The organism is Arthrobacter woluwensis (assembly GCF_900105345.1).
Taxonomy (GTDB): domain Bacteria; phylum Actinomycetota; class Actinomycetes; order Actinomycetales; family Micrococcaceae; genus Arthrobacter_E; species Arthrobacter_E woluwensis.
The window spans coordinates 115037-170704 of record NZ_FNSN01000003.1 but is presented as its reverse complement, the minus strand read 5'-3'; the positions used below and the strand labels follow the sequence as shown (position 1 = coordinate 170704).

Here is a 55668-nt window from a genome sequence, read left to right as displayed (position 1 = left end):
CCAGCTCGTCGCCGAGGGGGACGGCTGAGGTGAGATGCCTCAGGAAACATGGCAGGAGTTCGACCCGGCTCCACAGCTCATAGGCATCCTCTCGGGGGACATCCACGGTGATGTCCTGGTGGATCCGCGCCATGTCGGAACCTCTTTTCACTTCTTCAACGCATGAATTCGGTGCCCCGGGGGGGCGGGACCGGCGGCCCGCACACACCGTGAGGGTGCGCGCGGGCCGTCGGAGGGTGATCGCTTCAATCAGCCGTTGCCGCCATGGCTGTTCTCGCCTCCGCGACGTCCGGCTTCTGAGGGGTCGGCGCCGTTCTCGGCTCCGAACTGGCCGGAGCTGTTCTCGCCGCCCTTGCGGCCGGCCTCTGAGGGGTCGGCGCCGTTCTCCGCACCGAACTGGCCGGAACTCGACTCGCCTCCACGACGGGCCTGCTCCTCGGTGTCTTCACGGTTTCCGAACTGACCTGGGTTTTCGCGATCGGCCATGATGATCTCCTTTCGTGTGCTTCCAACCGGCCGCTGCTGCGACCTTGAAACCACTCAAACAGGTCTCACGGGAGCCGGTTAACCCCCTTTCTGCTCGGGGTTTTCGGTCCTACACTGTGGCGATCGTTCAGCCCCTGGAGAGGGGCGGGAGGGGGCTCCGAGGCGGGCGCCGTCGTGCCCGCGTCGGCTCATCGCTCCAGTTCATCGGGGTGGAACCAGTCCGACGCCAGCCCTGCCTCGGGGAAGGTGACGAACAGGGTGAATCCGCGGACGTCGAAGCGTTCGCGCATCACGGTTCCTCTGCGGTCCGTGTAGTCGGTCCCCTCGATGACGGTGGGGCGGGCGACTCGTACAAGGTCTCCGACAGTGATCCGGTGGGTCACAGGCGACATTCAGCGTTCTCCGGTCCTTGGCCTGGCGGCAGGCTCACACGGTGCGGAAACAGCATGCGCACGGCGGAATCCCGGTCGTCCCCGGCGTGGTTTCGGCGACATGGCGGACCAGCGAGGCCCGCCGCGTGAGGGCGGGGGAGCCGGACGTCGCCTCTCCGCCGCCCCGGGCCAGGTCCTCAAGGCGCCGGAGGAGTTTCGCGCGCGCTTCCTCATAGTCGCTTCCCTCGGCTTCGAGGAGCAGAGGCTTTCCGTTGTTCGGGTCCAGCACGTTCTGAAAGAGGAGCATATGAGGGAGGTGTCCTTGGTGGTGGGTGGGACAAGCGTGGCTGCACTTCCACCTAGGGGGGCATGCAGTGCAGCCACGCTTGCGGTGCGTGGCCTTCGAGGTGTCGGTGAAGGTCACGCGTGGTGGGCATCTCACTCCCCCATCGGGTGAGGTGCCCAGACTTCGGGCCGGGGGTGAACCGGCTAGCGGGCGGCTTCGACCTCGTTGCCGTAGGCGCCGCTCGGGGCGATCTTCCAGACGTCGTCCTGGAGCACGAGAGAGAGCTCGGCGGACAGGCCTTTCGAGGAGATCTGCGCGACGCCGGCACTGCCGTTGGCGACGAACGTCGAAGCGTCGATGCGGGCGTCGGCCGGCCAGGAGGTGTTCGCGGCGACCGCGGGGAGGGGGACCAGGTTGTCCGGCAGCGCGAGGACGGCGGCGAAGGCGGCGGCGTCGGTCTGGTTGACGCCTGCCACGATCTGATCTGCGCGGGCCTGGGTGAACGGGATGCTAGTCATGCTGTTTCCTTCGGTAGAAATCGTCCGGACGGAGGCCTGAAGGCTCAGGCCGGGAACCGGGGGAGATGACGAGGCGGGAGGCCTCAGACGGTGGCGACACCCGAGAAGTTCACGGTGCCGATGCCGAAGGCCACCCCACCGGTGGCCACACCGTTGAGGTTCCACGTCAGCGTGTAAGGGCACTGGAGGGTCAGGCCGAGGCCGTACTGGAGTGACAGGGTGACGTTCACCGACAGCGTCTTGGGAACGACTGGATAGGATCCGATGCCCACGACCGCTCCGCCGTTCGGGAGGGAGACGTTGGTGAAGACGAAGGCGCTCGGGAAGACGCCGACGGTGGACGTGTTGCCGGCTCCGACGCCCGCACCGACCCCGGAGTTGTAGGTCCGGCCGTCGGACATGGTCAGCGTGGCCTGCGTGACGACGAAGGTGAAGGCCGGCTGGAAGATGTTCTGCCAGGTGATCCCGCACTGGGTCGCGTCGAGGCCGAAAGCGCCTCCCAGGGCGATGGTGCCCTTGTTGCCGGCGACCAGTGCCTGCGAGGTCCAGGCGCCGGACGCCAGGCCGCCCACCAGGGGGATGCCGGCTTTGATGCAGGTGGGACAGGTCGGGGTCACGGAGGCGGCGGCCGCCGGAGCGGCGACGGCGGCGGCGATGACGGGCGTCGCCCACACGGCGGACCGTGCGACGGAGCGGCGGGTGACCTGGTGGGCTGAAGGCGGAGTGATGTCGGGCAAGGTTTTTCTCCCATGGAATGAAGTAGTTCGGAAGCTGAATCTCCGAGGCACTGTTTCGAGCCAACAATGCATCATGAATTGAGCGCTTTCAACCAAAAGAATGAAATCTGCGCCAAACAATCGACATAAACGTGCCAGACGACACTTTGCAGAAAAATGACGTGGCCGGTGGTATTCCTCAGGTTACTGTGAGGGGCATCCGGGCGTTCTCGCAGCCTTGACGCCCGGTCAATGTCCGAGGGCCGGAAACAAATTAATCACAGTTTTCCGCGTCACGAAACGCGCGGAAACACACTCACACTTGTGACCAACCGCCGGGGGAATTGCGCAATTCGACGCACTTCCTGCGCGAAATGAACCATCGTCCGCCTGTTGTGGGGATCCCGGCTGCTTTCGACCTCGCCGGGGACGTCCGCGCGGTGACCTGGGTGCCTGCGCCCGTGGAGCTCAGTCCGGGTGCGGCGGTGGCCACGAGGCTGTGCACGATTCGCAAGACGAAGGAGACCGATGAAGGCGACGCCGCCGATTCCACACCCTCACCGGGGTCCCGTTGAATGGAAGGTCATCGAGAATAAGCTGGTCGTCGAGGAGAGCGGGCTCGTCGAGGACATCACGTCCGGAGTAGGGACGCTCCTCAACGTCGAGAGCGCCGGGAAGTTCGGTGTGTCCTCCCAGTCGTCGCCGACCTTTTCGGCCCAGGGGATCAGTTTCTACACCGGCAACACCGGCGCTTCGGATGTGGTCATCGACGGAGGTGTTTACGATATCCATCACGATCCGGGAATAGGGTCGGTGAAACTCTCGATCGTCTCGGAAGGGACGATGAGTGTGCATTCCAGAAGAGGGGCCATGGCCCGGCAGGCCGGCCATGGATTCCTCCTCCGGCCCGGCGAGAACCGGACCGTTGAATTCTCCGACGGCGCACGTGTCCTCATCATTGAAACATCCAAAGAAATTCTCGAAGGATATAACAATGGGTCCTTCGGCGCGGACCCGCTGCAATTCGGTCCCGCCGGCACACTTTCCGAGTCGATTCTCGCCTTCGGCACCTCCGTCGCCCACCATCACCCCGCAGGTCCGCTCAACAATTACTTCATCGATCAATTCCTGCAGGAAATGGTCGCCAGCATCGTCCTGAGCGTGCGGGGTGTCAGTGAATCCGAGCGCCGCGGGCGCTCCGGTGCGTTCAGTCAGTCCCAGTATCTGATCAACGGGCGCTATATCGATCCCTCATTCTCGGTGACCGAACTCGCGTCACTTCTGAAGATGTCCGTCAGGAATCTCCAGGACATCTATGCGCAGCAGGGGAAGAATGTCAGCCAGGCCATCCGCGACCGCCGGCTTCAAGAGGCGAAGCGGTTGCTGAGCGATCCGATGTATGTGAATCTCACGGTGGAGGAGGTCGCCACCTATTCCGGATTCGATAACACGCAGCGCCTGCGCAGGGCTTTTGAGACGGCGGACCTCCCGAACCCCCGGGCTTTCCGCGCCCAGGCGATGAGAGCGGGCCGGGCGCCGGAATGATGCGAGAGGGCGACGGCGCGTCCCCGCCGTCAGGGCCGGCGGTCGGCAGCGGTCGCCCTCAGCAGCCGCTCGGCCCACTCGCGGCCTCCCTCGATCGCGGACTGCGGCGCTTCGATCGTGTAGTCGGCGTCGAGCATGCCGAGCGCCATCAGAGCCCAGTCCAGGGTCTTGGCGTGCACCGTCACGCGGCAGCGGGTCGCGGCGACCTCCTCCAGGGTGGACCATCGGCCGATCCTCTCGGTCACGTGCTGTGCCGGCGCCGAGACCAGGGCGACCACGTCCTGCGAACCCTGCGCCTTGTCGGCCCGGTCGCGGATGAACGCGACGGGGTTCTCCGCCGGCAGGGTCCGCGGGGCGAACCGGGCGCCGGTCGGGACCGGCCGGCTCATCCGGTCCAGGCGGAAGGAGCGCCATTCGCCGCGGTCCAGGTCGTAGCAGACCAGGTACCACCGCAGCCCGAGGCGGACCATGCGCAGGGGCTCGACGTGGCGCGTGCTCGCGCGCCCGTCGGCCGCGGTGTAGTCGAACCCGATCCGTTCCTGGTCCCGGCAGGCCTGTCCGATGATGATCAGGAGTTCCGGGTCGATCGCTTCCTCGACCGGTTCCCAGAAATGGCTTTCCGTGGCGGCTCCGATCGCCTCGACCCGCCTCCTGAGCCCCCGCGGCATCACTTGGACCAGCTTGGCCAGGGCCCGCACTGAGGCTTCGGCGACGCCGCTCACCGCCCCCTGGGCTGCAGACCGCAGGGCGATCGCGAGGGCGACGGCCTCCTCGTCGTCGAGCAGCAACGGCGGCATCGCCGCGCCGGACGCGAGCTGGTAGCCGCCGTCGACTCCGCGGGCGGCCTCCACGGGGTAGCCGAGATCCCGGAGGCGCTCGACGTCGCGCCGGAGCGTCCGCACGGACACCTCCAGCCGTCCGGCCAGCTCGGCCCCCGGCCAGTACCGTCTGGCCTGCAGCAGCGAGAGCAGCCGGAGCGTTCGTGAACTCGTGTTCGCCATGATCTCAGTCTCCCCCCGATTGAGGACGGAAAGTGACACCAATGGTGCGTAGCGTGGAAGACATCAAGACCGGAACGACCAAGGAGATGTCATGACTGCACGGATGATCAACGCTGTGGGCACGGGCGAGAAGGCCGATCTGCTGGGCGCCCTGGCCCAGGCCCACGAGTTCCTCAGCTACACCTGCCGCGGGGCGAGCGAAGAGGACGCCCGGAAGCGCACCACGGTCAGCGAGCTGACGCTCGGCGGCCTGATCAAGCACGTCACGTCGGTGGAGCGGCATTGGGTGGACTTCATCGTGAACGGCCCGGAGTCGGCGGCCGCGACGAGCAGTTTCTCGAACCTGACCGAGGAGGATTTCGCTCGTTATGCCGATGGATTCCGCCTGACCGAGGGAGAGACGCTGGCCGGCGCCCTGGAGGACTACCGGGCCGCTGCGGAGGAGACCGCTCGCGTGGTCGAGGGGCTGGAAGACCTCGGGGCGTCCTATGAGCTCCCCGAGACGCCGTGGAGCGAAGCCCGGACGTGGTCGGTGCGGCGCACGCTGATCCACATCATCGCCGAGACGACCCAGCACGCGGGGCATGCGGACATCATCCGGGAGGCCCTGGACGGTCAGAAGACCATGGGCTGATCTGCTCCGCCCGGGTGGGCGGACGGCGGTGCGGGCGGGGCGCTGGGACGGATGTTCCGGCTCCCCGCCCGTCGTCGTGAGGGCGCTCAGACCGGAGGGGGCTCGCGGACCCCTGGCGCACTGCGGCGATCCAGCCTGAAAACTCCCCTGGAAACACTCTTGACCAACGGCACGTGACATGTAACATTGTACAGATCCAGTGATGTGAATCACATGGCACTCACGTGGTCGGAGCTCCGGCCCTGGCAGGGAAGACAGGCATGGCGAAATCAACCCCCACCGAAGCGCACCGGGTGCCACGGCTCGGCATCCAGCTGGAGAACATCAGGAAGCACTACGGCGACCATGTGGTCCTGGACGATGTGTCTCTGGATGTGGAGCCCGGCACCGTCACGGCTTTGATCGGCCCCTCCGGCGCCGGCAAGAGCACCTTCCTCCGGTGCATCAACCTGCTGGAGCAGCCGGACGGCGGCACCATCCGGGTGGCCGGGCACACGATCGAACCCGGGAAGAACATCGCCCCCAAGGACCTGGCCCGCCTGCGCAGCGCCGTCGGCATGGTCTTCCAGTCCTTCAACCTCTTCCCGCACATGACGGCGCTGAAGAACATCAGCTTCCCGCAGCAGCGGGTGCTGGGCCGCGGCAAGGAGGAGGCCGACGAGCGGGCCATGCAGCTGCTCGAACGCGTGGGTCTCAAGGACAAGGCGAACCAGCACCCCGGGCGCTGTTCCGGCGGCCAGCAGCAGCGCATCGCCATCGCCCGGGCTCTCGCCCTGGATCCGTCGATCATGCTCTTCGACGAACCCACGTCCGCCCTGGACCCCGAGGTCGGCCTGGAAGTGCTGGCCGTCATGCGGGAGCTCGCGGCGGACGGCATGACCATGGTGGTGGTCACGCATGAGATGCAGTTCGCCCGCGACGTCTCCGACACCCTCGTGGTCATGGCGGACTGCAAGATCATCGAACAGGGCGATCCGCGCGCCATCATGAGTGACCCGCAGGAGGCGCGCACCCGCCGCTTCCTCCGCGCCGTCCTGGAGCGCTGACATGGAAGCGCTCACCGCCGTCGTCCAGGGCCTGCCCATGACGCTGTGGCTGACGCTCGCCGCGTTCGCCATCGGCATCGTCGGAGCGGTTCCGCTCTCCCTGGCCCTGACCTCGCCCGTGGCGCCGCTGCGCTGGGCCGCGCGCCTGCTCGTGGACCTGATCCGCGGCGTGCCGATCATCGTCTGGCTGTTCCTGCTGAAGTTCGGCATCCATCTGGGGACGTTCAAGTTCGACCCGGTCAACGCGGCGATCGTGGGCCTGGGCGTGGTGTCGATCGCCTATCTGGCCGAGATCTACCGCGGCGGCATCCAGGCCGTGCCGCGCGGCCAGCTGGAGGCGTCCAAGGCCCTGGGTCTCTCCGGCGCCACCACGTTCTTCGGCGTCGTGATTCCGCAGGCGTTCCGGATCGTCTCCCCGTCCATCGCCACGTATCTCGTGGGCCTGCTGAAGGACTCGTCCATCGCCTCCACCATCATCGTGGCGGAGATGGTGTTCCAGTCCCAGTCGTTCGCCCGTCAGCATCCCACGGTCGAGGGCATCCTCCCGTACGTGATCGTGGGCGTCATCTACATCGTCCTGAGCCTGCCGGTGGCCTTCCTGTCCCGCCGTCTCGACGCTCGCATGAGGAAGGCGATCTTCGTATGAACTGGCTTCAGCAATGGGCGGGCTACATGCCCCAGATGCTGTCCGGGCTCGGTGTGAGCCTCTTCATCGCCGGGGTGTCGATCGTCATCGGCTACCCGCTCGGCCTGCTCCTGAGCGTCATGGTGCAGCGCAAGAACCTGGTCATCCGGACCCTGGGCCTGGCGATCGTCGAGATCGGCCGTGGCGCCCCCGCCCTTGTGATCCTGTACCTGGTCTACTACGGCCTGCCGAAATTCGGCATCGCGTTCGAGAGCATCCAGGCCGCGTGCATCGCACTCGTGTGGAACGCCGCGGCGTACTCGAGCGAGATCATCCGGGCGGGCCTCCAGTCCGTGGCCCGTGGTCAGACCGAGGCGGCCCAGGTGCTGGGCCTGTCGTCCCGCGACACGTTCTTCCGCGTCATCATGCCGCAAGGCATGCGCTCGGCGATCCCGGGCCTGATGGGCGTGGCCATCCAGATGTTCCAGGGCACTTCGCTCGCCTACGCCATCGCGGTCCCGGAACTGATGAAGTCCGCCTACAACATCGGCAGCCAGGACTTCAACTACCTGCAGATCTTCACCCTGGCCGGCATCTGTTACGCCGCGATCTCCATGCCGGCCACGTGGATCACCGTCTACTTCGAAAAGCGCATGTCCCGCCATGCCTGACCCGGCCTCTGAAACCCCCACAACCCCCTTTGAGAGGAACCCCATGAAAATCCAGAAGCTCAAGCGCCCCGGTGCGCTGGCCGCCGTCGTCCTCCTCGCAGGGGTCGGCCTGACGGCCTGCGGAAGCTCCGGTTCGACGACGGCGTCGGCCGACTGCACGCCGAAGCACCAGGGCGTCACCACCGTCGCTCCGGGCAAGCTGACCGTCGGCGTCATCGACATCCCGCCCTTCAGCAGCTACAACAGCGGCAAGCCGACCGGCATCGACATCTCGATCGTGGACAAGATCGCCAAGGACGAGTGCCTGACCCCGGTCTACCAGCAGGCGACCTACGCCGACGCCGTGCAGTCGATCTCCGGCGGCAGCATCGACCTGGCCGTCGGCACGATCGACGCGACCGAGAAGCGCCTCAAGGCCGTGGACTTCTCCGCCTCCACCTACCTGGACGGCATGGGCATCGCCACCAAGACCGGCGCCAAGACGGTGGCCGACCTGGAGAAGATGAACAAGGTCGGCACGATCGACGGTTACCTCTGGGTCGAGGACCTCAAGAAGATCCTGGGCGACAAGCTGGTCACCTACCCCTCCAGCGTGGAGCTGAAGGCGGACTTCGACGCCGGCCGTCTGGACGCGGACGTGGACGCCTACGGCGTGCAGGTGCTGCAGTTCAAGGACGCCAAGGGCGTGACGGTCTCCCTGGCCAACGACAAGCCGGACCCCCGCGTCGGCGCCATCACCCACTCGCCGGAAGCCGCTTTCCCGCTGACCAAGGGCAACACCAGCCTGAAGCAGGCGCTCAGTGACGGCATCGAGTCGCAGCGCAAGGACGGCACCATCACCAAGCTCCTGACGGGCGCGGGCCTCACCGAAGGCCTGGGCAAGGTGGCCGACCAGCAGTACGTGGTCCCAGCCAGCTGATTCACCCCTGATGCCGGGGCGAGAGCCCCGGCATCATCCTTCCCTATTGTGCAATGTCACATGGTAAATTGATCCTGTGAGGCGACTCACAGTGCGGCTGCCCCCGTGGCGCTGAGCCGCCTCCTTGAAAGGAACCGGAAATGACCGAAGTCCGTAAGCCGTGGCGTGGAGTCCACGTCGCCACCACCCTCCCGTTCAACGACGACCTGAGCGTGGACTACGACGCGTACGCCCAGAACATCGCGTTCCTCGCCGCCGGCGGCTGCGACGGCGTGGCCCCCAACGGGTCTCTGGGCGAGTACCAGACCCTCTCCGACGAGGAGCGGGCCCGCGTCATCACCACCGCCATCGAGGCCGCGCCCGAGGGCTTCACCGTGATGGCCGGCGTCGGGGCCTATGGAGGTCTGCAGTCCCTCCGCTGGGCCGAGCAGGCCGCCGAGGCCGGGGCGCAGTCCGTCCTGGCACTCCCGCCGAACACCTACCGTGCCAACGAGGACGAGGTGGTGGAGCACTACCGTCTGGTGGCCAAGGCCGGCCTTCCGATCGTGGCCTACAACAACCCGATCGACACCAAGGTGGACCTCACGCCGCGGCTGCTCGCCCGCCTCCACGGCGAGGGCCTGATCGTGGGCGTGAAGGAATTCAGCGGCGACGTCCGCCGTCCGTACGAGATCAAGGAACTCGCCCCGGAGCTGGACATCATCATGGGCGCGGACGACACCGTCCTGGAGCTCGGCCTCGCCGGCGCCGTGGGCTGGGTGTCCGGTTACCCGAACGCCATCCCGGAAATCTCCATGGAGCTCTACCGCCTGGCCATCTCGGACCAGGGCGACGACCTGGCCCGGGCACGCGACATCTACCGCGATCTGCACCCGCTCATGCGCTGGGACAGCAAGACCGAGTTCGTCCAGGCGATCAAGCTCTCCCAGGACATCGTGGGCCAGCGAGGCGGCGTGACCCGCCCGCCGCGCGGCCCGCTCTCCCCGGAAACGGTCGCCGCGATCACCCGCGACACCGAAGCCGTCCTCGCCAAGGGTTACAAATAACCTCAGGCGATCCGGTGCCACTCGCAGATCCGGTGAGTGGCACTGGGTGAGCGGTCTGGGTCCCCGGGGTTCCGGGTCTCCGACGTCGCTTAGACACGGGCGGAAGCGCTCCTTGCTCGCAGAGCGAGCTGCGGAGGGCATCCACCCGCGATGCGCGACTTTCCGGAGGCCCGGAACCCCGGGGACTGAAGCCACCGGAAACCAACCCACCAACCAAGGAGCAACGATGCGGACCAAGCGCGTCTTTCACGCCGTCGACTCACACACCGAGGGCATGCCCACCCGGGTGATCACGGGCGGCGTCGGGACCATCCCGGGTGCCACGATGGCGGAGAAGCGCCTCTGGTTCATGGAGAACAGTGACTGGATCCGCACGCTCCTCATGTACGAACCCCGGGGTCATGCCTCGATGAGCGGCGCGATCCTGCAGCCGTCCACCCGTCCCGACGCGGACTTCGGCGTCCTCTACATCGAGGTGTCAGGGCTGCTGCCCATGTGCGGACACGGGACGATTGGCGTCGCGACCGTGCTCGTGGAGACGGGCATGGTGGAGGTGGTCGAGCCGGTGACCACGGTGCGGTTGGACACTCCGGCCGGACTGGTCATCGCGGAGGTGGCCGTGAAGGACGGCCACGCCGAGTCGGTGACGCTCCGCAATGTGCCGTCCTTCGTGGACCGGCTCGACGCCACGGTCGACGTCCCGGGCTACGGCGCCGTTCCGTACGACCTGGCGTTCGGCGGGAACTTCTACGCCGTCGTGAAGCTGGAGGACCTCGGGCTGCCGTTCGAACGGGAGCGCAAGGACGATCTGCTGAAGGCGGGCCTCGCGATCATGGACGCCATCAACGCCACGGACGAGCCGGTGCACCCGGAACGTCCGGACATCCGCGCCTGCCACCACGTGTACCTTCAGGCCCCCGGATCCACCGCGGAGCACTCCCGGCACGCCATGGCCATCCACCCGGGCTGGTTCGACCGCTCGCCCTGCGGCACCGGAACCAGCGCCCGGATGGCGCAGCTGCATGCCCGCGGTGAACTCGCTCTGAACACGGACTTCGTCAACGAGTCCTTCATCGGCTCCCAGTTCATCGGGCGCCTCGTGGCCGAGACCGAGGTGGCCGGTCGCCCGGCCGTGGTCCCCACCGTGACGGGCCGCGCCTGGATCACGGGGACCGCGCAGTACTTCCTCGACCCGAGCGATCCGTTCCAGGAGGGGTTCCTCCTATGAGCCTGCCGTACTTCGACGCCGCACAGGTCCGCGCCCGCGCCCCCTGGCGTGCCGCCGTGGACGCCCTGGCCGCGGCGCTCCGCGACGACGTGGACCCCGAGCAGGACGGACCCCGGGTCTTCAGCCCGGCCCCGGGCGGCGAGTTCCTCCTGATGCCGGCCTCCGGCGCCCGCTACAGCGGCGTGAAGGCCCTGACCGTGGCCCCCGGGAACCCCGCTCGAGGTCTCGAGAAGATCCAGGGGGTGTACGTCCTCTACAGCTCGGACACGCTGGCCCCGGTGGCGCTCCTGGACGGCACCGAGCTGACGGCCATCCGCACCCCGGCGGTCACCCTGTTGGCGGTCACGCGGATCCTCGCGGCCACGCCGGGCGGCGCCCCGGAGGCCCCGCGGGTCCTGGTGTTCGGAGCGGGCGTCCAGGCGCTCAATCACCTCCGCGCCGCGCACGCGCTTCTGCCGGGGGCGCGGCTCGGCGTCGTCGGCCGCAGCGAGGACCGTGTCCGCGTGCTCGTGGAGACCCTTGCCGCCGAGGGCGTCGACGTCGCGGCCCGGTCCGCCGCGGACGTGGGCACGGCGGACGTGATCCTCTGCGCCACCACGTCCACGACGCCGCTCTTCGACGGCGCCGCCGTCGCGCCGGACGCCGTGGTGGCCGCCGTCGGGCAGCATGGCCTGGACGCCCGCGAGGTCGACGCCGCGCTGGTGCGCCGCAGTGACGTGGTGGTCGAGGGGCGCGCCTCGGCGCTGCGGGAAGCCGGCGATCTGATCCCGGCGCGCAGCGCGGAGGAGTGGCAGCGGATCCGGCCGGCGAACCTGCGGGACCTGGTGGTCGACGGGATCGCACGGATCCCCGGAAAACCCTGTCTTTACGCGGGCGTGGGCATGGCCTGGGAGGACCTCGTCACCGCCGCGATGGTGTATGAAGGGGGAACCATCCCATGAGCACCCCAGGAGTGACAGCCGTGAACCCCGTGTCTGATCTTCCCCTCGCCCCGATCGCCCCCAAGCCGAACCTGCGGGAGAGCGTGACGGAGTCCCTGCGCGCGGCCATCATCGCCGGCAGCCTGGAGGAGGGCACCCTGTACTCCGCGCCCGCGCTGGGCGCCGTGTTCGGGGTGTCCGCCACCCCCGTCCGGGAGGCCATGATGGACCTCGCCCGCGAGGGCCTCGTGGAGACCGTGAAGAACAAGGGCTTCCGGGTCCTCGGGGTGAGCGAGGAGGAGCTGGACGAGATCACCGAGATCCGCCTCATGATCGAGGCGCCGACGGTCGGGAAGCTCCCCGGCCGGATCCCGGAGAGCGCGTTCCCCCGCCTGCGGACGCTGGCCGCCGCCATCGTCACCGCGGCCGAGGAGGGCGACCTGACGGCGTACCTCGTCAACGACCGCACCTTCCACAGCGAACTGCTCAGCTTCTACGGCAACAGCCAGCTGGAGGACCTCGCCACCCGGCTCCGCATGCGGACCCGCATGTACGGCCTGAGGACCCTCAGCGACAACCACCAGCTGTCCAGCTCCGCCAAGGAGCACGACGAACTCCTGGACCTCATCCAGGCGGGCGACGCGGCGGGGGCGGAAGCCCTCATGCGCCGCCACCTCGGGCACACCCGCGGCCTCTGGGCCACGGGACACCAGGAATCCGGCCAGCACGACACCAGCCGGCCACCGGCACCCTAACCCCAAGGAGTACCCATGAGCAGGGCCTGCGATGTCCTGGTGATCGGCGCGGGAGTGATCGGCGCCGCCACCGCCTACTTCGCGGCGAAGGCCGGACTGTCCGTGACGATCGTGGACCAGGGCCTTCCCGCCAGTGGGACGTCGTCGGCCTGCGAGGGGAACATCCTCGTCTCGGACAAGGAACTCGGCCCGGAACTCGAGCTGACCCGCTACTCGCTCTCCGTCTGGAAGGGCGAGCTCGCCGAACACCGTCACCTCTGGGAGTTCGAGGCGAAAGGCGGGATCATCGTCGCCTCGCGGCCCAGCAGTCTGGAGTCCCTGCACCGCGTGATGAGCGTGCAGCGCGGCTTCGGCGTCGCGGTCGAGGAACTGGACCCGGCCGCCCTGCGCCGCGCCGAACCGCACATCACCCCCGACGCGCTCGGCGGCGCGTACTACCCGGAGGATTCGCAGGTCCAGCCCATGCTGGTGGCCGCGCACCTCGTGCGGCTGGCCACCGAGGCGGGCGCCGTGTTCCACGCGGGCGCCACCGTGACCGGCATGATGCGCGACGGCGACCGCGTCACCGGAGTCCGGACCACGCGGGGCGACTTCGCCGCCGGGAACGTGGTCAACTGCACGGGGACCTGGGCCGGGGAGATCGGCGCGCTCGCGGGCGTGAACGTCCCCGTCATGCCGCGCCGCGGCTTCGTCATGGTCACCGAACCGCTCCCGCCCATGGTCCACCACAAGGTGTACGCGGCCGAGTACATCGACAACGTCGGCAGCTCCGACGCCGGCCTGCAGGCCTCCCCGGTGGTCGAGGGGACGCCCGGCGGCACCATCCTGATCGGCTCCACCCGTGAACGCGTCGGTTTCGACCGGACGGTCAGCACGGAGGCGCTGCGGCGGCTCGCGCAGAACGCCACGGGCCTCTTCCCGTTCCTCGCCGGCGTCCGGGCGATCCGGCACTATCACGGCTTCCGTCCCTACTGCCCGGACCACCTCCCCGTGATCGGGCATGACGACCGCGCCCCGGGACTCTGGCACGCCGCGGGCCACGAGGGTGCCGGGATCGGGCTCTCCGTCGGCACCGGCAAGCTCCTGTCGCAGGCCCTCAGCGGCCGCGCGCCCGACCTCGACCTCACCCCCTTCGCCCCGGCGCGATTCGGCGCCGTCGCCCCGACCCCGTTGGAGGCCACCCGATGAGCACTCTGGACGACGCCGTCCGCTTCACCTTCGACGGCCGGGACCTCACGGCCGCTCCCGGCCAGACCGTCGGCGCGGCCCTCGTCACGAACGGCGTGACCGCGTGGCGCGGGACCCGGAAGGAGGGCCGTCCGCGCGGCCTGTTCTGCGGGATCGGCGTCTGCTTCGACTGCCTCGTGACCGTGGACGGCGTGAGCAATCAGCGGGCGTGCCTCGTGGACCTGTGCGACGGCATGGAGGTGCGCGGGACCCTTGCGGATGAAGCCGGCGCCGACTCGGACAGCCCGGAGGAGGCCCGATGAGTGGGCTGCGAGTGGACGTCGCCGTCGTCGGCGCGGGCCCGGCCGGCCTGGCCGCCGCCGTCGCGGCAGCGGAGGCGGGCGCCGTGGTCGCCGTCGTCGACGCCGCGAACCAGCCGGGCGGGCAGTTCTGGCGCCACCGCCCCGAGGTGGGCGATGCCGATCCGGACGGGCACGGCCACCACGACTGGGACGTGTTCCTGGACCTGCGCCGCCGCTTCCGTGCGGGCATCGCGGCCGGACGCGTGCAGCACCTCCCCGGGCTGCAGGTCTGGATGGCGTCACGGGACGACGCCGGCGGCTTCACCCTCCGCACCACGCGCACCGTGGTGGGCGGCGAGGGCGCTGGACCCACCGTGCACGCCGCGCGCCTCGTGCTGTGCCCGGGCGGGTACGACCGGCAGCTTCCCGTGCCCGGCTGGGACCTCCCCGGCGTCATGGCGGCCGGCGGCATCCAGGCCTTCCTCAAGGCCAACGGCGCGCTGCCGGGCCGGCGGTTCGTGGTGGCGGGGACCGGACCATTCCTGCTGCCCGTGGCCGCGAACATCGCCGAGGCCGGGGGAGACGTGCTGGCGGTGCTGGAGTCCTCGTCGCTGTCGAACTGGCTCCCGCACTGGAAGGCCGCGGCCTCCGTCCCCGGCAAGGCGCTCGAAGGGGCTGAGTACGCGGGCGTCTTCGCCCGGCACCGCATCCCGTACAAGACCCGCAGCATCGTGACCGCGGTCGAAGGAGGGGCGCGGGTTCAGTCGGTGCGCTGGGCGAAGGCCGACGCCGAAGGGCGCGCGCTGCCCGGCACCGGCGGCGTCTTCGAGGACGTGGACGTGGTCGGTTTCGGCTGGGGCTTCACGCCGCAGATGGAACTGCCGCTCTCCCTGGGCGCCGGGACCCGTGTGGACGCCGACGGTTCCCTCGTGGCCGTGGTCGACGAGCGGCAGGAGTCCTCCGTGCCGGGCCTGTTCCTGGCGGGGGAGGTGACCGGCGTCGGCGGCGCCGTGCTCGCGGTGCTGGAAGGTCAGGCCGCGGGGACCGCGGCCGCCGACCCTGCCGCCGTCGTCCTGCCCGCGAAGGACGCTGCCCGCCGCGACCGGCACCGCCGCTTCGCCCAGGCCATGCACCAGGCGCATCCCGTGCCCGCGGCCTGGCAGGACTGGCTCACCCCGGAGACGCTGGTGTGCCGCTGCGAGGAGGTGCCGGTGTCCGCGGTCACCGAGGCCCGGGACGCTCTCGGCGCCGAGGACTCCCGCAGCCTGAAGTCCTTCGCCCGGGTGGGCATGGGCTGGTGCCAGGGGAGGGTGTGCGGCTTCGCGGCCTCCTGCCTCGGCGCCGGACCCGGCGAACCCGCCGGACAGGCGTCGCTCGCCTCGGCGGCGAAGCGGCCCCTCGCCGTGCCGGTCCCGATCTCCGAACTCGCCTCCCTCGACGTGCTCGACGACTGAGCCCCCGCCTTCCTCCGATTCCGAAAGGACTTTTCATGAGCGCTTCCCACGCCCCGATCACGACCACCGAAGCCACCAGCGAGACGGAGCTCGAGCGCCTGCTGGCCGGTGTTCACGCCGCGGCCGCACCGCTCGCCGCGCTCCGGCCCGCCGAGCGCGCAGTGCTGCTGGAGGCCGTCGCCGACGGGCTCGACGCCGCAGCCGGGGAGCTGATCCCTGTGGCCCAGGCCGAGACCCGTCTCGCCGAGGGCCGCCTGACCGGCGAGCTGAAGCGGACCACCTTCCAGCTGCGGCTCTTCGCTCAGGACCTGCGCGACGGCGGGTACCTGGACGCCCGGATCGACCATGCGGACCCGGAGTGGCCCATGGGCGCGCCCCGCCCCGATCTGCGCCGGGTCAAGCAGGCGCTGGGGCCGGTCCTGGTGTTCTCGGCCAGCAACTTCCCGTTCGCGTTCTCGGTGGCCGGTGGCGACACCGCCTCCGCGCTCGCGGCCGGCTGCCCGGTGCTGGTCAAGGCCCATTCCGGCCACCCGGAGCTGTCCCGCCTGACGGCCAACGTCGTGACCGCTTCACTGGCCTCCGCCGGGGCGCCGGAGGGGGCCTTCGGGCTGCTGTTCGGCACGCAGGCCGGGGCGACAGCCCTGAAGGACCCGCGGATCGCGGCGGGGGCTTTCACCGGTTCCATCCCCGGTGGCCGCGCGTTGTTCGACATCGCCTCCTCCCGGCCCACGCCCATCCCGTTCTACGGGGAACTCGGCAGCAACAACCCGGTGTTCGTCACGGAAGCCGCGGCCGCCGAACGGGCCGAAGTCATCGTCGAGGGCTTCATCGGATCGTTCACGATGGGCAGCGGCCAGTTCTGCACCAAGCCGGGGACGCTGTTCGTCCCGGCGGAGTCCACCCTCGTGAGCCGGCTCCGTGACGCCGTGCTGCCGGACGCGGCGCCGCTCCTCAACGACCGCATCCAGGCGGGCTACACGGAGGTGCTCCAAGACCTGGAGGGTCACCCGAAGCTGAGCGTCCTGGCGCAAGGGCCGGATCCCCTCTCCGATCCGCCGTCGCCCACGCTGCTGCTGACCACGGCGGAGGACATGCTGGCAGATCCGCACGCGCTGCAGGCGGAGTGTTTCGGGCCGACCGCCGTCGTCGTGACGTACACGGATGAAGCGCAGCTGGTGGCGCTCGCGGAGAGTTTCGAAGGGCAGCTGACTGCGACGATCCAGGGCACGGACACCTGCGAGGTGGCGGAGCTCGTGGAGGTGCTGGCCCGCAAGGCCGGCCGGGTGCTGTGGAACGGCTGGTCCACCGGGGTGTCCGTGACCTATGCGCAGCAGCACGGCGGCCCCTACCCGGCCACGACCGCCTCCGGGAGCACGTCCGTGGGAACTGCGGCGATCGAGCGTTTCCTGCGGCCCGTGGCCTACCAGGGCTTCCCGCAGCACCTCCTGCCGGAAGCCCTGCGGGACGAGAACCCGCTGGACGTGCCCCGGCTGATCGACGGTCGGCGGGCGCGGGGCTGAGCGTTCTGCCGCCGCTCCCGTCGGCCGGCACCCTCTCGGGGTGCCGGCCGACGACGTTTCGGGGGAGTGGGAGCCTGACGGCGGAGCGAGGGGTCCTGGGCGAGTACGGAGCGCGAGGCGCAGTAAACCACGGATGAACAGGGAAAACAGCCGAGTCGGCTCAAAATGTTGGACATTTGACGTAACGTGCCAAAGGGTCGGATGATGACACCGGACCAGGAATAATTTCGGGGCCAACCCCGGTAGATGAGGCCGTCTGGTCTGACGGGTATCCCGGTTCAGTGCGTATCGCTGGGCCGGGATACTTCCGGGGTTGAGGTGTGGAACTGGCCGTCCAACGAGGGCCTGAGTGGAGCCTGGTGGTTGCCCCGGTCTGGGATGGACAGGGCTCCAGTCTTGTCCTCGTTGTTCATCTGCACGTCACGACGAGGTGACCGAGCTTTCGCGAGCCAGAGGCACTGAGCGCCGGCGTTGACGACCTGTTGACGTACCTCATCACATCGATCAGGCCTGGCCTGATGGTCAAGAAAGCAGGGAAAGTGAAACTGAAGAAGGCAATGCTGGCTGTGGCCGCCGGTGCATGCGCGGTGACCGGCTCGCTGATGGTGGCCGCTCCCGCGGCCAACGCAACGAACTCGGTGACCTGTTCCGGTAAGGCGTACTACGAAATTTATGGGTACGACCAGCCGACAGATCTGTGCTTTGCAAACCAAGGTCAGATGGATACCTGGCAGGGACGCACATACTCCTTGTGGACCGGCAACAACTCGGGGCAGATCGCTTACTACAACATCTCTGACGGGAAGCAGTACTGGTCGAATGCGCGGCCTCACAATTTCCGCGGAGACTTCGACCCGCCCTACGTCAACACCTTGGCTGTAAAGCTCTGGCCGTAAGGGCCCCAGGGTGTTGGGCACCCACGGGTGCCCAACACCCTGGATGATGGCGTCCTCCTGAGACAAAGTGAAGTGAAAATGAAGAAACAGCAGATCATCACCGTGGTATTCGCCCTGGCTGGAGTCCTTGCCGGTGTAGGGGCTTGTGGGTCACCGCATACCTCTCCGGCGGTTCAGCCGGACCACGTGAACTCTCCCAGTACCGGAAGCGGTCGGGGAGTAGACGGCGGGGGTGACCCGTATGCCACCTATAAGTCGGCTGATCTTCTGGCTATCAACTCCGCCTACAACGAACTCAGGTACGGGTGTCTCGCTGAGAACGGGTACCCGCAATTCCTGAAGGTTCTCCCGGCTCAGAAAGCAAATGCCTTCCGTGGCATGGCTGAGACCCCCGATTTCGCTTCCACTTTCGCCTCCTATAGCGAACTTCCCTGGTTCGACTCTGAGCAAGATGCTCGGACGAAGGGCTATGGCTCGCCGGCACAGGCCCTTGAGCCGATAGTGATGACGCTGGACCCGGCCATCGGGCCCGTCATGAACGACTGCGCCCAGAAGGCCCTTGCCGCATTCGAGGATCGGGAGGGGACTATCCAGAAGTACACGCAGCTCGGGAATACCCTGGCCGAATCCATCGATTCCATCGCAGGCAAGGCCAAAGGAGACCTCACCAACAAGGTCTTCGCCTGCATGAACAAGGGCAAATACCCCGTCGATCCGAATGGCGCCAACAAGGCCAACGACTGGAACGTGGATTTCCAGGTCCCGATGGGGGAGCAGCCCCCACAGCCACGCCGGGACGGGTCCGGGATGAGTGGCAACGCTGTGATCATCTCCCCCGCGGTTCCGGCGAAACCCTACGTGCCGACGAAGGAAGAGAGCGAGTCGGCAGCGGCCATGTACCACTGTTCGGTCGAAACGGGTGCCCACGATGAGTGGCTGAACGACATTCACCAAGCCGAGGCGACGGCGGTCTCGCAGAACGAAGCCGCGTTGGATGAGCTGAACCCGAAGATCACGGCGCTGGCCAAGTCAGCATCAGCCGCCTTGCAGAGCCATGGGAAGTAGGCCGGTCGAACCCGCACATCGTCGACGCAAGGCGTGGACAGCGGCAGCGGTGTTGGCCGGACTGGTGATCGTCGGCATCGTTCTGACGACCATGGTTTTCCCAGCCTTGCGAACGCCCGAGCAGGTGGCGGCGGACGCGGCGCCACCTCCGCCCGAGCCAATCTCAGCCCGCGTCGTGGATCAGACGTTGACCTCGAAAGTCGTACTCCGCGCCCTGGTCCTGCCGGGGGCGACGGTCGACGTAAAAGCTACGGACATGCTGAGCGCGGCCGGGATGGTGGTCACGAGCCTGCCCAGTCCATCGCCGGTCACAGTGACGACTGGAACGGTCGTGGCAGTGGCTAACGGAGAGCCTCTGATCGCGTTCAACTGGCCATTTCCTGCCTACCGGGATCTTCACGTTGGTGACGCGGGTCCGGATGTGAGAGAACTGCAGAAGAGCCTGGGCGAACTTGGCTATTTGAGCGGGTCAACGGGAACGTTTGACACGGCGACCTTGTCGGGAGCCTCGCAGCTGTATGCCGACCTGGGGTACACGCTGCCGAAAACCTCCGAGCAGACTCCTGCGCTCTCCAAGACGGCTCAGACACCCGCCCAAGGGGCAGAATCGTCGAACCCGTCCGGTGGCACTGCCAGCGGACCATATGTGCCTGCCCGGGATATCGTCACCATTCCCCGTGCGAGCAGCGCCGTGACGTCCGCGCCCTTGAAAGTCGGCCAGAAGATCGACGCGGGCACGGTACTGCTGCGCCTGGATGGTCAGAGTCCCAGCGTGGCGGCGATAGCTACCGCGGACCGGGCTGCCAGGATCAAAAACGACATGACCGGTGTCCTGTACCAAGAAGACGGGACGCAGTACGCGGTGACCGTGACCAAGGTCGGCTCCGCCATCGGCGACCTCGCCGGGCTCGGCACAGGAATTCGCATCGATCTGTTGTTCGCCTCGGGCAGCAGAGCGCAACCGACCGGTGCGGGCCGCGGCTCGCTGAAACTTGAACTCACCCTCGCCACCCCCACCCGCGGACTCACGCTGCCGATCACTGCGATCTACTCTGACCAGCAGGGCGGAACCTACGTCATCCCTCTCAAGCACCCGGATCAGAAGATCCCGGTGCGGATCCGGGCGAACGTCGAAGGCACGGTCCAGCTCGAGGAGGGCTCAGGTCTCAGGGCCGGCGACGACGTCATCCTGGGATCATCGGACGGAGGCATCAACTGAGCGCGCTTGTGGAACTCCGCGGCATCTCCAAGACGTATCCGGGTCGCTCTCCTGTCACGGCTCTTCACCCCTCGGATCTCACGATCCAGGAAGGAGAGTCGGTGGCGATCGTCGGTCCTTCCGGCTCGGGAAAGTCCACCTTGCTGAACCTCCTGGGACTGCTTGACGTCCCCACCACCGGCACATACTCCCTGGCCGGGGTGGACATCTCTTCGTGCACGGAGACGGAGCGGTGCTCGATTCGCGGCCAGAAGTTTGGGTTCGTCTTTCAAGCTTTCCACCTGCTGCCTCAGCGTTCCGTGGTGGAGAACGTGGAGCTCGCGATGATGTACTCGGGGCTCCCTGCACGGGACCGCAGAACCCGTGCCGAAGAGTCGCTGGCACGGCTTGGACTCGGACACCGGGTGCTCGCGGATCCACGAGACCTTTCAGGCGGTGAGCGCCAGCGAACTGCCATCGCCAGGGCTCTCTGCCTCGAGCCAGAGGTGCTCTTCTGCGATGAGCCGACCGGTAACCTAGACTCGAAGAACAGCCGTGCCGTCATCGAGACCCTCTTCGAGCTCAACGAGCTGGGACAGACCCTGGTCATGGTCACCCACGACATGGCACTGGCAGCCCAGCTCAGTCGGGTCGTCCATGTTGAGGATGGACGCCTTGGCCCGGGTGGGGGCCTGTTGTGATGTTGCGACGGCTTGCATCAGGAGCACCTGGGCTCGCATTGAAGCCGAGCCGGCTCGGTCTCGTCGATATCCTGCGTGAGTCCTACCGATCCGTCTTCCGGGACCTTGCCCGGTCCCTTCTTGCGGCCTTGGGAACGCTGCTGGGATGCGCCGCCTTCGTCGCTACCCTGGGACTGACGGGTACGGCGAGCCACCAGGTCTCCAGTCAGTTCGATGCCCGCCGGGCAACAGAGGTGTCCATCACCGCTGCGCCTCCGGCGGACCCCTTCGACGCCGAGGCCGTTCTCGACCGGTGGTACACGTCCGCGTCTGTTGCTCGGGCCGACACGATCTCGGGGGTGCTGCACGGCGGAAGGATCTCGGTCGCCAGCGCTGTGTCATACCGCCGACTGTTCCTTCCCGAGAGCGACCCCGTTCCGGTTGACACCTACGGTGTCGATGACGGAGCACTGGCCGCCATCGCGCCGAAAGTGATCGCAGGGAGGACTTTCGACAACGGTCACGTAAAACGAGCCGACAGCGTCGTGATGCTCTCCAAGACGGTCGCCGATCGACTCGGCATCGCCGCGCCGGGCCCGGCAATTTTCGTCGGTGATACAGGTCTGACCGTCATCGGCATCTACGCAGACGTCAATCGCGAACCAGGCACTCAAGGAGCCCTTCTCCTGCCCATCACCTTCCTGGAACGATCGGAAGCGTTCCGCGGTGCACAGATCGCCCGGAAAATACTGCTGGAAACCGCGCCTGGGGCTGCCACCCAAGTCGGCGACCAGGCCGCCCTCGCCGTCGCCCCCACCAATCCGGGTGCCGTCACGGTTGTCGCCCCGCCCGATTCTCAGACGCTCCGCCAAGCGGTCGAAGGCAGCATCACCCTCCTGAGCCTGGTCGTGAGCGTTGTCATTCTCCTGATCGGGGCCATCTCGATCGCGAGCACCACAGCCGTGCGAGTCGTCCTCAGAACCCCGGAAATCGGCCTGAGGAGAGCGCTCGGGGCACGCAGGGTCGACATCTTCTGGCAACTCGTTGGGGAATCCGCCGGCATCGGCCTGCTGGGCGGGGCCGCTGGCGCCGTCGCCGGAACCGTCGTCACCATCGCTGTTTCACTCGCCAACCACTGGGTGCCCATCATCGACCCGACAGCACCCCTCCTGGCCATAGCCGCGGGCATCGTCGCAGGCATTCTCGCGGGGATTCATCCCGGCATCCGCGCGACTCAGATCAGCCCCGCTCGTGCACTCACGCGGTGAGCGATGAACTGGACCCCAGTGCCGGCGTTTCCGGCGCCGCTCCCGCTCCCGATTCCAGCCATCGAAAAATAAGTTCGATCTACAACTAGCTCGATGAGCGAGATATACGTTAGCCTAGCTTCATAAGTTCCGGTCGGCCCAGGTCGGCGGGAACACCAGAGATTCCTGGTTTCCGGGGAATGTCTGCTGAAGGGCAGGACCTGAGAAGTCGGGAGATGGCATGGAGAGTCGGCAGATCGTGCTCGCGAGGGCTGCGGAGAACGCGGCCAGGGCGAGCACCGCGCTTGCGGATGCAGAAGTCCGCCTCGAGCGGCACGACGACGGCTGGGTCCTCCACGCCGTGTACACGGTGGCCGGATCGTCGACCACCGTCGCGGCCATGGCCCTCGTGGAGCAGCGTCTCATCCCGGACCTGGAGGAGGTGCTGGGCGGTGCTTTCGTCCAGCGCCACATCCGGTTCGCGGTGGAGAGCGGCTCCGCCTCCAGGCTGCACCGGCTCCCCGAGTCGGCGTCTCTGGTCTCACTCTGACCGGGGTGGGAATCCTCGGGCGAATCCATCACCGAACGAAAGGACGAGCATCATGAGTTTCATCGACAAGGCCAAGAACGCTGCCGATCAGGCGGTCGGCAAGGCCAAGGAAGTCATCGGCGAGGCGACGGACAACCACAAGCTGGAGGCTGAAGGCAAGCTTCAGCAGGCCAAGGGTGACGTCAAGCAGGCCGGCGAGGACGTCAAGGACGCCTTCAAGGGCAAGTGACCCTGGCTGATTCTCCCTGCGCCGTCGGGGCCGGCATCGACCCACAGCATCGTGAGTGTGCCGGCCCCGAGGGCCTCCCCGCCCTCGGCTGCGGCCCCTGGCCGCGCCCCGGTGCGGACCGCGCAAGCACATCGATGTGGAAAAGGCTGATCTTTCGATGGCACTCGAACTGATCGACAAGCACTGGAAAGACGACGGCGACAACAGCGACCCGGGCGACACCCTCAAGCTCCTCCGAGAGTTCACCGTGGCGGCCGAGAGGGCGCGCGAAAGCATGCGCCGCGAACTCGGGGTGAACGCCACCGACCTCGCAGCCCTGGAGTACCTGCTCATCGAGAGCGATGCGTGGGGTGTCACGGCGAGCGTGCTCGGCAAGCAGCTCGGGCTGTCCTCGGCGTCGACCACCATCCTCGTGTCCCGTCTCGAACGGGCCGACTATCTGCGGCGGGAGCCCGCGCCCCGGGACCGCCGCGCCAACCTGCTCTTCCCGACGGAGCGTGCGCAATCGCTGCTGCGCTCGATCGTCGAGCACCAGACCGAAGCGCTCGCCGCCGTCGTGCGCTCATTCGACCGGGAGGACCTGGACGTGGTCGAGGAGTTCCTCGGCGCGAGCATCGCCGCCCTCCGGAACCCGCTGCCACCGCGCGGCTGAAGGCTCCGCCGCGCACTGCGGCGACAGCAGCCGGACTGCGCCCGAAGTGCGCCCTGGGCGCGTCCTGCGAACTTCGATGCCCTCATGCCCCCGAGGGGTCCAGCCTCCGGGCGGTCTCCTCGAGGGCGTCGCGCACGGCGGTGATGGCCGGGTGGCCCACACTGGCGAGCCGGGCCGAGGTGAACACGGTGCGCAGGGGTGCGCTGGGCAGATCGACCAGCCGCACGGACGACTGCGTGCGACCCACCCAGATCAGATCAGGGAGGAGCGCCACCGCATGCCCTGACTCCACCAGGCTGATGTGCGCCTGGAGGTCGGCGGTCTCGTACCGGACATCGGGTTCGAACCCCGCGAGCCGGCAGGCCTGCTCCGCCCAGTGCCGGGTGGCGGCGCCGCGGGGTTCCATGACCCACGGCAGGTCGGCGGCGTCCGTGAGCTGCTGCAAGGTGTTCTCCGGCGGCACCGCGAGCCGGATCGCGTCCTCCACGAGGGGCTTGCGGTCCAGGCCGGGCAGATGGGGTGCGGCATGATGCGGATACTGCTCCGCGACCACCAGGTCGAAGCCATGGGCCCAGGTCTCGTGTAGGGCCGTCTCCGGTTCGTACTGCACCATCTCGATCCGCAGCGCCGGGTGCTGTTCGGCGACGGCCTGGAGCGTCGCCGGGAGGAGGGCGAGCATGGCGCTCTGGAACACGGCCATGCGCACGGTGCCCCGGATCTCGTCCTGGCTCGCGGCCACGGCGGCTTCGGCCCGTTCGAAGGCGTCCAGCAGTTCGCCCGTGTGCTCCGCCAGCAGCTGGGCCTGCGGGGTCAGCAGCACCCCGCGTCCGGACTTCCGCATGAGTTCCACGCCCACCTCCTTCTCCAGGAGGGCGAGCTGTTGGGACACCGACGACGGGCTGTACGCGAGGGCGTCGGCCACCCCGGCGAGCGTCCCGCGGATACTCAGTTCGCGGAGCAGTCGGAGCCTGCGGATCTCCAGCATGAGGGCCTCGATTCAGGGGTGGACTCAGGGGTGCCGGCGGCCCTCGCGGGGCCCGGGCGGATAGTTCACTAAAGCTGATCCATATCCTACAGAAAACATCACTTTTCCTAATTTTCCTTTAGGCGCATACTGATGATCAGATCGATCCGGCGGCACGGTTCACAGTCGAATCACGGCACGCCGATCACCCCCCTCTCTCCGCCCCCGGTGACGCAACCCGGAACCGGCGGACAACACTGAAGTGCAAGGAGCGCCATGACCACCCCTGCTCGTGTCGAACTGCCATCCGTGAGGCCACAGGACCTGGCCACGGAGGCCATCGCCCTGGTGCGCCGCTGGCTCGAGGAGGGCTCCCGGATCCCCGTGGACGCCTCCGCGGCTCAGCTGGCCGGCGTCCTCAAGGACCCCAACGGCCTCGCGTTCACCGTCGGCTTCGTGGACGGCGTCGTCCGCCCCGAGGACCTGAGCGTCGCCGCCCGCAACCTCAAGGCCCTCGCCCCGAAGGTTCCGGCGTTCCTGCCCTGGTACATGAAGTCCGCCGTCGCGCTGGGCGGCTCCCTCGCCCCGGTCCTGCCCGGCGTCGTCATCCCCGTGGCCCGCCGCGTGCTGCGCGAGATGGTCGGCCACCTGATCGTGGACGCCACGGACGCCAAGCTCGGCGCTTCGATCCAGAAGATCAAGAAGCCCGGCATCCACCTCAACGTCAACCTCCTGGGCGAGGCGATCCTCGGTCAGAACGAGGCCTCCCGCCGCCTCGAGGGCACCCGGAAGCTCCTGGCGCGCCCCGACGTCGACTACGTCTCCATCAAGGTCTCCTCCACGGTCGCCCCGCACAACCACTGGGCGTTCGATGAGGCCGTCGAGCACATCATCGAGAAGCTCGCGCCGCTGTACCGCCTGGCCGCCTCTTCCAGCCCCCGCAAGTTCATCAACCTGGACATGGAGGAGTACAAGGACCTGGAGCTGACCATCGCGGTCTTCACCCAGCTCCTCGACCGCCCGGAGTTCAAGGACCTGGAAGCCGGCATCGTGCTCCAGGCCTACCTCCCGGACGCCCTGAGCGCGATGATCCGCCTTCAGGAGTGGTCGGCCGCCCGCACCGCCCAGGGCGGCGCCCCCATCAAGGTCCGTGTCGTGAAGGGCGCCAACCTGCCCATGGAGCAGGTCGACGCCGATCTGCACGGCTGGCCCCTGGCCACCTGGGGCACCAAGCAGGACTCTGACACGTCCTACAAGGCCGTCCTCGACTACGCGCTGACCCCCGAGCACATCGCCAACGTCCGCATCGGCGTCGCCGGTCACAACCTCTTCGACGTGGCGCTCGCCCATCTGCTCGCCGAGGCGCGCGGTGTGAAGCAGGGCCTCGAGTTCGAGATGCTGCTCGGCATGGCGACCGGCCAGGCCGAAGCCGTGAAGCGCACCGTCGGCTCGCTGCTGCTCTACACCCCCGTCGTGCACCCGGGTGAGTTCGACGTCGCCATCGCCTACTTGATCCGCCGCCTCGAGGAGGGCGCGAGCCAGGAGAACTTCATGTCCGCCGTCTTCGAGCTGGACAAGAACGAGGGCCTGTTCGAGCGCGAGAAGAACCGCTTCCTCGCCTCCCTGGAAGCTCTGACCGACACCGTTCCCGGCCCGAACCGCGTCCAGGACCGCACCGCGTTCGACGCCGCGGCCCTGGCCGAGGAGGAGCTGTCCCGCGCCGCGCTCGGCACCGGCGAGGCCGGCTTCGGCGGCCCGACCCTCAGCTTCGACAACACCCCGGACACCGACCCGGACCTCCCGGCCAACCGCACCTGGGGCCGCGCCATCCTGGAGCGCGTGCCCGGCACCGCTCTCGGCCTGGCGACCGCCGACTCCCACGTGCTGAACACCGCGGAAGAGCTCGACGCCGTGATCGCCACCGCCGTCGCGCGCGGCGCCGAGTGGGGCTCCCTCACCGGCGCCCAGCGCGCCGAGGTCCTGCACCGCGCCGGCGTGCGCCTGGAGGCCCGCCGTGCCGAGCTGCTCGAAGTCATGGCCGCCGAGTGCGGGAAGACCCTGGACCAGGGCGACCCGGAGGTCTCCGAGGCCATCGACTTCGCGCACTACTACGCCGAGCTCGCCAAGGAGCTCGACCACGTGGACGGCGCCACCTTCGTGCCCTCCAAGCTGACCCTCGTCACCCCGCCGTGGAATTTTCCGGTCGCCATCCCGGCCGGCTCCACCCTCGCGTCGCTGGCCGCCGGTTCCGCCGTCGTCATCAAGCCCGCCAAGCAGGCCCGCCGCTCCGGCGCGGTCATGGTCGAGGCCCTCTGGGAGGCCTTCGACGAGGCCGGCATCGACCGCAGCGTGCTCCAGTACGTCCAGCTGGCCGACCGTGAGCTCGGCACCCGCCTGGTCTCGCACCCGGCCGTGGACCGCCTGATCCTGACCGGCGGCTACGAGACCGCCGAGCTGTTCCGCAGCTTCCGCAAGGACCTGCCGCTGCTGGCCGAGACGAGTGGCAAGAACGCCATCATCGTCACCCCGTCCGCCGACCTGGACCTCGCCGCGAAGGACGTCGTCCAGTCCGCGTTCGGCCACGCCGGCCAGAAGTGCTCCGCCGCCTCCCTCGTGGTCCTGGTGGGCTCCGTCGCCACGTCCCGCCGCTTCAACCAGCAGCTCGAGGACGCCGCACGGTCCCTCAAGGTCGGCTACCCGGTGGACCCGCAGACGCAGATGGGCCCGGTCATCGAGCCGGCCCAGGGCAAGCTCCTGCGCGGCCTGACCACCCTCGGCGAGGGTGAGCAGTGGCTGCTCAAGCCGCAGAAGCTGGACGAGTCCGGCAAGCTGTGGAGCCCGGGCGTCCGCACCGGCGTCAAGCGCGGCAGCGAGTACCACAAGACCGAGTACTTCGGCCCGATCCTCGGCGTCATGACCGCCGAGACCCTGGAGGAGGCCGTGGCGATCGTCAACGAGATCGACTACGGTCTGACCTCCGGCCTGCACTCCCTGGACCCGGCCGAGCTGGACTACTGGCTGCAGAACATCCAGGCCGGCAATCTGTACGTCAACCGCGGCATCACGGGTGCGATCGTGCGCCGTCAGCCGTTCGGCGGCTGGAAGAAGTCCGCGGTCGGCGCGGGCACCAAGGCCGGCGGCCCGAACTACCTCGTGGGTCTAGGCTCCTGGAAGGACGCTGACGTGTCCGCCGCCGGCGCCCCGACCGCCGCGGCCCGTGGCCTCCTCGCGGCCGCCCGTTCCGCAGAGCTCGGCGCCGAGGACCTCGCGTGGCTCGAAGGCGCCCTCGCCTCCGACGCCGTCGCCTGGGGCGCCGAATTCGGCGCCGCCCGTGACGCCTCCGGCCTGACCGCCGAGCGCAACGTGTTCCGTTACCACGCCGTCCCGGCCACGATCCGCTTCGAGTCCGGCGCTTCCGGCAGGGGCCTGGCGGAGCTGGTCCGCGTCGCGGCCGCCGCGGCCACGGCGTGGGGCGGACGCACTCCGGAGGGCACCGTGGTGAGCTCCGCGGAGCAGCTGCCCGCCGCCGTCGTGCAGGCACTGAGCGCCGCCGGCATGCCGGTCATCCTGGAGGACGACGCCGCGTGGGCCGTCCGCGTCGGCCGTCTCGCCGCGAAGAACGGCCCGGAGTCCTCGGCCCGTATCCGACTGATCGGCGCTCCGGTGCTGCCGACCGCCGAGGCGGCCGACGGCAAGCCGGACGTCGCGATCTACGCGAACGACGTCGTCGCCGCGGGCCGGGTGGAGCTGCTGACCTTCCTCAAGGAGCAGGCCGTCTCCATCACCGCGCACCGCTTCGGCACGCCGAATCACCTGTCGGACGCGCTGATCTAACAGCGTCTCTCACGGCCGCGAGCCGCCAGTAGATGCCCTTATCCGTGCAGGATTCGGGCATCTACTGGCGGCTCGCGTCGTCGGTGGGGGCTACTTCTTCGGCAGGCCCGGCGGGTTCAGCTCGGAGGCGGGGATGCCCTCCTCCTTCAGACCCCAGCGGTCCAGGATCTTGCCGTAGGTGCCGTCCTTGATGAGGTCGTTCAGGGCGGCCTGCGCGGCCTTGGCGAAGCCGTTGCCCTTCTTGGTGCCGACGGCGATGTTCGCCTTCAGCGGCCAGCCGCCGTCGAGGAGACCCACGAGCTTCGTCTGACCGTTCTTGGCCGCCTTGTAAGCGGCGGTCGCGTTGGGACCGAGGGTGAGGTCCGCGCGGCCGGACTGGAGGGCCAGCGAGGAGGCCGAGTCGTCGTCGTAGTACTGGAACTGGACGGGGGCGAGGCCGTTCTTCTTGTTCTCGGCGTCCCAGGCCAGCAGGATCGACTCCTGGTTGGTGCCGGAGCCCACGATGATCTTCTTGCCCGCCACATCGGCCGGCTTCTCGATCGAGCTGATGGAGCTGTCGCTCTTGGCGTAGAAGCCGAGCTTGTCGCTGCGGTAGCTGGCGAAGTCGAACTTCTCCTTGCGCTCCTCCGTCACGGTGACGTTGGAGATGACGGCCTCGTACTTGCCGGAGGCGACGCCGAGCGGCCAGTTCTCCCAGGTGGTGGGGACGACTTCCGCCTTGAGGCCGAGCTTCTCCGCGACGGCGAAGGCGATGTCCACTTCGTTGCCCACGGGGGTCTTGTCGTCGTTGGCGTAGACGGCCAGCGGCGCCGCGAAGGGGCTGACCGCGACGGCCAGCTTCCCGTCCGCCTTCACGGCGTCCGGGACCAGGGCGGCGGCCGCGGGATCGGCGGTGACGGGGAAGCGGTCCTGCTGCGGCGTCAGGTTGAAGACCTTGCCGGAGACGGTGGCGGAGGGTGTGGGCGACGCGTCCTTGTTCCCGGCGGCGTTCGCGCCGGGGTCTGAGCAGGCGCTGAGCCCCACGGAAACGCTGGCGAGGAGGACGACGGCGGCCGCAGCGGTTGATCTTGCAGAGCTCATGATGACCTTTCGAAAGTAGAGCTGGTGCAGCAACTTTCACGGTCGCCGGAGTGCCTCGTCAAAGCCGTTCGACACGATGCGAGACGCGCGGAAACACGGGGAATCACGGCGTCACCGAGCGTCGCACACGGGGTCATCGGGCGTGCGGAAAGGTCATCTGGAAGCGTGTGGTTCCGGAGAGTGGGTCCCTCCGTGACGGGCCTCCGGAGCGCAGAAACCCGCCCCGGGAGCCCGGGGTGGGACTACTGTGCAGGGATGAGGAATTCGTATCCCGTGGGCGTCACTCTCCGGGGTGAGCGGCTGTGGCTGGTCTGGCAGTCCGAGGACGTGGCGGACGACGCCGCGCTGCCGGACGGGGTCGCGGTGGAGCAGGGCCGGATCGTCCATGCCCGCACCGAGGAAGGGCTCGAGGAGCTCGCCACCCGCTTCGGTTTCGACCGTGACGAGGAATCGCTGATCGTGGATCTCGATGCGGTGGAGGATGTGCCGGCCGGGCCCATACGGGACGACGCCTGTTCCCGCCTCGTGGAGACGTGGAACCTCCTCGGGGACGTGGCCTCCAGCGTGGGTGCGGACCTGGCCGACCGGGGACCGGTGGCCGAGCGGTGCTACGACAAGCTGTCCGCCGGGATGAACCTGGAGTCGCTGACGCCTGCGGGGGAGCGTTTCACCCCGGTCTTCTCGGGGGAGGAACGAGACGCCCTGACGGCTGTGCTGCGCCGTGGCATCGCCATTCTCGAGGCTTGCCTCTGAGGGGACCGGGGGTGTGTCACGCGACCCACCCGAGCGCTTTGGCGGCGTGCACGGCGAGCAGGAACCCGACGATCCCGATGATCCAGAGCGTGGTGGAGCGTGCCCTGCGCGTGAGCCAGGCATCGAGTCTCTCCAGGGGCTTCTCGACGAGCCGCCGCGCGAACAGCCGGCCCGCTGTGAGCACCACCGCGGGCGCGATCATCACCAGGCAGTAGAGCGCCAGGACCAGGAGCGCCGTCGGCTGGTCCGCCGTCTGCGTCGTGATGATGCCGGTGGCCGCGAGATACGGCAGCATCGACGCGATCTCCACGACGACGGCGCTCACCGCCAGCCCCATGAGCGCGGCGGCCCCGCTGTCCTCACCCATGGCCTGGTCGCGCCAGCGCCGGAGCCTCCCGGACTGCGTTCCGCGCTCGGCGGCACGTGCCCTCGCGGCCTTGGTGTCCAGGGCGAAACTGAGGACCAACAGCGTCACGCCGAGGAGGAGCTGAAGGAACTGAGCCGGGGTGGAGTCGAGCAGGCCGGACGCGTTCTTGAGCAGCAGGCCGCCGCCCGTCATGAGGACGATGCCCACGGCGAAGTATGCGACCGCCACCGTCCCCAGGTACAGCGCGATCCGTCCTGGTCGCATCCGTCCCGGAGCCATGAGCAGCCACACCGGCACCAGGAGCGTGCCGAAGCTGAGCGAATCCGTGAGGGCGAGCAGGAGCAGTGCCCCCGCTGCTTCGCCGGGAATGATCATCGGGTCTCCTCTTTCGCTTCACAGCATCAGACGCTCTTCGACAGGTATTGGTACGGTCGTACCAATTTGATGCTAGTACGAGTGTACTAGGATGACGGAGTGGGATACACGCCGCGCGAGGAGCGCAAAGCACGACTGGCCGAGGCGGTCTGGGAGATCGTCCTGGAACAGGGCATCAGCGCCGTGTCCGTCCGAACGGTCGCGGCCCGGGCCGGGGTGGCCGTCGGCTCGTTGCGGCACTTGTTCCCGACGCAGTCCGAGCTGCTCGAGTTCTCCGCCGAACTCATGGTGGAGCGAGCCACGGAGCGGGTCTCCGCGCTCGTCCCGGGCGCGGACCTGGTGGAGTACGTCCTCGCCGTGATCAGCGAACTCCTGCCGCTGACCCCGAACACCCGCCGCGAATTCGAACTCAACATGGCCCTGATCGCGGAGACCCCGGGTCACCCCGGACTCGCCCGCGCCCGCGATGACGCTCACGCCCGCCTCCTGGACCTGTTCATCCGGCTGGCCGGTTTCCTGCGGGACGAGGACCCGTCCGGGGAGGGCCCGCGCCATGACGGACGGCGGCTGCTCGCCCTCTGCGACGGCCTGGGACTCCATCTGCTGCATCAGCCGGCCGACGCGGACACCGGGTGGGCCGTCGTCCTGATCCGTGAGGAGCTCGACAGGATCCGGGGCGCCGAACGGGTGCGCTGAACCGTCCTGTGCGGCACGCGGCGGATCTCACAGGAATGCCCGGCCGCGCGTCGTCGTTGTCGCCCATGGGGCCGGTGATCCCGGCCTGCAACGTCGACGAAAGGCAGTCATGACCCTCAAGCTCTCCATCCTGGACCTCGCCACGATCGGCCCCGGCCAGAGTGTGAAGGAGAGCCTGGATGGCAGTGTGGCCCTGGCGCAGCTCGCGGAGGACGCCGGCTACAGCCGCGTCTGGTACGCCGAGCATCACAACATGGCCAGCATCGCGTCGTCGGCCACAAGCGTGCTGATCGCGCATGTCGCCGCCCACACGAAGACCATCCGCCTCGGCGCCGGTGGCATCATGCTGCCGAACCACTCGCCGCTGACCATCGCGGAGCAGTTCGGCACCCTCGAATCCCTGCACCCCGGACGCATCGACCTCGGCCTGGGCCGCGCCCCCGGCAGTGACCAGAACACCATGCGGGCCCTCCGCCGCGACCCGATGGCCGCCGACACCTTCCCCCAGGACGTTCAGGAACTCCAGGCCTTCCTGGGCGACAGCACCCTGATCCCGGGCGTCGAGGCCACTCCGGGCAAGGGCACGCAGGTGCCGCTGTACATCCTCGGATCCTCGCTGTTCGGCGCCAAGCTCGCTGCCGCGCTCGGTCTGCCCTACGCGTTCGCATCCCATTTCGCCCCCGCCGCCCTGCAGGACGCGGTCCGCATCTACCGCGAGCAGTTCAAGCCTTCCGCGCAGCTGGCCGAGCCGTATGTGATCGCCGGCGTGAACGTCGTGGCCGCGGACTCGACCGCGCAGGCCCAGGATCTCCTCCGCGACGCGCTCCGCCAGCGCGTGCAGACCTTCTTCGGCCGGGGTCACACGTTCACCGACGAAGAGGCCGATCTGGTGCTCGACGCCCCGCAGGGCCAGCACCTGCGGGAGATGGTGAAGTACTCCGCCGTGGGCGAGCCCGCAGCCGTTCTGGAGTACCTGGAGGGCTTCGCGAAGCACGCCGACGCCGACGAGCTGATCGTCGCCCACCAGGCCCCGGGCACCGAGGCCAAGCTGCGCTCCGCCGAACTGCTGGGCCAGATCGCGCTCGGCCAGGGCTGAGCGGGGCTCAACCGCACCGACGCGGGGCCGGGTCTCGCCAACGGCTGCGCCGCGGGTCATCATGAGGACATGGAACGGATTCGACTGCTGATCACGGGGCGGGTCCAGGCCGTGGGCTACCGCTTCGCCATGTGCCAGGCGGCGGAGGAGATCGGCGTGAGCGGCTGGGTGCGGAACCGCGCGGATGGTTCCGTCGAGGCCGAAGCCGAGGGCGATCCGAAGCGCCTCGCCGATCTCGTGGCCTGGGCGCACCACGGTCCTCGCTGGGCCCGGGTGGATGCGGTCCGGTCCGAGCCGGTGCCGCCGACCGGCGGATCCGGCTTCGACGTCCTGCCGGACGCATGAGCTGCGGCGGGGGACCGCCGTCGTCGGTCAGGGCGTGCGCAGTTCCGCGACGAGCTCGGTGAACGCGCGCGCGGCCGGACTCGGGTGCAGCCGGTCCCAGATGAGGATCTCGTGCCGCACGGTCTCCTCAACCAGCGGCACCACGACGACGCCGGGCATCGCCGCCGCGTACCGGCTCGGCAGGAGCGCCACGGCGAGGCCGCTGACGATCAGTTCGCGGGTCAGGTCCATGGATCCGAGTTCGTAGGCCACCTGGCGTTCGACGCCGGCACGCGCGAACGCCGCGTCGCTCTGTTTGCGCCCCGCGGAGGTGCGCGGGAAGTCGGCGAACGGCTCATCGGCGAGGTCGGTGAGGGAGAGCCTGTCCCGCGTGGCGAGGGGGTGCTCCGGAGCGAGGGTCGCGGCCAGCGTGTCCCGTGTCAGGACGCGCTGCGCCACGCCCTCCACGCGCGTGCCGTCGAGGAGTCCCAGGAAGCCGATGTCCAGGGTCCCGGCCCGCACCTCCGCGATCATCTCCTCGCTGTTGGCGACCCGTGCTGCGAGCACGAGTTCCGGAAAGCGCGTACGGCATTCCTTGAGCACGGACGGCAGGTCCACGGCCGTGACGGTGGGGATCACGCCGATCCGGAGGGTGCCCCTGACCGTGCCCTGGGCCGCTGCCGCCTCATTCCGGGCCCGGTCCGCGGCATCGAGAGCGGCACGGGCGTGGGGGAGGAACGCCTCGCCGGCCTCTGTGAGCCGGACCTGGCGGCTGGAGCGCATGAACAACTGCACGCCGAGTTCGCGCTCCAACGCCGCGATCTGGTGGCTCAGGGCCGATTGGACCACGAAGTTCCGGGCCGCGGCGCGGGTGAAGCTCCCGGTCTCCGCGATGCCGACGACGTACCGCATCTGCTGCAAGTCCATGCATCAAGAATATTCATGATTGGCATGAAATCCATGTGTTGGACTCATTGATGCGACCGGGGCCAGAGTGGAGGCATGACCACTTCACCAGCTCTTGAGACTTCTGCCGGCACCGGCGTGACGGTCCCCGGCGCCCCCGGCCCGGGAAGTCCGGGTGGCCCGGCCGAAGCCGCCGCGCCCGGCCCGGCCACGCGGCGTCGTGCGCTGCCCTTGGCGCTCGTGACCGTGCTCGCGGCGCTGGCGCCGCTGTCCTGGGGCACCACCTACCTGGTGACCACCGACTTCCTGCCGGTCGGCCATCCGCTCTTCGCGGGGCTGGCCCGCGCGCTGCCCGCCGGACTGGTGGCGCTCGCCCTCGGACGCGCGCTCCCGCATAGCGTGTGGTGGTTCCGGGCGGCCGTCCTGGGGCTGCTGAACATCGGCTTCTTCTTCCCGCTCCTGTTCATCTCCGCGGCGCATCTGCCCGGCGGGGTGGCCGCGACGCTCGGCGCCGCGCAGCCCCTGCTCGTGGCCTTCCTCGCGGTCGCGGTGCTCCAGGAGAAGCTGGTGTTCTGGCGCCTCGCGTGGGCCGTGGTGGGTGCGGTCGGCGTGGGCTTCGTGGTCCTGGGGCGGTCCGCCGGCCTTGACGCCGTCGGCGTCCTCGCGGGTCTCGCGGGCACGGCCTCCATGGGCCTGGGCGTGGTGCTGACCAAGAAGTGGGGGCGTCCCGCAGGCGTCCGACCGCTCGCGATGGCCGGCTGGCAGCTCACGGCCGGCGGACTGTTCCTCCTCCCGCTCACGCTGCTGGTGGAAGGCCTGCCCGCCGACGTCGGCCCCCGCGCCCTGGGCGGTTACCTCTGGCTGGGACTTGTCGGCGGACTGCTGGCGTACGCGCTGTGGTTCTGGGCCATCGGGAAACTGCCGGTCACGCGGGCCTCGCTCCTCGGCTTCCTCTCGCCCCTCATGGCGGCCGGGCTGGGGGTCCTGGTCAAGGGTGAGACGTTCGGGCCACTGCAGGTGGTCGGGCTGGTCCTGGCCTTCGGGGCGATGCTGCTCGGGCAACTGGGCGGCTGGCGTACGAAGCGGCCCGGGAGGAGATGAGGTGAGGGGTCTGTCATCACAGGCCCCCCTAGCCAAAGAGTGATCTACGTCATAGCATCTTTGTGATTCCTTAACCGGTATAGAGAGCAGGATCTCGCATGGTGTCGATGGGAAGATCAATCAGGAACTCACAGGAGAGCGCGGCGCCGCATCGCGTCTCACGGCGCGGCGGGACGATGGCTCTGGCAGTCACCCTCGCACTGGGCGGGCTGAGCGCTGGAGCCGCCCCGGCGTCGGCGGGCACTCCGGCGACCAGTCCAGCCGCCACCGAGAGTCCGGGGTCGCCACCTGCCATCCTTCCCGCGCCCCAGTCGATGCAGACAAGGGGCGAGGCGGTGCCGCTCACCGGCAAGGTCACCATCGTTACCGGGAGCCACGCGGACCAGCCCACGGTGGACGCGGTCCGCGCCATCGTGCAGCAGGCCGGCGGTAAGCCGGAGATCTCCGCGACGCCGCGCTCGGCGGGCAAGGAGATCTACCTGGGAACCGTGCAGGACAACCCTGCCATCTCCCACGTGGTCGCCGGGATGGGGGCCAAGGACGCCGCGGGCCTCCGGGCCGACGGGTATGTGCTCACCTCCGGGCGTTACGAAGGCCGCCCCGTCATCGCCCTCAACGGCTACGACATCCGCGGCACGTTCTATGCCGCCCAGTCGCTGCGGCAGCTCGTCCAGCGGAAGTCAGTGCCCGGCGTCGTCGTGCGCGACTGGCCGCTGATGTCCATCCGCGGCGCCATCGAGGGGTTCTACGGAATTCCCTGGTCGCAGCAGGCGCGGCTGGACCAGTTCGCCTTCTACGCTGAGCACAAGCTGAACACGTACATCTACACCCCGAAGGACGACGCCCTGCTGCGCGCGCAATGGCGCACGCTGTACAGCGGGGCGGACCTGGATCGTATGGATCAGCTCGTCAAGGGGGCGAACGCGAAGCATGTCGATTTCACCTTCGCGCTCTCGCCTGGAAACGACATCTGCTACTCCTCCGATGCGGACTTCCAGGCCACGGTGGCGAAGTTCGAGCAACTCAGGAAGCTCGGGGTGCAGTCCTTCTACGTCGCGCTGGACGACATCCCGCTCTCCTTCCACTGCGCCGCGGACAAGGCCAAGTACCCCGATCAGGGGAACTGGCACTGGCTCGCCGACGCTCAGGCCGACTACCTGAACCGCCTGGAGAAGGAGTACATCAAGCCGCACGGCCTCCCGCCGCTCCAGACGGTCCCCACGAACTACAACGGCTCGGGCCCCGATCCGTACAAGGGTGAATTCGGTGCGCGTCTGGATCCGGACATCCGCGTCCAGTGGACCGGTGAGGGCGTCTTCTCCGACACCATCACCACGGCCTCGGTGCAGCGTGCGAGCACCTCGTACGCCACGAAGCACCTGTACATCTGGGACAACTTCCCGGTCAATGACGGCCAGCGCGGGCGGCTCTTCCTGAACCCCCTCACGGGCCGCGATCCGGAGCTCTACAAGTACATCGACGGCATCACGTCCAACCCGATGATCGAACCGTACGCCTCGCTCCCTGCCCTCGCCGGCTACGGTGACTACACGTGGAACGGTCCTGCCTATGACCCGGCGAAGTCCATGGCCTCCGCCCTCCGTGAGCTGGCCGGTCCCGACGCCGGGACGCGCGCCGCGCTGGACACCTTCGCCGACCTGAATCAGAACTGGCCCTACCGCTCCGGGACCGAGAACGCCCCGGCGCTGAGCAAGGACATGCAGGACTTCTGGGCGGCCCGGGACCGCAAGGACCCAGGGGCGGCGACGGCGCTGCTGGCCCGCCTGACTGCCATCGAACGGCTCCCGCAGACGCTCCCTCGCATGGCGCAGCCCGGCTTCGCGCGGGACTCCAAGCCCTGGATCGACGCCGCGGCGCTGTGGGGCACCGCTCTGCGGCATCAGCTCGCGATGCTGAAGGCGCTCGACGCCGGCGACGGCACCACCGCGACCGCGGAGTACTTCGCCGCCTCCTCGGCCGTGGAGGCGGCGAAGGAGCCCACCGTCGCGGACCTCGGGGACGGCGGCGCCGTGGTCCAGAACGTCATCACTCCCTCGGTGGGGGACGGTGCATTCGAGGCGTTCAGCTCCAAGGCCGCCGGCATCTACCGGGACTGGCTCGGCGCCACCCCGCTGGCGTCAGCCGTCTACCCTGGTACCGCCACCAGCACCCTGGGCACGTACTCCACCTACGGCGCCGGCAGCATGACCGACGGTGATCCGCAGACCTTCTACTGGTCGAACGAGGCGCCCGTCGCGGGCAGCGCCGTGCAGCTCGACCTCGGCGCCGTGAAGCCGGTGGGGTCCATCGTGGTGCGGCAGTCGGACAGCGACACCCAGACCGGCGACATGATCTACAACGCCGCGCTCGAATATTCGGCCGACGGGGTCACGTGGACCACGGCGGGCACCTTCACGGCACGGCCGCTCGTGCAGTACAGCTTCGACGCGCCGGTGCAGGCGCGGTACGTGCGCTGGCGCGCGACCGCGCCGAATTCCGGCGGGCAGTGGGTGAAGATCCGCGAGATCCAGGCGGAGGCGCCGTCGTCGGCCACGAGCAACCTGGCCTCCGTGCCCGGTCAAGGGGCGCCTGCGGCGTTCGACGCCGATCCCGGCACCGCCTATCAAGCGGCATCGACTCCGGTGTCTGGTTCGTTCCTACAGCGCACACTGGACGCGCCGGTATCCGCGCGACAGGTCGAGGTGGTCGGGGCGACAAGCGGCACGGTCCAGGTGCTGCGGAACGGCTCCTGGGTGGACCTCGGGGCGGTCCAGGCGGGGACGCCGTACGCGGCCTTCGCTGTGGATCCCTCATGGGCGGTGTCCGGGGTCCGGATCCTGTTCACGTCGGGGCCGAAGGCCCCGCGGGTGAACGAGCTCGTCCTCCGCTGACGGTCAGTGGAGGAACGCAGCGATCACGAGCATGGCCGGCACTGCGATGATCGTGGTGATCAGCACGGTGTCCTTGGCGATCGTCACGCCCTGCTGGTAGCGGTTCGCCGCGACGAACACGTTCTGGGCGGTGGGGAGTGCCCCGGCGATCGTGGCTGCGAACAGGCCATGACCGTCGAGCCCCAGGATGAAGTGTGCCGCCAGGAACGCGAGCACCGGGTGCAGCAGCAGCTTGAAGGACGACGCCACCAGGATGTCCGTGCGGCGCCCGCTCGCCGCCGCGAGCGGACGGTTGCCGTTCAGTGACATGCCGAACGACATGAGCATCGCCGGGACGGCCGCGCCGCCGATGAAGTGAATGGGCTGCAGCACCAGATCGGGGAGTCGGAGGTGCAGGGCCGACAGGGCGAGCGCCAGCGCGGAGGAGACGATCACGGGGTTGCGGAGGATGATCAGGAAGAACTTGACCACCGGGTTCTGCCGCGTGCTGCGCCCGCCGAGGGTCGCATCCAGGAGCATCAGGTTCAGCGGGTTGTAGAAGGCGAGCTGGAAAATCAGCAGGGGAGCGACGTACGAGGCGTCGCCGAGCACGTAGACCGCGATCGGGATGCCGAGGTTGGCGCTGTTCGCCTGGCTGGCGCTCATCGCGCCGATGATGCTTTCCGGGCTGTCGCGCTTCAGGAGAAGCTTGCTGATCAGGAGGTAGGCCATCCCGACGGCGGTGCCGCTGATGGCCGCCACTGCGAGCTGCGGGCCGAGGACGTCCTCGAGGCGCGCCTTGGACAGGGTCTCGAACAGCAGTGCGGGGCTGGCGACGAAGAAGGCCAGGCGGCTGAGGGTCTGGCCGGCGTTCGGTCCGAGGATTCCGCGGCGGCCGACGAACCAGCCCACCCCGATGATGGCCCAGACCACGAAGAAACCGGCGAGAACTCCCAACACGGTCCCAGCGTAGCCTGAAGTCCAGAGTGTGGACTATTTCGTCTCATCTATTGGGCGGTTGCGAGTGGGCGAGGGCTGCCCGGACGCTCGACAGGGCCCTTAGGATGAAGGGGACCATGTCAGGGGGAACACATGAAATCACTGTCTCAGCGACTGCCCGTGCCCGATGTGCTGCGCGGCGTCGCGATCATCGCCATGCTCATCGCCCACGCGGCGAGATTCCATCCGAATGCTCCCCGGGCGGTGGAGTTCGCGGTCGGCAACATCAATGATCTCGCCTCGCCCTTGTTCGCCCTCGTCATGGGGATGTCCGCCCAGCTGACCTGGAACGCCTCGTCCCGCGCGGGCCGCACCTACCTGCAGCAGGTGCTCCGTGGGGTGATCCTGATCGTGCTGGGTCTGTGGATGGCGACTTGGGGCACCTGGGTCATGGTGGTGCTCGCCTATCTCGGCCTGCTTCTGATCATCGGCGTGCCAGTGCTCCATCTCCGGACCGCCTGGGTCGCGGTGGTGGCGCTCGTCGTGGTGCTGGCGAGCGACCCGCTCAACGCCTTCGCCCGGACCCAGACCTGGATCTACACCGCGGATCCCGTGACGCGCTTCTTCGCGGACATGGTCGCGCTCGGGGGGTCGTACCGGCTGACGAACCTCCTGCCGTTCTTCCTGCTCGGAGGGCTCCTCATCCGGCACGGTCTGCGCCGCGGACCGCTGCTGTGGGCCATGGCTGCAGCAGCGCCTCTCGCCTACGTGGCGCGGCCTCTCGCCGAAAAGCTCACGGGACGCGAGTTCCGGCTCTCCGGCAACTATGTCGACACCCTGCACGACGCCGGCCTGGTGCTCGCGGTGACCGTCGCCGTCGTGCTGCTGGCGACGTCGTCCGGCGCGCTGCGGACGGTGAGCGACCGCGTTTTCGCGCCCCTCAAGGTCTGGGGCCGGCACGCCCTGAGCCTGTATCTGCTGCACGTCGGCTTGATCGCCTGGTGGGTCGCGACGCACGAGCGGGTGCTGCCGTCGCACTTCGACCCGCTGGGCTGGGCGATGGTGGTCATCCTGCCGTTGGTGCTGTCCTGGTGCTGGGACCGCTGGGTCGGCACCGGGCCGGTGGAGTGGCTGATGGGCCGCGTGACGCTGCGCCCCAAGCCGCTCCGCCCGACCGCAAGCCGCACGGGCGCCCCGGGGAACGCGCCCGCTGAGCCCGTCCGCTGACGCCAGACCGTGCTTTGCGGCCAGACCCGGTGGCCGATGTGACTTTGCCCTGCGCGCTTCGGGCCTTAGCTTGACCCTGTGACCTCCGCTCCTTCCGTCCAGGCCTCCACCAGTGGCCCGGCCGTGTCCACGGCACGTCTCCTGAGCGCGCGCCGGTGGATGACCGCCGGCCTGATCGTCTCGATTCTCGGAACGCGCCTCGTCGAAGGTGGGTCCGATGGCCTCGTGGCTCTCGGCGTTCTGCCGCTTCTGTGGGTCTCGGTCCTGACCACCTTCGGTGAACTGGTGTCCTGCGCGTCGCCACTCATCGCCCGGTTGACCGCTCGTTTCAGCCCGGCCCGCGTCCTGGTGGCCTCCGACCTCGCGGAAGCGCTGCTCAGCGGTGTCGCGCTGGTGACGCTGCTGATCGAGCCGGGCTGGACCATGCCCGTGATGATCGTGTACCTCCTGCTCGCCGCCGTCTTCCCAGCCGTGACCGATGTGGTCGAGGAGTTCTACGGGCAGCAGCTCGCTCAGGTCGACGTGAAGCAGGCCCTGACCTTCAACGCCTCGGTCTACTCGGTGCTGGCCTTCGTCGGGATCGTCATCGCGATGCCTCTGGGCAACATCCTGGCCGGGGTGTCCATCACCGTGCTGATCGCGGGCAATCTGATCCTCTCGGCGCTCGGAACCCTGCTGCGCCTGGTGAGCTCCCGCACGGTGGTGACGCCGCCTGCAATTGATCAGGATCTTGAGGATTTCGGCGTTCTGGGGGAGCGGATGACCGCCCGCGTGTTCTTGCAGGACCTGTGGGCCACCGGAGCGGCGTCGCCATTGTTCAGCTTCCTCTTGCAGGTCGGGGGCACCATCGGAGGGGTTTTCGTGTACCTCGCCATCGCCCAGAAGTCTCCGATGGACCCCGCAGTCGCCCTGGCCTCGGTGATCGCCATGTTCGGCATCGGTGCGACCATCGGGCCGTGGGTCGGCCGGGCCCTCAGCTCGCGCGGCGAGATCAGGCGGCTCGTCTGGCTGGTGCTGGTGGCGACCGTGGCGTTCCTGCTCGTCGTCGCGGGTCTCCTGAGCGTCGTCGACGCCGCCGCCACGTGGTGGACCGGCCTCGTGTACGCACTGGTGCTCGGAATCCTGTCGCGCACCCGCGCGGTCCTGACCACCACCCTTCGTCAGCAGGACTACCGCGGCACCCGGTTCGCCCGGATCATGAGCTGGTCCTTCGCCGCCACGGCACTCGGGGCCGTGGCGGGAAGCTGGCTCGCGCTGGGACTGCAGCCCACGCAGCACCCGTCGCTCGCGTTGCTCGTCCAGGCCGGGTTCATCATCCTCGCTCTCGTGCTGCTCGCGGTGCGGGTGCCCACCGCCGCAGTGTCGGAGACCGCGCCGGCCCCCTGACCCCGGGCCCGCCGCCACCCGCGCCAACCGGCTGCGGCCCTCAGTGTGTGTAGACCGCCGTCGGGTAGCAGCCGATCGTGTGGACCGTGACCGGGGTGTCGAAGACACCGGTCAGGACCTCGGCGGTCATGGTCTCCTCGACGGTCCCCTCGTGCACCAGCAGCCCGTCCCTGAGCGCGACGATCCGGTCCGAGTAGGCCGCCGCGAAGTTCACGTCGTGGATGACGAGCACCACCGTCTTGCCCAGCTCGTCGGCGGCGCGGCGGAGCTGCTTCATCATGAGGACCGAGTGCTTCATGTCGAGATTGTTGAGCGGCTCGTCCAGCAGGATGTAGTCCGTGTCCTGGGCCAGCACCATCGCCACGAACGCCCGCTGCCGCTGCCCGCCGGAGAGCTGATCGAGGAACCGGTCCTGCAGGGCGGTCAGGTTCAGGAATTCCAGCGCGGACTCGACGGCGGCCACGCACTCCGCGGTCAGCCGGCCCCGGGAGTGCGGGAACCGCCCGAGCGCCACGAGGTCCCGGACCGTCAGCCGGGCCGAGAGGTGATTCTCCTGCCGCAGGATCGCGACCTTCCGGGCCAGTTCGGCGCTCTTCGCCCGGCGCACGTCCAGTCCGCCGATGGACAAGGAGCCCGCGTCGGCCTCGATGAGACGGCCCATGATGGTCAGAAGCGTTGACTTTCCGGCGCCGTTCGGCCCGATCAGGCTGGTGATGCCGCCCTCCGGGATGGTGGCGGTGACCGGCCCGAGGACCCGGGTGTCGCCGTAGTTCTTGGTCACATCCGAAAAAGAGATCACACTCTGCCCTTCCGCAGGAGCAGCACCAGGAACAGGATGCCGCCCAGGAATTCGATGATGACGGTCAGGAAGCCTGCCGCGTAGAAGACGTGCTGCATGATGAACTGCCCCACCACCAGGGTGAGCATGCCCAGCAGGAAGGCCATGGGCATCACATAGCGATGCTGGTGACTGCCGGTCACCTGATAGGCGAGTGTGGCGACCACGAAGCCGAAGAACGTCATGGGACCCACCAGGGCGGTGGAGAACGCCACCATGACCGCCACGAGCACCAGCATGAGCGTCAGTTCGCGCTTGTGGTCGACGCCGAGACTCTGGGCGCTGTCGCGACCCAGCAGCAGCACATCGAGCCGGTACCGCCGCTGCCACAGGATCACGCCCACCACCGCGCAGACGGCGAACGCCACGGGCAGATGGGAGACATTGACGTCGCCCATCCGGCCGAACAGTCTGGCGGACAAGAGGTCGTAATCGGTGGGGTTCAGCATGCGCTGGACGAACACGGCGATCGAATCGAACGCCAGCCCGAACACCACCCCGACCAGGAGGAGGATGTAGAGGCTGCCGTTGCGCCCGGAGAACAGCCAGCGGTACAGGATCGTCGCGAACACCACCATGAGCGCGGTCTGCGCCAGGACCTTCCCGATCCCCTCCTGCTGCGCGACCGCCGCCCCGCCGAACACGAACACCATGAGCGTCTGGGACAGCGTGTACATCGAGTCCAGGCCCATCATGGACGGCGTCAGGATCCGGTTGCCGGTCACCGTGTGGAACACCACCGTGCCCACGCCCTGGGTGAACGCGGCGATCACCATGGCCGCGAGCATCGAGAGCCGCGCGTCGAGCGCGAACCAGAACGCGCCCCGGATGAACAGGAACAGGAAGCCGACGACGGCGAGCAGCACCGCCGCCGTCGTGAGCAGGATGCGCGCGCGGGGACTCAGCGGCGCTCGCCGGGTGCGCTTCTCGGCGGCCGGCGCCGTGGTCACGGGGGAGACGGTCGTGCTCATGCGCGCTCCCTCGACAGCGACGGGCCCGCCGCGGACGCCCGTTGGGTCCGCAGCAGGATGATGATGAAGGCGACTGCCCCCAGCGCCCCGAGGATCACCGACGCGGGGATCTCCATGGGCGCCACCACCACGCGGCCGAGCAGGTCGCAGGCGAGCAGCAGCGCGACACCCGTGGCCACGACCCACGGCAGGTTCCGCCGCAGGTCATCGCCCAGGATCATGGACACCATGTTCGGCACGATCAGGCCGAGGAACGGGATGAAACCGACCACCACGCTCGTGACGCCGGTCGCCAGGGCCACCATGATGACGCCCAGGAACACGATGCGGCGGTAGTTCAGGCCGAGCCCGGTCGCCATGTCCTGGCCGAGGCCCGCGACCGTGAAACGGTCCGCCACGAGGAACGCGGCCACCGCGATCCCGGCCACGATCCAGAGTGGTTCGTAGAAGCCCTGCACGATCCCGCTGAAGCCGCCGGAACGCCAGGCCGTGAGGGCCTGCATGAGGTTGAAGGTTCCGGCGAGGAAGGTGGTCGCGGCGCCGACCACCGCGCCCAGCATGATGCCCACCAGCGGGACCACCACGGAGGAGCGTACGCGGACCCGGTCCAGCACGGCGAGGAACAGCCACGTCCCCAGGAACGCGAAGCCGGTGGCCACCACCATCTTCACCATCGGGGTCGCCTCGGGGGCCACCAGCAGGATGACGAGCATGCCCAGCCCGGCCCATTGGCTGGTGCCGGCGGTGCTGGGCTCCACGAACTTGTTCTGCGTGATGAGCTGCATGATCACCCCGGAGATGCTCATGGCGGCCGCAGCGAACACGAGGGCGAGCGTGCGCGGCACCCGGGAGAGCCAGAACATCTCCTGGGCCGCGGGGTCGCTGAAGAGTTTGTCGAGGGAGATGTCGTAGCCGCCCACCAGGAGGGAGACGAGCAGCAGGATGGCGACGGCGGCTGCCGTCGCCATCCTGAAGAGGCGCGAGGTCACGATGCGGTGCTGCCCGGGTGGCGAGCTACTTGGCAGCGCCGGACTTGGCGGTGAAGTCCTTGGCGATGGTCTTGAAGACGTCGGTGTACGCCTGGATGCCTTCGGTCAGGTAGAAGTCGGAGGGCAGGTAGACGATCTGGTCCTTGGCGTAGAACGGCACGTCCTTCCACACCTTGCCGAGACCTTCGACGACGGCCTTGGCCGGCTTGAACTCCTTGCCCTCCTCGGTGACGGCCGCATCGCGGTCCATCACGATCATCCACTCGGGCTTGGCGGCCGCGACGGTTTCGGGGGAGAGGCCGGAGTTGTTGTGCACGGAGTCGGACTTCAGCTTCGCGTCGTTCTGGGCGAAGACATCCTTGAGGTTCACGCCCTCGAGGATGCGGCCGATGCGGCCCGCGCCGTTGTCGATCTTGCCGCCGGAGGAGTTGGCGAGGAAGACGGTCTGGCCGTTGGTGGCCTTCTTGGCGTCGGCGACGGCGGCGTCGAGGTCGGCGACGATCTTCTTCGCCTCCTCCTTCTTGTCGAAGATGTCGCCGAGCGTGAGGGTCTGCTTCTTCAGGCCCTCGAGATAACTGGAGCCCTTCTCATCGCTCGGGGCGATGTCCACCACGGGGGCGATCTTGCTCAGCTTCTCCGTCTGGCTGGCGAAGCGGTAGCCGCCGATGATCAGATCGGGCTGTGCCTCGCTGATGTCCTCCATCTTCGGCTCGCGGTGGCTGCCCGCGTCCTTGATGTTCGCGTTGTTGATCCAGTCCTGGTACCCGTTCTTGGGCAGGAGGGGCTTGGGGATCGCGACGGGCTCGACGCCGAGGGCCTTGATGGTGGCCATGGACGTGTTGTCGAGGGCGGCCACGCGGGCCGGCTTGGTCTTGACGTCCATGGAGCCGGTGTTGGTCTGGATCGTGATGGTGGAGCTCGCGTTCTCGGCAGCTGTGGTGTCACCGGATTGCCCGCAGGCGGTGATGCCGAAGAGTGCTGCGGCGACGGCGGTGCCGGCGGCCAGGGTCTTGAAACGCGAGGTCATGCTTCCTCCAGAGATGCGGGTGAAATAGCAAATAGAAACGTGTCGTTATTTGCCGAAAACACACGCTATAGGAAGGTAAGCCTTACCTCAACTTAAGTGACCGGGGTCATGGGGATGTGACTGATCTGTTGCAGAGGGAGGAGGGAGGGAAGGAGGGTTTCTCGTTCGGAGTGGTTCGTTTGGTTAGAGCTTCAACTGATCGACGAATGCCCGGCGCTGATCCAGCGAGGGGTTCGGCTGCCCGTCTGGGAGGTTGAACTCTCGGGCTAGAAGATCAAGGTCCAGAGCGGCCCAGCGTCTGGCAAGGTCATCCCGGCTAGGTGAGGACAGCTGGTCTGCCACGTCCCGAGCCAGGAGTCGAATGGCGCCGAGGTCTGTGTCGAACTCGACCGACTCGAGAATGTCGATGTGTTCAGTCGTGTCGTACAGACGGTCGGTGACATGACTGGACTGTCGATACCAATATGCGACAAGGGGGAGATCCCTGGCGTCTTTGTACTCATTGAACGTGGATCGATCGATCCAGGACCGCATTTTCAGCGCCGCATACCCCGCCGGTCGGGGGATGCGAATGGATGAGCCGGCGGTGATTCGAAGTGGGAGTGCCCGCTCGTACACGTCGCGAAAGCCGAAGACGACAAGGTCCTCTTTGCGAGCCGCCGGCTGGCTGATGCCCGCGGGGTCCTCCACTGCGCCGAATGGCATGACATCGACCGGGATGCCGCCGATCAGATAGCGGATGCCATTGGAACCTACCCGGGCGAAGGAGGTCTCGATGCGTTTCGATACGCCCCAGTAGTTCACCGCGATTCCGACGTCGATGTCGCTGGTTCCGCGCACGGGGAATGAGTGGCCGAGTGCGGCGTGCAGGATATCCTTGCATGCCGCCCCTACGAGGAGCGTGCGGTCCGGTTCCAGACCTGCGACGTCGCGGAGCTCGGTGACCACTGGTGTGACGGTGGCTAGATGACGGCTGTCGATGTGTGACAGGTCAAGCATGCTCCATCCTGACCGTGTGTGCTGCTTCGAGCTGCCGGTTTTCGTTTGCCGCCATGAGTTCGGCATAGGTTAGGAGCCAGGGGGCAGTGTGGATGCCCGGCTCTTCCGGATGTAGTCCGTGCCAGAATTGCCGGCGAAGGAAGATGTTTGGATTTTCGGTGGTTCTACGCCAGCGATGCTCGCGAATGAGTTCCGTAGGGCTCTCCACGGTGAAAAGAGTCAGGGTTTCGGGGCGGAGGATGCCCGGTATGGCGGCCTCGCCTGCGACGTACGCCGAAAAGGTGCTGGACCTCAGGCTGCTGAAGTCTCCGGAAAACGCTCGGACCTTGCTTCTGGCCCCTAGGCCTGCGGGGTAGGTCGCGGTCCATTGATCGATGAGGCGGTCTTGCCGATGCTGGATGAGGCTCCGGTGTTCGTCCAGGAAGCCCTCGGCTTCCAGTAGTCCTAAGGTTTCCTGTGTTTGACCTAAGGAAGTTCCGGCTGTGTGGGCGAGTTGTCTGACCGGCTCCCGGAGAAGCTGTGGCCACGAAAGGATGGCGAAAATCACCTGCGCTCGTTTCGTGCTGAACAGGTTCACTCCACCTCGGGGCAACCGAGATGTATCGAGGTTGGATTTTGCCGATGTTGTCAGACGCCTTCCGCGCACGTCAATGTGCACGCCTTTGAAGGTGATGTAAGCGTTACCGGCTTGATCTAGGAAGTTGATGCCGAGCTGCCGGAACATCTCCGCGCTGCGTTCGGTAGCGCGGGGTCCCAGGATAAAAAGTGGCGCCTTCTGTGGATGATGGGTCCACTTGCGCTCCAGAGAGGAAAGGGTCATCTCGTCGCTGAAAAGCGCAAGGTATCGAGTCGGGCCCTGATTGTGAACCAATGTCGCGGAAACCGGTTCGTGAGGCTGGAGGCCTGCGAGAGTGGTCGGGATTTTTAGGTGGAGCCCCAGCTCGTCCAGGCGACTGCTCAGGGCGCGTGCCAATGACTCTTCCACTTCGCCTCCTGTTCAGTCTAAGGTGATGTTCATTCTAATTGAAAATCTTCTTAGAGTGAACACTAAGACTAAGACTAAGACTAAGACCGAGACCAAGACCAAGAGCTACGGCTAGGGAAAAATGAGTGCCGGAGCTGCCGGCCCCCGGGCGATGCTGCTCTCGAGGGCTTCCCGGTCGGTCGTCGTCGTTACAGCGCGTGGGGCGGGCGGACCGAGCCGGCCGTGACCGCCTCGGCGGGATCCGAGCCCAGCTGGATGATGCGGTTGGCGCCATCCACGTGGACCACGCTCGGGACGAAGGCCTTCGCCTCTTCGGTGGTCATCTGGCCGTAGCTCATGAGGATGACCGTGTCGCCCACGTGGACGAGATGAGCTGCCGCGCCGTTGATGCCGATCACGCCGGAACCACGTTCACCCGCGATCGTGTAGGTCTCGAGGCGGGAACCGTTCGTGACATCCACGATCGAGACGAGTTCGCCCGGCAGGATGTCCGAGGCTTCCAGCAGGTCGAGGTCCACCGTCACCGAACCGACGTAGTGGAGATCGGCGTGGGTCACCGTGGCACGGTGGATCTTGGACTTGAACATGGTGCGCAGCATAGCGACTCAAGTCTACGCCGCCCGGCTGGGCGTCAGTCCTGCCCGATCGCTCGCCTCAGCCAGCCGGCGTCGCGCGTCAGGGCCTCCGGGGAGTCCTCCGGCACGAATTCGAACATCACGTCCACCGGCCTGCCCGCGCCGCGCAGCACCTCTGCGGCGCCGAGCCACAGGTCCTCGCGGGCCTCCAGGGGCAGCCGGGCATCGAACGGCCACCAGGAGAAGCAGTGCACGCCGGACAGCCGGGGCAGCAGCGCTTCGAGGTGGTGCAGCGCGTCCTCGGTGGGCTGATCGACGTTCGGCTGCCAGTAGACACCGACGTTCGCCCGGTCCACCTCGTCCAGCAACATCAGCGTGCTGTCCAGGGTGTCCGTGAGGGTGTTGCGGTGATACTCGAGGGCGAGTTCGACGCCGGCGTCCGCCGCGGCGTCGGCGGCGTCCCGGAGGCCTTGGGTCACCCGCGTCCGGTGGGCCGGGTCCGACGCGTCGGTGCCGAGGGCGCCCGCCCAGACGCGGACCCGGGGTGCGCCCAGCGCCAGGGCCGTGTTGAGGACGGGGCGGAAGTCGTCGTCGTGCGAGTCGGCTCGGAAGTACGAGCCCAGGGAGAGGACGCGCAGGCCCGCGGCGTCGGTGAGGCGGCGCACCTCGCGCGCGGCGGCCGGGTCCGGGCAGTGCACATCGGAACCCCATTCGATCCCCGCCAGGCCGGCGTCGGTCGCGGCCGCGAGGACACCGGGGACGTCGAGGTGCCGGAAGGTGACGGAGCAGAGTCCCAGGGTGTGGTCGGGCATGAGGCCAGCCTAGGCGGGCGCCCGGAGTCCCGGGCGCAGATGACCGCAGATGCACACGGCCGCGCCTGCCCGGCGCGGGCGACTGCCGCTCCGGCGCCTCCGGCGGACGTGCCGGGCCGCCGCCCCGTGTGGGCCACCTGCGGGCTACCTGCGAGCCTCCTGGCCGGCAGGAACGCGCGGGTCGGAGGTCTGCCCGTCCAGGTGCCCACCGCCGCTCGCCCGATGAGCCGCCGCGGCCTCGGTGATGCGCACCGCCATCCCCTTGAAGATCACGCCGTGGAACGGCAGGACCGCCAGCCAGTACAGTCGGCCGGGCAGCCCGTGCGGCAGGAAGATCGCGCGCTGGTGGTACTCCGTGACGCCGTCGGACTGCTCGATGGACAGCTCCAGCCACGCGCGTCCGGGCACCTTCATCTCGGCTCGGAGCCTGAGCAGATGCCCGGGATCGAGCGCCTCCACGCGCCACCAGTCGAGGACGTCTCCCAGGTGGAGCAGTCGTGGATCACGGCGGCCCCGGCGCAGGCCGACTCCGCCCGCCAGCTTGTCGATCCAGCCGCGTACCGACCAGGCGAGCGGGAACGAGTACCAGCCGTTCTCGCCGCCGATGCCCTGGATGACGTCCCACAGCTCCTCGGGGGAGGCGTCAGTCTTCTGGACCCGCGTGTCCGTGAACACCGTGCCGCCGGTCCAGTCGGGGTCGCTCGGCAGGGGGTCGGACGGCGTCTGCACCGCACTCGATCCGGCCCAGGTGGTCTCCACTTCGCCGCGTTCGATCTTGACGAGCGCCAGTTCGACGGCCCGCCGGTAGTCGGTCAGCCCGCCGGGCGGGGGAGCGATGTGCTGGTCGATGGAGTGCTCGCGCACGACGCAGTCGTTCTGCAGCGATTCGACGAGCGGCACCGCGAGGGACCGGGGGATGGGTGTCACGAGATTCACCCACTGTGCGGCCAGCCAGGGGGTGAGCACCGGCAGAGGCAGGATGACGGGCGGCCGCAGCCCGGCGGCCCGTGCGTAGTCCTTCATCATGTCCGCATACGTGAGCACGCTCGGTCCGCCGATGTCGAAGGTCGTGTTCACCTCGGGTGGCAGATCGGCGGCCTCCTCGAGGTAGTAGAGGGCGTCCCGGACGGCGATCGGCTGGACCCGGTTCAGGACCCAGCGCGGCGCGGGCATGACCGGCAGGACGTCCGTCAGGTGCCGGATCATCTCGAAACTCGCCGATCCGGACCCGATCACCAGGCCGGCCTGGAGCACCGCGGTCGGGACGCCGGACGCGAGAAGGATGCGCCCGACGTCGCGCCGGGACTGCAGATGGCGGCTCAGGTTGGTCCCGGGGTTGAGGCCGCTGAGGTAGACGATGCGCTGGACGCCGGCTCGGCGGGCGCCCTGCGCGACGGTCTGCGCCCCCACGCGCTCCCGTTCCGCGAAGCGCTCATGGGATCCGCCGCCCATCGAGTGCACGAGGTAGTACAGCACTTCGGCGCCCCGGCAGAGGGCGTCCATGGCGTCGGCGTCCTCGAGGCTCCCGGGCACGACCTCGACGTCGTGCCGCCAGGGGACGTCGCGGAGCTTCTCCGGCGTGCGGGCCAGCACCCGGACCCGGTGCCCCGCCTCGACGAGCCGGGGGACGAGCCGTCCGCCCAGATAGCCGGTGGCGCCCGCGACGGCGATCGTCCGGCGCGTGCTGTTCCCGTGGTCTTCAGCGGACATCGGACTCCTCCTGTCTGGACACACTTCGTTTACTAGACGATCATATTTGTAGATGATCGAGCGATTCAAGAGGTGATGCCATGACCGGGAGGCCCGAAGTCTCCATCGTCTGGTTCCGTGACGACCTGCGCACGGCGGACCACCCCGCCCTGCGTGCCGCCCTCGACGCTGGGCCGACGATAGCGCTGTATGTGCTGGACGAGCAGTCGCCCGGTGTGCGGCCCCTCGGGGGCGCCGCGCGCTGGTGGCTGCACCACGCGCTCGCCGACCTGCGGAAGGGGCTCGCGGAGCTCAAGGTGCCGCTGGTGATCCGCCGCGGGTCGGCCGCTTCCGTCGTGCCGGATGTCGCATCGCGCGCGGGTGCCGGCGCGGTCTTCTGGAACCGTCGCTACGGCGCTCCCGAGCGGCGGGCCGACCAGGCGGTCAAGGCCCTCCTGGCGGCGGCAGGCCGCACGGGCAAGAGTTTCCAGGCCACGCTCCTGCATGAACCCTGGCGCATCACCACGCAGCAGGGCAACCCGTACCGCGTGTTCACCCCGTTCTGGAAGACGCTGAGCGCCCACGATTTCCGTCCGCCACTGGCCGCGCCGGGCCCGCAAGACGCCCGGAACCTCGCCGTGCCGGACGGCCTGGAGCTGGAGGAACTGGACCTTCTGCCCAGCCACCCGGACTGGTCGGGACCGCTGTCCGAGGCCTGGACCCCCGGCGAGCAGGCCGGGCAGGAGATCCTCGCGGACTTCCTGGACGATCGCCTGACTGACTATCGCGAGGCGAGGGAGCGGCCCGGCGTCGACGGCTCGAGCAGGCTTTCGCCCTATCTGCGCTGGGGGCATGTGAGCCCCTTCCAAGTCTGGGCCGGGCTCGCACCGCTGCGCCGGGAGGCGCCCGAGAGTTCCGCGACGTTCGCCTCCGAGCTGGGATGGCGGGAGTTCGCGTGGCATCAGCTCTATCACCACCCACGGCTGGCGACGGTGAACCTCCGCCCGGAGTTCGACCGGCATCCCTGGTGGCTCCCGGGCGAGGAAGAGCCGGACGGCGGGGGCGGGGATGGCGACATGACCGCTCTGCTGCACGCCTGGCAGCGGGGCACGACGGGCATCCCTCTCGTGGACGCGGGCCAGCGCCAGTTGTGGAACGCCGGGTGGATGCACAACCGGGTGCGGATGGTCAGTGCGAGCTTCCTAGTGAAGAACCTCGGGATCCACTGGCGGCTGGGGGAGGAGTGGTTCTGGGACACTCTGGTGGACGCGGATCCGGCCGCGAATCCCTTCAACTGGCAGTGGGCCGCCGGAAGCGGCGCGGACGCCGCGCCGTTCTTCCGGATCTTCAACCCGCAGACCCAGGCGAAGACCCATGACCCGGACGGCCGGTACCTCGCGGAGTGGATCCCGGAACTGAACACGCCCGAGTACCCGCAGCCCTGCGTCGACCTCTTGGATTCCCGGAAGGACGCTCTGGACCGTCTGAAGATCATGTCTGAATCCGGGGCGCATCAGGCTCAAACGGCAGGGAGATCCTAAGATGTATCGCATGCATCCGGAAGAAAGCGCCTTCGGCGTGGAGTCATCCCCAGAACGTGAGCGCCTTGCCGCCACGCCCGGATTCGAGGTGCTGTTCCTCCTGCAGAAGTTCACCACCGAGGCGGAGCGCTACTCCGAAGTGGTCCGGCGTCATCACGGCCTGGCCCGCAACGACATCCACGCGATCAACGCCGTCGTGGAAGCCGATCGGACCGGCGCGACCGTCACGCCCCGCGACCTCCGCAGGCTCCTGATCCTCAGCTCGGCGGCCATGACGTCCGTGCTCGACCGCCTTGAAGCCTCGGGGCACCTGCAACGGCATCCGAGCCCGGTGGATCGTCGGCAGCTGGTGCTCAGCTCCACCCCGAGCGCCCGGGCGACGGGCCGGGAGATGTTCGACCCGATGGTCGAGCACATGATGCCCGTGCTCGGCGAATACTCCGAGGAGCAGATCGCCCTGTTCGAAGAGATGATCACGAAGCTCACCGACGCCATCGCGGCCGCTCGCGAGGAAGTCCAGGCGGCCGAGGGGTGACGGGCCGGACGCCGGAGGCTTAGTCGCCGGAGGCCGTCCTTCGCCGTGGATTCCACGGCGAAGGACGGCCTCTGCATTTCCGGGCGTGCCGTCTCCGGGGCGCCCTGCGTCCGTCAGCGCAGCGCGAAGATGGTGCGGTGCCAGTCCTTCTCCACGACGCCGCCCAGTTCGAACATCACGTGCTTGACCTGGGTGTACTCCTCGAAGGAGTAGGCGGACATGTCCTTGCCGAAACCGGACTGCTTGAAGCCGCCGTGGGGCATCTCGGAGATGATCGGGATGTGGTCGTTGACCCACACGCATCCGGCCTTGATCTCGCGGGTCGCGCGGAGGGCGCGCTGGATGTTCGAGGTCCAGGCGGAGGCGGCCAGGCCGTAGACGGTGTCGTTGGCGAGGGCGATGGCCTCGTCGTCGTCATCGAAGGGCAGCACCACCAGGACGGGGCCGAACACCTCGTTCTTGACGATCTCGGAGTCCGGGGCGGCGTCCACGATCAGCGTCGGGCGGTAGAACGCGCCGTCGCCGAGCCCGTCGTCGGTGGGGACGTATCCGCCGGCCACCACCCGGGCGTAGCCGCGCGCCCGCTCGACCATGCCGGCCACGTGGTCCCGGTGGCGGAACGAGGACAGCGAGCCGATGTCCGCGCCGTCGTTCTCCGGGGTGCCCAGGACGATCCCGTCGAACCGTGCGGCGAGCTTGTCCACGAACTCCTGGTAGACGCTGCGGTGCACCAGCGCGCGGGTCGCGGCCGTGCAGTCCTGGCCCGAGTTGATCAGGGAGCCCGCGACGGCGCCGTGCACCGCGGCGTCGATGTCGGCGTCGTCGAACACGACGAAGGGCGCCTTGCCGCCCAGCTCCAGGTGCACGCGCTTGGCGTTCACGGCGGCGGCCTCCAGCACCGTGCGGCCCACGGCCGTGGAACCGGTGAAGGAGACCATGTCCACCTGGGGATGGCGCATGAGCGCCGCGCCGATGGTGCTGCCGCTGCCGACCAGGACGTTCACGACGCCGTCCGGCAGGCCCGCCTCGCTGAGCGCCTCGGCGAACATCACCGACGTCAGGGGCGTGATCTCCGCCGGCTTGAGGATGATGGTGTTGCCCGCGGCGATGGCGGGCAGGATCTTCCACGCGGCCATCTGGAGCGGGTAGTTCCACGGCGCGATGGACCCGATGACGCCGATCGCCTCGCGCCGGATGGCGGAGGTGTGGTCGGCCGAGTACTCCGCCATGGCCTTGCCCTCGAGGTTCCGGGCGGCGCCGGCGAAGAAGTCGACGTTGTCGATGGTGCCGGGGACGTCGAACTCGCGGCACAGGCGCAGCGGCTTGCCCGTCTGGGAGCTCTCCGCCTGGGCGAACTCCTCGGCGCGGGCCTCCAGGATGCGGGCGAAGCGCTGGAGGATCGCGGAGCGCTCGCCGGGGGTGGTGCGGGACCACGCCGGGAACGCCGCGCGGGCGGAGGCGACGGCGGCCTCCAGGTCGCGCAGACCCGCGAGGGTGACGGTGGCGGTGACTTCACCCGTGGCCGGGTTGATCACGTCCTGGGTGGCTCCGGAGGCGCCGGTGACGGCCTTGCCGTTGATGAACTGGTGCATGGTGCGCCCTTCTCTGACAGTGAGTGCTCAGCCGTGGTGGATCGCCTCGGAACCCGCCACGGCTGAGCACTCAGGTGGCAGAGAGGTCGCTTTCGCGCTCAGCGCTGTCCAGGATGGCGGCGAGGCCGGCCTGGAACGTGCTGAGGGAGTCGAGCCCTTGCAGGGCCCGGTGATGCTTTTCGAGCAACGGGTGCCCGGACAGGTGGGAGAACACCCGCGGGTTGAGCCACGGGTCGTGCCCCTGGGAGTCGGGAAGCCGCTGGATCTCCAGCGCGATCCCGGCGCCGAGGGCCAGGGTGTAGCTTTCGAGGGCCGCGTAGTAATGCACCACGCGCTCCTCGGGGAGTTTCGCGTCCGTGAGGCACTGCAGCACGAACTCGATGGCTTTCAGCTCGCCGGGACCGTAGGTGTCCGTGGCGAAGGATTCGCTGCCCAGGGAGGGGTACTGCATGAAGACCCTGAGCAGTTCGTCCAGATAAGCCTCGAGCCGGGCCCGCCAGCCGTGCTGCCGGCCCGCGGCCAGCGTGCGTTCCACGGAGAGGGCGAAGAGCCGGTCCAGAGCCGCGCGGATGATGGCATCCCGATTGCGGAAATGCCGGTACACCGCAGTGGCGTCCACTCCGAGTTCCTCGCCGAGACGGCGGAACGTCAGGCGCTCGCCGGGATCCTGTCCGGCGATTTTCAGGACTGCGTCGATGATGGTTTCCGGGTCAAGCCGTGCGCGGCGATCACTGGGCTGCGCGGCCTGCGCCATCTATCCACCCCGCTTCCATGCCTCGGTTCTGGAACCCCACGGTACACGATGCCGAGGCCGGCACGTCAAGGGAGTCAGCCTTGATGTCATTAACGATGTCAACGCTGTTGACTTAACTGTGACCCGCATCATAGTGTCAGGTCCAATCCAGCCCCGCACACAGATTCGAGGAGCTCATGGCAATTGCGCAGACCATCCTGGAGAACGGATGGGTCTACACCGGCAGGGACGACGTCCCCCGCCGTGCGGACCTGGCGATCGGCGACGGAAAGATCCTGGCGGTGGGCGCCGCCGAGGAGCTGGCGCCGCTGGCCGACGGCGCCACCGAGCGGCTCGACGTCGCGGGCAAGCTGATCGTGCCCGGCTTCCAGGACTCCCACATGCATCCGGTCTTCGCCGGGGTGGAGCTGCTGCAGTGCGATCTCACCGAAGTCACCAGCGCCGACGACGCCGTGGACACCGTCCGCCGCTACGCCGAGGAGCACCCGGATGAGCCGTGGATCCTGGGCGCCGGCTGGTCCATGGAGCACTTCCCGGGCGGGACGCCCACCCGTCAGCTCCTCGACGCCGTGGTCCCGGACCGCCCCGTCTTCCTGCAGAACCGCGACCACCACGGCGCCTGGGTCAACAGCAAGGCCCTGGAGCTCGCGGGCATCGACGCCACCACCCCGGACCCGGAGAGCGGGCGATTCGAACGGGAAGCGGACGGCACCCCC

The 55668-nt window shown here is 68.3% G+C and carries 57 protein-coding genes (2 of these 57 only partly in view); 34 read left to right on the top strand and 23 right to left on the bottom strand.

Going from position 1 to position 55668, the window contains the following annotated elements; genetic code table 11:
- From BLV63_RS01440 to BLV63_RS01420, 6 genes are all read right to left on the bottom strand, one after another.
- Positions 1 to 133, bottom strand: the 5' portion of a protein-coding gene (locus BLV63_RS01440; RefSeq protein WP_066216507.1) for an SRPBCC family protein. Its footprint begins 440 nt before the window's first position; only the first 133 of its 573 coding nucleotides appear in the window; its start codon is at positions 131 to 133; its stop codon lies off the left edge, out of view.
- Between the two features lie 116 nt (positions 134 to 249).
- The gene (locus BLV63_RS01435) at positions 250 to 486 is read right to left on the bottom strand and encodes a con-10 family general stress protein (protein ID WP_066216510.1); all 237 of its coding nucleotides are present in this window, start codon (positions 484 to 486) and stop codon (positions 250 to 252) included.
- A 188-nt stretch (positions 487 to 674) separates the two neighbouring features.
- Positions 675 to 869 carry a hypothetical protein gene (locus tag BLV63_RS18255; protein ID WP_175533603.1) on the bottom strand — a complete coding sequence of 65 codons (195 nt, stop codon included), beginning with the start codon at positions 867 to 869 and terminating at the stop codon, positions 675 to 677.
- A gap of 43 nt (positions 870 to 912) precedes the next feature.
- Positions 913 to 1164 carry a hypothetical protein gene (locus BLV63_RS01430; protein ID WP_066216517.1) on the bottom strand — a complete coding sequence of 84 codons (252 nt, stop codon included), beginning with the start codon at positions 1162 to 1164 and terminating at the stop codon, positions 913 to 915.
- 182 nt (positions 1165 to 1346) lie between these two features.
- Entirely contained in the window at positions 1347 to 1661 is a 315-nt protein-coding gene (locus BLV63_RS01425) for a hypothetical protein (protein WP_066216521.1), read from the bottom strand.
- Between the two features lie 83 nt (positions 1662 to 1744).
- On the bottom strand, positions 1745 to 2398 hold the full coding sequence (locus tag BLV63_RS01420; RefSeq protein WP_066216524.1) for a hypothetical protein: 654 nt from the start codon (positions 2396 to 2398) through the stop codon (positions 1745 to 1747).
- Positions 2399 to 2905: 507 nt separating this feature from the next.
- Between BLV63_RS01420 and BLV63_RS01415 the strand changes: the two genes are divergently transcribed.
- Positions 2906 to 3922, top strand: coding sequence for a helix-turn-helix domain-containing protein (locus BLV63_RS01415; protein WP_066216527.1), 1017 nt, complete (start codon positions 2906 to 2908; stop codon positions 3920 to 3922).
- Positions 3923 to 3951: 29 nt separating this feature from the next.
- On the opposite strand, the gene BLV63_RS01410 is transcribed toward BLV63_RS01415, so the two are convergent.
- Complete coding sequence (locus BLV63_RS01410; protein WP_066216530.1) at positions 3952 to 4923, bottom strand: helix-turn-helix transcriptional regulator; 972 nt, start codon at positions 4921 to 4923, stop codon at positions 3952 to 3954.
- Between the two features lie 91 nt (positions 4924 to 5014).
- Here BLV63_RS01410 and BLV63_RS01405 point away from each other — a divergent pair, with 91 nt between their 5' ends.
- The 21 genes from BLV63_RS01405 (at position 5015) to BLV63_RS01305 (ending at position 23727) form a co-directional block, all read left to right on the top strand.
- Positions 5015 to 5557, top strand: a complete 543-nt coding sequence (locus BLV63_RS01405; RefSeq protein ID WP_066216533.1) for a DinB family protein — start codon at positions 5015 to 5017, stop codon at positions 5555 to 5557.
- Positions 5558 to 5817: 260 nt separating this feature from the next.
- Positions 5818 to 6603 carry an amino acid ABC transporter ATP-binding protein gene (locus tag BLV63_RS01400; RefSeq protein ID WP_066216535.1) on the top strand — a complete coding sequence of 262 codons (786 nt, stop codon included), beginning with the start codon at positions 5818 to 5820 and terminating at the stop codon, positions 6601 to 6603.
- Position 6604: 1 nt separating this feature from the next.
- Positions 6605 to 7249 carry an amino acid ABC transporter permease gene (locus tag BLV63_RS01395; protein WP_066216538.1) on the top strand — a complete coding sequence of 215 codons (645 nt, stop codon included), beginning with the start codon at positions 6605 to 6607 and terminating at the stop codon, positions 7247 to 7249.
- The gene (locus BLV63_RS01390) at positions 7246 to 7899 is read left to right on the top strand and encodes an amino acid ABC transporter permease (RefSeq protein WP_066216542.1); all 654 of its coding nucleotides are present in this window, start codon (positions 7246 to 7248) and stop codon (positions 7897 to 7899) included. Before BLV63_RS01395 ends, BLV63_RS01390 begins: the two co-directional genes overlap by 4 nt.
- A 43-nt stretch (positions 7900 to 7942) precedes the next feature.
- Complete coding sequence (locus BLV63_RS01385; RefSeq protein WP_066216544.1) at positions 7943 to 8818, top strand: substrate-binding periplasmic protein; 876 nt, start codon at positions 7943 to 7945, stop codon at positions 8816 to 8818.
- A gap of 140 nt (positions 8819 to 8958) precedes the next feature.
- Positions 8959 to 9864, top strand: a complete 906-nt coding sequence (locus BLV63_RS01380) for a dihydrodipicolinate synthase family protein (RefSeq protein ID WP_066216546.1) — start codon at positions 8959 to 8961, stop codon at positions 9862 to 9864.
- Between the two features lie 226 nt (positions 9865 to 10090).
- Positions 10091 to 11092: a proline racemase family protein gene (locus BLV63_RS01375; protein ID WP_066216549.1), complete on the top strand. Its 1002-nt coding sequence runs from the start codon at positions 10091 to 10093 to the stop codon at positions 11090 to 11092.
- Positions 11089 to 12033 (top strand): ornithine cyclodeaminase family protein, encoded by a 945-nt coding sequence (locus BLV63_RS01370; RefSeq protein ID WP_066216552.1) that lies wholly within the window; start codon positions 11089 to 11091, stop codon positions 12031 to 12033. Before BLV63_RS01375 ends, BLV63_RS01370 begins: the two co-directional genes overlap by 4 nt.
- 29 nt (positions 12034 to 12062) lie before the next feature.
- Positions 12063 to 12767 (top strand): GntR family transcriptional regulator, encoded by a 705-nt coding sequence (locus BLV63_RS01365; protein ID WP_066216719.1) that lies wholly within the window; start codon positions 12063 to 12065, stop codon positions 12765 to 12767.
- A gap of 15 nt (positions 12768 to 12782) precedes the next feature.
- Positions 12783 to 13955 carry an NAD(P)/FAD-dependent oxidoreductase gene (locus BLV63_RS01360; RefSeq protein ID WP_066216555.1) on the top strand — a complete coding sequence of 391 codons (1173 nt, stop codon included), beginning with the start codon at positions 12783 to 12785 and terminating at the stop codon, positions 13953 to 13955.
- Entirely contained in the window at positions 13952 to 14257 is a 306-nt protein-coding gene (locus tag BLV63_RS01355; RefSeq protein WP_066216558.1) for a (2Fe-2S)-binding protein, read from the top strand. The genes BLV63_RS01360 and BLV63_RS01355 overlap by 4 nt, the downstream gene beginning before the upstream one ends.
- Positions 14254 to 15690: an FAD-dependent oxidoreductase gene (locus BLV63_RS01350; RefSeq protein WP_066216562.1), complete on the top strand. Its 1437-nt coding sequence runs from the start codon at positions 14254 to 14256 to the stop codon at positions 15688 to 15690. The genes BLV63_RS01355 and BLV63_RS01350 overlap by 4 nt, the downstream gene beginning before the upstream one ends.
- A 35-nt stretch (positions 15691 to 15725) precedes the next feature.
- Positions 15726 to 17210, top strand: a complete 1485-nt coding sequence (locus BLV63_RS01345; RefSeq protein WP_066216564.1) for an aldehyde dehydrogenase (NADP(+)) — start codon at positions 15726 to 15728, stop codon at positions 17208 to 17210.
- 518 nt (positions 17211 to 17728) lie between these two features.
- Positions 17729 to 18106 (top strand): hypothetical protein, encoded by a 378-nt coding sequence (locus BLV63_RS01340; RefSeq protein WP_139244619.1) that lies wholly within the window; start codon positions 17729 to 17731, stop codon positions 18104 to 18106.
- 27 nt (positions 18107 to 18133) lie between these two features.
- On the top strand, positions 18134 to 19171 hold the full coding sequence (locus tag BLV63_RS18250) for a hypothetical protein (RefSeq protein WP_139244618.1): 1038 nt from the start codon (positions 18134 to 18136) through the stop codon (positions 19169 to 19171).
- Between the two features lie 64 nt (positions 19172 to 19235).
- On the top strand, positions 19236 to 20390 hold the full coding sequence (locus BLV63_RS01330; protein WP_139244617.1) for a hypothetical protein: 1155 nt from the start codon (positions 19236 to 19238) through the stop codon (positions 20388 to 20390).
- Positions 20391 to 20398: 8 nt separating this feature from the next.
- Positions 20399 to 21070, top strand: a complete 672-nt coding sequence (locus BLV63_RS01325; RefSeq protein WP_306306614.1) for an ABC transporter ATP-binding protein — start codon at positions 20399 to 20401, stop codon at positions 21068 to 21070.
- A 38-nt stretch (positions 21071 to 21108) separates the two neighbouring features.
- A complete protein-coding gene (locus BLV63_RS01320; protein WP_066216578.1) occupies positions 21109 to 22317 on the top strand; it encodes an ABC transporter permease in 1209 nt (402 codons plus the stop codon).
- A 220-nt stretch (positions 22318 to 22537) separates the two neighbouring features.
- Entirely contained in the window at positions 22538 to 22846 is a 309-nt protein-coding gene (locus tag BLV63_RS01315; protein WP_066216581.1) for a hypothetical protein, read from the top strand.
- 52 nt (positions 22847 to 22898) lie between these two features.
- Entirely contained in the window at positions 22899 to 23075 is a 177-nt protein-coding gene (locus BLV63_RS01310; protein ID WP_066216585.1) for a CsbD family protein, read from the top strand.
- Positions 23076 to 23232: 157 nt separating this feature from the next.
- Positions 23233 to 23727, top strand: coding sequence for a MarR family winged helix-turn-helix transcriptional regulator (locus BLV63_RS01305; protein ID WP_066216587.1), 495 nt, complete (start codon positions 23233 to 23235; stop codon positions 23725 to 23727).
- Positions 23728 to 23809: 82 nt separating this feature from the next.
- On the opposite strand, the gene BLV63_RS01300 is transcribed toward BLV63_RS01305, so the two are convergent.
- Entirely contained in the window at positions 23810 to 24712 is a 903-nt protein-coding gene (locus tag BLV63_RS01300) for a LysR family transcriptional regulator (protein ID WP_066216589.1), read from the bottom strand.
- A 255-nt stretch (positions 24713 to 24967) separates the two neighbouring features.
- Between BLV63_RS01300 and BLV63_RS01295 the strand changes: the two genes are divergently transcribed.
- Complete coding sequence (locus BLV63_RS01295) at positions 24968 to 28525, top strand: proline dehydrogenase family protein (protein WP_066216591.1); 3558 nt, start codon at positions 24968 to 24970, stop codon at positions 28523 to 28525.
- 90 nt (positions 28526 to 28615) lie between these two features.
- Here BLV63_RS01295 and BLV63_RS01290 read toward each other — a convergent pair whose 3' ends face one another.
- Positions 28616 to 29605 (bottom strand): ABC transporter substrate-binding protein, encoded by a 990-nt coding sequence (locus BLV63_RS01290; RefSeq protein ID WP_066216722.1) that lies wholly within the window; start codon positions 29603 to 29605, stop codon positions 28616 to 28618.
- 255 nt (positions 29606 to 29860) lie between these two features.
- Here BLV63_RS01290 and BLV63_RS01285 point away from each other — a divergent pair, with 255 nt between their 5' ends.
- Complete coding sequence (locus BLV63_RS01285; protein WP_139244616.1) at positions 29861 to 30358, top strand: hypothetical protein; 498 nt, start codon at positions 29861 to 29863, stop codon at positions 30356 to 30358.
- A 16-nt stretch (positions 30359 to 30374) separates the two neighbouring features.
- On the opposite strand, the gene BLV63_RS01280 is transcribed toward BLV63_RS01285, so the two are convergent.
- Positions 30375 to 31100, bottom strand: coding sequence for a GAP family protein (locus BLV63_RS01280; RefSeq protein ID WP_074783926.1), 726 nt, complete (start codon positions 31098 to 31100; stop codon positions 30375 to 30377).
- Between the two features lie 99 nt (positions 31101 to 31199).
- Between BLV63_RS01280 and BLV63_RS01275 the strand changes: the two genes are divergently transcribed.
- The 3 genes from BLV63_RS01275 to BLV63_RS01265 all read left to right on the top strand — a co-directional run bounded on the left by BLV63_RS01275 (position 31200) and on the right by BLV63_RS01265 (position 33237).
- Complete coding sequence (locus BLV63_RS01275) at positions 31200 to 31796, top strand: TetR/AcrR family transcriptional regulator (RefSeq protein ID WP_066216597.1); 597 nt, start codon at positions 31200 to 31202, stop codon at positions 31794 to 31796.
- A 109-nt stretch (positions 31797 to 31905) separates the two neighbouring features.
- Complete coding sequence (locus BLV63_RS01270; protein WP_066216600.1) at positions 31906 to 32892, top strand: LLM class flavin-dependent oxidoreductase; 987 nt, start codon at positions 31906 to 31908, stop codon at positions 32890 to 32892.
- A gap of 69 nt (positions 32893 to 32961) precedes the next feature.
- Positions 32962 to 33237, top strand: a complete 276-nt coding sequence (locus BLV63_RS01265) for an acylphosphatase (protein WP_066216602.1) — start codon at positions 32962 to 32964, stop codon at positions 33235 to 33237.
- 27 nt (positions 33238 to 33264) lie between these two features.
- Here BLV63_RS01265 and BLV63_RS01260 read toward each other — a convergent pair whose 3' ends face one another.
- On the bottom strand, positions 33265 to 34143 hold the full coding sequence (locus tag BLV63_RS01260; protein WP_066216604.1) for a LysR family transcriptional regulator: 879 nt from the start codon (positions 34141 to 34143) through the stop codon (positions 33265 to 33267).
- A 75-nt stretch (positions 34144 to 34218) separates the two neighbouring features.
- Between BLV63_RS01260 and BLV63_RS01255 the strand changes: the two genes are divergently transcribed.
- Positions 34219 to 35223 (top strand): EamA family transporter, encoded by a 1005-nt coding sequence (locus tag BLV63_RS01255; protein WP_082724285.1) that lies wholly within the window; start codon positions 34219 to 34221, stop codon positions 35221 to 35223.
- 176 nt (positions 35224 to 35399) lie between these two features.
- Positions 35400 to 38114: a glycoside hydrolase family 84 protein gene (locus BLV63_RS01250; RefSeq protein ID WP_074783924.1), complete on the top strand. Its 2715-nt coding sequence runs from the start codon at positions 35400 to 35402 to the stop codon at positions 38112 to 38114.
- A 3-nt stretch (positions 38115 to 38117) separates the two neighbouring features.
- On the opposite strand, the gene BLV63_RS01245 is transcribed toward BLV63_RS01250, so the two are convergent.
- The gene (locus BLV63_RS01245; RefSeq protein WP_066216607.1) at positions 38118 to 39053 is read right to left on the bottom strand and encodes an AEC family transporter; all 936 of its coding nucleotides are present in this window, start codon (positions 39051 to 39053) and stop codon (positions 38118 to 38120) included.
- 132 nt (positions 39054 to 39185) lie between these two features.
- Between BLV63_RS01245 and BLV63_RS01240 the strand changes: the two genes are divergently transcribed.
- Positions 39186 to 40259: a heparan-alpha-glucosaminide N-acetyltransferase domain-containing protein gene (locus tag BLV63_RS01240; RefSeq protein ID WP_074783922.1), complete on the top strand. Its 1074-nt coding sequence runs from the start codon at positions 39186 to 39188 to the stop codon at positions 40257 to 40259.
- 78 nt (positions 40260 to 40337) lie between these two features.
- On the top strand, positions 40338 to 41645 hold the full coding sequence (locus BLV63_RS01235) for an MFS transporter (RefSeq protein ID WP_066216611.1): 1308 nt from the start codon (positions 40338 to 40340) through the stop codon (positions 41643 to 41645).
- A gap of 40 nt (positions 41646 to 41685) precedes the next feature.
- Here BLV63_RS01235 and BLV63_RS01230 read toward each other — a convergent pair whose 3' ends face one another.
- The 9 genes from BLV63_RS01230 to BLV63_RS01190 form a co-directional block, all read right to left on the bottom strand.
- Positions 41686 to 42444 (bottom strand): iron ABC transporter ATP-binding protein, encoded by a 759-nt coding sequence (locus BLV63_RS01230; protein WP_066216614.1) that lies wholly within the window; start codon positions 42442 to 42444, stop codon positions 41686 to 41688.
- Entirely contained in the window at positions 42441 to 43454 is a 1014-nt protein-coding gene (locus BLV63_RS01225) for an iron chelate uptake ABC transporter family permease subunit (RefSeq protein WP_082724286.1), read from the bottom strand. Before BLV63_RS01225 ends, BLV63_RS01230 begins: the two co-directional genes overlap by 4 nt.
- Entirely contained in the window at positions 43451 to 44443 is a 993-nt protein-coding gene (locus BLV63_RS01220; protein ID WP_254780422.1) for an ABC transporter permease, read from the bottom strand. Before BLV63_RS01220 ends, BLV63_RS01225 begins: the two co-directional genes overlap by 4 nt.
- A 25-nt stretch (positions 44444 to 44468) precedes the next feature.
- Positions 44469 to 45470 carry an ABC transporter substrate-binding protein gene (locus BLV63_RS01215; protein WP_066216619.1) on the bottom strand — a complete coding sequence of 334 codons (1002 nt, stop codon included), beginning with the start codon at positions 45468 to 45470 and terminating at the stop codon, positions 44469 to 44471.
- A gap of 183 nt (positions 45471 to 45653) precedes the next feature.
- Positions 45654 to 46469: a hypothetical protein gene (locus tag BLV63_RS01210; RefSeq protein WP_066216621.1), complete on the bottom strand. Its 816-nt coding sequence runs from the start codon at positions 46467 to 46469 to the stop codon at positions 45654 to 45656.
- A complete protein-coding gene (locus tag BLV63_RS01205) occupies positions 46462 to 47454 on the bottom strand; it encodes a type IV toxin-antitoxin system AbiEi family antitoxin (protein WP_066216624.1) in 993 nt (330 codons plus the stop codon). Before BLV63_RS01205 ends, BLV63_RS01210 begins: the two co-directional genes overlap by 8 nt.
- Before the next feature lie 188 nt (positions 47455 to 47642).
- Positions 47643 to 48053, bottom strand: a complete 411-nt coding sequence (gene panD, locus BLV63_RS01200) for an aspartate 1-decarboxylase (RefSeq protein ID WP_066216627.1) — start codon at positions 48051 to 48053, stop codon at positions 47643 to 47645.
- Positions 48054 to 48085: 32 nt separating this feature from the next.
- Positions 48086 to 48841 carry a sugar phosphate isomerase/epimerase family protein gene (locus BLV63_RS01195; protein ID WP_066216628.1) on the bottom strand — a complete coding sequence of 252 codons (756 nt, stop codon included), beginning with the start codon at positions 48839 to 48841 and terminating at the stop codon, positions 48086 to 48088.
- Positions 48842 to 48985: 144 nt separating this feature from the next.
- Positions 48986 to 50551: an SDR family oxidoreductase gene (locus tag BLV63_RS01190; RefSeq protein ID WP_074783920.1), complete on the bottom strand. Its 1566-nt coding sequence runs from the start codon at positions 50549 to 50551 to the stop codon at positions 48986 to 48988.
- A gap of 80 nt (positions 50552 to 50631) precedes the next feature.
- On the opposite strand from BLV63_RS01190, the gene BLV63_RS01185 reads away from it, so the two are divergent.
- Together BLV63_RS01185 and BLV63_RS01180 are read left to right on the top strand one after the other, a co-directional pair.
- Complete coding sequence (locus BLV63_RS01185) at positions 50632 to 52071, top strand: cryptochrome/photolyase family protein (protein WP_066216630.1); 1440 nt, start codon at positions 50632 to 50634, stop codon at positions 52069 to 52071.
- 10 nt (positions 52072 to 52081) lie between these two features.
- Positions 52082 to 52606, top strand: coding sequence for a MarR family winged helix-turn-helix transcriptional regulator (locus tag BLV63_RS01180; protein ID WP_074784406.1), 525 nt, complete (start codon positions 52082 to 52084; stop codon positions 52604 to 52606).
- A gap of 113 nt (positions 52607 to 52719) precedes the next feature.
- Here BLV63_RS01180 and BLV63_RS01175 read toward each other — a convergent pair whose 3' ends face one another.
- The gene (locus BLV63_RS01175) at positions 52720 to 54198 is read right to left on the bottom strand and encodes a gamma-aminobutyraldehyde dehydrogenase (RefSeq protein ID WP_066216635.1); all 1479 of its coding nucleotides are present in this window, start codon (positions 54196 to 54198) and stop codon (positions 52720 to 52722) included.
- A gap of 70 nt (positions 54199 to 54268) precedes the next feature.
- A complete protein-coding gene (locus BLV63_RS01170) occupies positions 54269 to 54952 on the bottom strand; it encodes a TetR/AcrR family transcriptional regulator (protein ID WP_066216638.1) in 684 nt (227 codons plus the stop codon).
- Between the two features lie 176 nt (positions 54953 to 55128).
- Here BLV63_RS01170 and BLV63_RS01165 point away from each other — a divergent pair, with 176 nt between their 5' ends.
- Positions 55129 to 55668 carry the 5' end (the start) of an amidohydrolase gene (locus tag BLV63_RS01165; protein ID WP_066216641.1) on the top strand. It continues 1137 nt past the right edge of the window, so only the first 540 of its 1677 coding nucleotides appear in the window; the start codon lies at positions 55129 to 55131; its stop codon lies off the right edge, out of view.

What these genes read in the sequence shown, in the direction of transcription:
- BLV63_RS01435 (WP_066216510.1), bottom strand. Translation starts at nt 486, where the DNA reads ATGGCCGATCGCGAAAACCCAGGTCAGTTCGGAAACCGTGAAGACACC.
- BLV63_RS01430 (WP_066216517.1), bottom strand. Translation starts at nt 1,164, where the DNA reads ATGCTCCTCTTTCAGAACGTGCTGGACCCGAACAACGGAAAGCCTCTG.
- BLV63_RS01425 (WP_066216521.1), bottom strand. Translation starts at nt 1,661, where the DNA reads ATGACTAGCATCCCGTTCACCCAGGCCCGCGCAGATCAGATCGTGGCA.
- BLV63_RS01415 (WP_066216527.1), top strand. Translation starts at nt 2,906, where the DNA reads ATGAAGGCGACGCCGCCGATTCCACACCCTCACCGGGGTCCCGTTGAA.
- BLV63_RS01410 (WP_066216530.1), bottom strand. Translation starts at nt 4,923, where the DNA reads ATGGCGAACACGAGTTCACGAACGCTCCGGCTGCTCTCGCTGCTGCAG.
- BLV63_RS01405 (WP_066216533.1), top strand. Translation starts at nt 5,015, where the DNA reads ATGACTGCACGGATGATCAACGCTGTGGGCACGGGCGAGAAGGCCGAT.
- BLV63_RS01400 (WP_066216535.1), top strand. Translation starts at nt 5,818, where the DNA reads ATGGCGAAATCAACCCCCACCGAAGCGCACCGGGTGCCACGGCTCGGC.
- BLV63_RS01395 (WP_066216538.1), top strand. Translation starts at nt 6,605, where the DNA reads ATGGAAGCGCTCACCGCCGTCGTCCAGGGCCTGCCCATGACGCTGTGG.
- BLV63_RS01390 (WP_066216542.1), top strand. Translation starts at nt 7,246, where the DNA reads ATGAACTGGCTTCAGCAATGGGCGGGCTACATGCCCCAGATGCTGTCC.
- BLV63_RS01385 (WP_066216544.1), top strand. Translation starts at nt 7,943, where the DNA reads ATGAAAATCCAGAAGCTCAAGCGCCCCGGTGCGCTGGCCGCCGTCGTC.
- BLV63_RS01380 (WP_066216546.1), top strand. Translation starts at nt 8,959, where the DNA reads ATGACCGAAGTCCGTAAGCCGTGGCGTGGAGTCCACGTCGCCACCACC.
- BLV63_RS01375 (WP_066216549.1), top strand. Translation starts at nt 10,091, where the DNA reads ATGCGGACCAAGCGCGTCTTTCACGCCGTCGACTCACACACCGAGGGC.
- BLV63_RS01370 (WP_066216552.1), top strand. Translation starts at nt 11,089, where the DNA reads ATGAGCCTGCCGTACTTCGACGCCGCACAGGTCCGCGCCCGCGCCCCC.
- BLV63_RS01360 (WP_066216555.1), top strand. Translation starts at nt 12,783, where the DNA reads ATGAGCAGGGCCTGCGATGTCCTGGTGATCGGCGCGGGAGTGATCGGC.
- BLV63_RS01355 (WP_066216558.1), top strand. Translation starts at nt 13,952, where the DNA reads ATGAGCACTCTGGACGACGCCGTCCGCTTCACCTTCGACGGCCGGGAC.
- BLV63_RS01350 (WP_066216562.1), top strand. Translation starts at nt 14,254, where the DNA reads ATGAGTGGGCTGCGAGTGGACGTCGCCGTCGTCGGCGCGGGCCCGGCC.
- BLV63_RS01345 (WP_066216564.1), top strand. Translation starts at nt 15,726, where the DNA reads ATGAGCGCTTCCCACGCCCCGATCACGACCACCGAAGCCACCAGCGAG.
- BLV63_RS01340 (WP_139244619.1), top strand. Translation starts at nt 17,729, where the DNA reads ATGGTCAAGAAAGCAGGGAAAGTGAAACTGAAGAAGGCAATGCTGGCT.
- BLV63_RS01315 (WP_066216581.1), top strand. Translation starts at nt 22,538, where the DNA reads ATGGAGAGTCGGCAGATCGTGCTCGCGAGGGCTGCGGAGAACGCGGCC.
- BLV63_RS01310 (WP_066216585.1), top strand. Translation starts at nt 22,899, where the DNA reads ATGAGTTTCATCGACAAGGCCAAGAACGCTGCCGATCAGGCGGTCGGC.
- BLV63_RS01305 (WP_066216587.1), top strand. Translation starts at nt 23,233, where the DNA reads ATGGCACTCGAACTGATCGACAAGCACTGGAAAGACGACGGCGACAAC.
- BLV63_RS01300 (WP_066216589.1), bottom strand. Translation starts at nt 24,712, where the DNA reads ATGCTGGAGATCCGCAGGCTCCGACTGCTCCGCGAACTGAGTATCCGC.
- BLV63_RS01295 (WP_066216591.1), top strand. Translation starts at nt 24,968, where the DNA reads ATGACCACCCCTGCTCGTGTCGAACTGCCATCCGTGAGGCCACAGGAC.
- BLV63_RS01290 (WP_066216722.1), bottom strand. Translation starts at nt 29,605, where the DNA reads ATGAGCTCTGCAAGATCAACCGCTGCGGCCGCCGTCGTCCTCCTCGCC.
- BLV63_RS01285 (WP_139244616.1), top strand. Translation starts at nt 29,861, where the DNA reads ATGAGGAATTCGTATCCCGTGGGCGTCACTCTCCGGGGTGAGCGGCTG.
- BLV63_RS01280 (WP_074783926.1), bottom strand. Translation starts at nt 31,100, where the DNA reads ATGATCATTCCCGGCGAAGCAGCGGGGGCACTGCTCCTGCTCGCCCTC.
- BLV63_RS01270 (WP_066216600.1), top strand. Translation starts at nt 31,906, where the DNA reads ATGACCCTCAAGCTCTCCATCCTGGACCTCGCCACGATCGGCCCCGGC.
- BLV63_RS01265 (WP_066216602.1), top strand. Translation starts at nt 32,962, where the DNA reads ATGGAACGGATTCGACTGCTGATCACGGGGCGGGTCCAGGCCGTGGGC.
- BLV63_RS01260 (WP_066216604.1), bottom strand. Translation starts at nt 34,143, where the DNA reads ATGGACTTGCAGCAGATGCGGTACGTCGTCGGCATCGCGGAGACCGGG.
- BLV63_RS01255 (WP_082724285.1), top strand. Translation starts at nt 34,219, where the DNA reads ATGACCACTTCACCAGCTCTTGAGACTTCTGCCGGCACCGGCGTGACG.
- BLV63_RS01250 (WP_074783924.1), top strand. Translation starts at nt 35,400, where the DNA reads ATGGCTCTGGCAGTCACCCTCGCACTGGGCGGGCTGAGCGCTGGAGCC.
- BLV63_RS01240 (WP_074783922.1), top strand. Translation starts at nt 39,186, where the DNA reads ATGAAATCACTGTCTCAGCGACTGCCCGTGCCCGATGTGCTGCGCGGC.
- BLV63_RS01225 (WP_082724286.1), bottom strand. Translation starts at nt 43,454, where the DNA reads ATGAGCACGACCGTCTCCCCCGTGACCACGGCGCCGGCCGCCGAGAAG.
- BLV63_RS01215 (WP_066216619.1), bottom strand. Translation starts at nt 45,470, where the DNA reads ATGACCTCGCGTTTCAAGACCCTGGCCGCCGGCACCGCCGTCGCCGCA.
- BLV63_RS01210 (WP_066216621.1), bottom strand. Translation starts at nt 46,469, where the DNA reads ATGCTTGACCTGTCACACATCGACAGCCGTCATCTAGCCACCGTCACA.
- panD (WP_066216627.1), bottom strand. Translation starts at nt 48,053, where the DNA reads ATGCTGCGCACCATGTTCAAGTCCAAGATCCACCGTGCCACGGTGACC.
- BLV63_RS01195 (WP_066216628.1), bottom strand. Translation starts at nt 48,841, where the DNA reads ATGCCCGACCACACCCTGGGACTCTGCTCCGTCACCTTCCGGCACCTC.
- BLV63_RS01190 (WP_074783920.1), bottom strand. Translation starts at nt 50,551, where the DNA reads ATGTCCGCTGAAGACCACGGGAACAGCACGCGCCGGACGATCGCCGTC.
- BLV63_RS01185 (WP_066216630.1), top strand. Translation starts at nt 50,632, where the DNA reads ATGACCGGGAGGCCCGAAGTCTCCATCGTCTGGTTCCGTGACGACCTG.
- BLV63_RS01180 (WP_074784406.1), top strand. Translation starts at nt 52,082, where the DNA reads ATGCATCCGGAAGAAAGCGCCTTCGGCGTGGAGTCATCCCCAGAACGT.
- BLV63_RS01175 (WP_066216635.1), bottom strand. Translation starts at nt 54,198, where the DNA reads ATGCACCAGTTCATCAACGGCAAGGCCGTCACCGGCGCCTCCGGAGCC.
- BLV63_RS01170 (WP_066216638.1), bottom strand. Translation starts at nt 54,952, where the DNA reads ATGGCGCAGGCCGCGCAGCCCAGTGATCGCCGCGCACGGCTTGACCCG.